The 57671-nt window shown below is 70.4% G+C and carries 44 protein-coding genes and 8 pseudogenes (2 of these 52 only partly in view); 24 read left to right on the plus strand and 28 right to left on the minus strand.

Annotated elements, in window-relative coordinates:
- Positions 1-50: pseudogene (locus EDD90_RS02060) on the plus strand (SDR family NAD(P)-dependent oxidoreductase); it begins 867 nt to the left of the window's first position.
- 183 nt (positions 51-233) lie between these two features.
- Here the strand turns inward: EDD90_RS02060 and EDD90_RS02065 are convergent.
- From EDD90_RS02065 to EDD90_RS02090, 6 genes are all read right to left on the minus strand, one after another.
- A complete protein-coding gene (locus EDD90_RS02065) occupies positions 234-1103 on the minus strand; it encodes a helix-turn-helix transcriptional regulator (RefSeq protein ID WP_123971447.1) in 870 nt (289 codons plus the stop codon).
- A gap of 103 nt (positions 1104-1206) precedes the next feature.
- Positions 1207-1545 carry a MoaF-related domain-containing protein gene (locus EDD90_RS02070; RefSeq protein ID WP_123971448.1) on the minus strand — a complete coding sequence of 113 codons (339 nt, stop codon included), beginning with the start codon at positions 1543-1545 and terminating at the stop codon, positions 1207-1209.
- Between the two features lie 45 nt (positions 1546-1590).
- Positions 1591-2292, minus strand: a complete 702-nt coding sequence (locus EDD90_RS02075) for a type 1 glutamine amidotransferase domain-containing protein (protein WP_123971449.1) — start codon at positions 2290-2292, stop codon at positions 1591-1593.
- A 29-nt stretch (positions 2293-2321) separates the two neighbouring features.
- A complete protein-coding gene (locus tag EDD90_RS02080; protein WP_123971450.1) occupies positions 2322-2711 on the minus strand; it encodes a nuclear transport factor 2 family protein in 390 nt (129 codons plus the stop codon).
- Positions 2712-2756: 45 nt separating this feature from the next.
- The gene (locus EDD90_RS02085; protein ID WP_123971451.1) at positions 2757-3356 is read right to left on the minus strand and encodes a flavodoxin family protein; all 600 of its coding nucleotides are present in this window, start codon (positions 3354-3356) and stop codon (positions 2757-2759) included.
- Between the two features lie 134 nt (positions 3357-3490).
- The gene (locus tag EDD90_RS02090; protein WP_123971452.1) at positions 3491-4348 is read right to left on the minus strand and encodes a helix-turn-helix domain-containing protein; all 858 of its coding nucleotides are present in this window, start codon (positions 4346-4348) and stop codon (positions 3491-3493) included.
- A gap of 236 nt (positions 4349-4584) precedes the next feature.
- On the opposite strand from EDD90_RS02090, the gene EDD90_RS02095 reads away from it, so the two are divergent.
- The 5 genes and pseudogenes from EDD90_RS02095 to EDD90_RS02115 form a co-directional block, all read left to right on the plus strand.
- The gene (locus EDD90_RS02095; RefSeq protein ID WP_123971453.1) at positions 4585-5601 is read left to right on the plus strand and encodes a zinc-dependent alcohol dehydrogenase family protein; all 1017 of its coding nucleotides are present in this window, start codon (positions 4585-4587) and stop codon (positions 5599-5601) included.
- An 88-nt stretch (positions 5602-5689) separates the two neighbouring features.
- On the plus strand, positions 5690-6061 hold the full coding sequence (locus EDD90_RS02100; RefSeq protein WP_123971454.1) for a DUF2255 family protein: 372 nt from the start codon (positions 5690-5692) through the stop codon (positions 6059-6061).
- A gap of 193 nt (positions 6062-6254) precedes the next feature.
- Positions 6255-7679, plus strand: a complete 1425-nt coding sequence (locus tag EDD90_RS02105) for a Na+/H+ antiporter (RefSeq protein ID WP_260327523.1) — start codon at positions 6255-6257, stop codon at positions 7677-7679.
- Between the two features lie 23 nt (positions 7680-7702).
- Positions 7703-8638: an NADP-dependent oxidoreductase gene (locus EDD90_RS02110; protein ID WP_123971455.1), complete on the plus strand. Its 936-nt coding sequence runs from the start codon at positions 7703-7705 to the stop codon at positions 8636-8638.
- Positions 8639-9011: 373 nt separating this feature from the next.
- Positions 9012-9458, plus strand: a pseudogene (locus EDD90_RS02115) (CoA-transferase); the annotation flags it as partial.
- Between the two features lie 216 nt (positions 9459-9674).
- Here EDD90_RS02115 and EDD90_RS02120 read toward each other — a convergent pair.
- The 7 genes from EDD90_RS02120 to EDD90_RS02155 form a co-directional block, all read right to left on the minus strand.
- Positions 9675-10064: an inositol monophosphatase family protein gene (locus EDD90_RS02120; protein WP_123971456.1), complete on the minus strand. Its 390-nt coding sequence runs from the start codon at positions 10062-10064 to the stop codon at positions 9675-9677.
- Positions 9974-11179: an IS110 family transposase gene (locus EDD90_RS02125; protein ID WP_123971457.1), complete on the minus strand. Its 1206-nt coding sequence runs from the start codon at positions 11177-11179 to the stop codon at positions 9974-9976. The genes EDD90_RS02120 and EDD90_RS02125 overlap by 91 nt, the downstream gene beginning before the upstream one ends.
- A gap of 720 nt (positions 11180-11899) precedes the next feature.
- Positions 11900-12946, minus strand: coding sequence for a zinc-binding dehydrogenase (locus EDD90_RS02135; protein WP_123971458.1), 1047 nt, complete (start codon positions 12944-12946; stop codon positions 11900-11902).
- A gap of 223 nt (positions 12947-13169) precedes the next feature.
- Positions 13170-14261 (minus strand): lipopolysaccharide assembly protein LapB, encoded by a 1092-nt coding sequence (locus EDD90_RS02140; RefSeq protein WP_123971459.1) that lies wholly within the window; start codon positions 14259-14261, stop codon positions 13170-13172.
- The gene (locus EDD90_RS02145; protein ID WP_123971460.1) at positions 14258-15427 is read right to left on the minus strand and encodes a DUF4331 family protein; all 1170 of its coding nucleotides are present in this window, start codon (positions 15425-15427) and stop codon (positions 14258-14260) included. Before EDD90_RS02145 ends, EDD90_RS02140 begins: the two co-directional genes overlap by 4 nt.
- Before the next feature lie 35 nt (positions 15428-15462).
- A complete protein-coding gene (locus EDD90_RS02150; protein ID WP_123971461.1) occupies positions 15463-16791 on the minus strand; it encodes a Dyp-type peroxidase in 1329 nt (442 codons plus the stop codon).
- A 107-nt stretch (positions 16792-16898) separates the two neighbouring features.
- Positions 16899-17522: a hypothetical protein gene (locus tag EDD90_RS02155; protein WP_123971462.1), complete on the minus strand. Its 624-nt coding sequence runs from the start codon at positions 17520-17522 to the stop codon at positions 16899-16901.
- Between the two features lie 628 nt (positions 17523-18150).
- Between EDD90_RS02155 and EDD90_RS02160 the strand changes: the two genes are divergently transcribed.
- Positions 18151-19935 carry an FUSC family protein gene (locus tag EDD90_RS02160; protein WP_123971463.1) on the plus strand — a complete coding sequence of 595 codons (1785 nt, stop codon included), beginning with the start codon at positions 18151-18153 and terminating at the stop codon, positions 19933-19935.
- Here the strand turns inward: EDD90_RS02160 and EDD90_RS02165 are convergent.
- The 7 genes and pseudogenes from EDD90_RS02165 to EDD90_RS02190 all read right to left on the minus strand — a co-directional run bounded on the left by EDD90_RS02165 (position 19932) and on the right by EDD90_RS02190 (position 31701).
- Complete coding sequence (locus tag EDD90_RS02165) at positions 19932-20519, minus strand: TetR/AcrR family transcriptional regulator (protein WP_123971464.1); 588 nt, start codon at positions 20517-20519, stop codon at positions 19932-19934. The genes EDD90_RS02160 and EDD90_RS02165 overlap by 4 nt on opposite strands.
- A gap of 112 nt (positions 20520-20631) precedes the next feature.
- Positions 20632-22143, minus strand: a complete 1512-nt coding sequence (locus tag EDD90_RS02170) for an MFS transporter (RefSeq protein WP_123971465.1) — start codon at positions 22141-22143, stop codon at positions 20632-20634.
- A 42-nt stretch (positions 22144-22185) separates the two neighbouring features.
- Positions 22186-23523 (minus strand): NAD(P)/FAD-dependent oxidoreductase, encoded by a 1338-nt coding sequence (locus EDD90_RS56710; RefSeq protein WP_260328671.1) that lies wholly within the window; start codon positions 23521-23523, stop codon positions 22186-22188.
- Positions 23524-23619: 96 nt separating this feature from the next.
- A pseudogene (gene cydB / locus EDD90_RS56715) lies at positions 23620-24567 on the minus strand (cytochrome d ubiquinol oxidase subunit II); the annotation flags it as partial.
- A 21-nt stretch (positions 24568-24588) separates the two neighbouring features.
- Entirely contained in the window at positions 24589-26136 is a 1548-nt protein-coding gene (locus tag EDD90_RS02180) for a cytochrome ubiquinol oxidase subunit I (RefSeq protein WP_123971467.1), read from the minus strand.
- 138 nt (positions 26137-26274) lie between these two features.
- The gene (locus EDD90_RS02185; protein ID WP_123971462.1) at positions 26275-26898 is read right to left on the minus strand and encodes a hypothetical protein; all 624 of its coding nucleotides are present in this window, start codon (positions 26896-26898) and stop codon (positions 26275-26277) included.
- A 627-nt stretch (positions 26899-27525) separates the two neighbouring features.
- On the minus strand, positions 27526-31701 hold the full coding sequence (locus EDD90_RS02190) for a hypothetical protein (protein ID WP_123971468.1): 4176 nt from the start codon (positions 31699-31701) through the stop codon (positions 27526-27528).
- A 245-nt stretch (positions 31702-31946) separates the two neighbouring features.
- On the opposite strand from EDD90_RS02190, the gene EDD90_RS02195 reads away from it, so the two are divergent.
- Positions 31947-32921 (plus strand): helix-turn-helix domain-containing protein, encoded by a 975-nt coding sequence (locus EDD90_RS02195; RefSeq protein WP_123971469.1) that lies wholly within the window; start codon positions 31947-31949, stop codon positions 32919-32921.
- Between the two features lie 126 nt (positions 32922-33047).
- Here EDD90_RS02195 and EDD90_RS02200 read toward each other — a convergent pair whose 3' ends face one another.
- Positions 33048-33683, minus strand: coding sequence for a TetR/AcrR family transcriptional regulator (locus EDD90_RS02200; RefSeq protein ID WP_123971470.1), 636 nt, complete (start codon positions 33681-33683; stop codon positions 33048-33050).
- A 389-nt stretch (positions 33684-34072) separates the two neighbouring features.
- Between EDD90_RS02200 and EDD90_RS02205 the strand changes: the two genes are divergently transcribed.
- Positions 34073-36547, plus strand: a complete 2475-nt coding sequence (locus EDD90_RS02205) for a SpoIIE family protein phosphatase (protein ID WP_123971471.1) — start codon at positions 34073-34075, stop codon at positions 36545-36547.
- Between the two features lie 211 nt (positions 36548-36758).
- On the opposite strand, the gene EDD90_RS02210 is transcribed toward EDD90_RS02205, so the two are convergent.
- On the minus strand, positions 36759-37157 hold the full coding sequence (locus tag EDD90_RS02210) for a hypothetical protein (protein WP_185148876.1): 399 nt from the start codon (positions 37155-37157) through the stop codon (positions 36759-36761).
- Between the two features lie 71 nt (positions 37158-37228).
- Between EDD90_RS02210 and EDD90_RS02215 the strand changes: the two are divergent.
- Positions 37229-37990 (plus strand): annotated as a pseudogene (locus tag EDD90_RS02215) (transposase); the annotation flags it as partial.
- Between the two features lie 260 nt (positions 37991-38250).
- Here EDD90_RS02215 and EDD90_RS02225 read toward each other — a convergent pair.
- Positions 38251-39231: a GlxA family transcriptional regulator gene (locus tag EDD90_RS02225; RefSeq protein ID WP_123971472.1), complete on the minus strand. Its 981-nt coding sequence runs from the start codon at positions 39229-39231 to the stop codon at positions 38251-38253.
- A 127-nt stretch (positions 39232-39358) separates the two neighbouring features.
- On the opposite strand from EDD90_RS02225, the gene EDD90_RS02230 reads away from it, so the two are divergent.
- The 3 genes from EDD90_RS02230 to EDD90_RS02240 all read left to right on the plus strand — a co-directional run bounded on the left by EDD90_RS02230 (position 39359) and on the right by EDD90_RS02240 (position 41231).
- The gene (locus tag EDD90_RS02230) at positions 39359-40324 is read left to right on the plus strand and encodes an NADP-dependent oxidoreductase (protein ID WP_123980790.1); all 966 of its coding nucleotides are present in this window, start codon (positions 39359-39361) and stop codon (positions 40322-40324) included.
- Positions 40325-40354: 30 nt separating this feature from the next.
- Positions 40355-40675 carry an NIPSNAP family protein gene (locus EDD90_RS02235; RefSeq protein WP_123971473.1) on the plus strand — a complete coding sequence of 107 codons (321 nt, stop codon included), beginning with the start codon at positions 40355-40357 and terminating at the stop codon, positions 40673-40675.
- A gap of 109 nt (positions 40676-40784) precedes the next feature.
- Positions 40785-41231, plus strand: coding sequence for a heme-binding protein (locus tag EDD90_RS02240; protein ID WP_123971474.1), 447 nt, complete (start codon positions 40785-40787; stop codon positions 41229-41231).
- Between the two features lie 153 nt (positions 41232-41384).
- Here EDD90_RS02240 and EDD90_RS02245 read toward each other — a convergent pair whose 3' ends face one another.
- Positions 41385-42332, minus strand: coding sequence for a transposase (locus tag EDD90_RS02245; protein ID WP_260327524.1), 948 nt, complete (start codon positions 42330-42332; stop codon positions 41385-41387).
- Between the two features lie 1221 nt (positions 42333-43553).
- On the opposite strand from EDD90_RS02245, the gene EDD90_RS02255 reads away from it, so the two are divergent.
- The 3 genes from EDD90_RS02255 to EDD90_RS02265 all read left to right on the plus strand — a co-directional run bounded on the left by EDD90_RS02255 (position 43554) and on the right by EDD90_RS02265 (position 45486).
- On the plus strand, positions 43554-43979 hold the full coding sequence (locus EDD90_RS02255) for a MarR family winged helix-turn-helix transcriptional regulator (protein ID WP_221305058.1): 426 nt from the start codon (positions 43554-43556) through the stop codon (positions 43977-43979).
- Between the two features lie 126 nt (positions 43980-44105).
- Positions 44106-44516, plus strand: a complete 411-nt coding sequence (locus EDD90_RS02260; RefSeq protein WP_123971476.1) for an SgcJ/EcaC family oxidoreductase — start codon at positions 44106-44108, stop codon at positions 44514-44516.
- A 160-nt stretch (positions 44517-44676) separates the two neighbouring features.
- Positions 44677-45486: a recombinase family protein gene (locus tag EDD90_RS02265; protein WP_123971477.1), complete on the plus strand. Its 810-nt coding sequence runs from the start codon at positions 44677-44679 to the stop codon at positions 45484-45486.
- A gap of 26 nt (positions 45487-45512) precedes the next feature.
- On the opposite strand, the pseudogene EDD90_RS02275 reads toward EDD90_RS02265, so the two are convergent.
- Together EDD90_RS02275 and EDD90_RS02280 are read right to left on the minus strand one after the other, a co-directional pair.
- A pseudogene (locus EDD90_RS02275) lies at positions 45513-46330 on the minus strand (ISL3 family transposase).
- A gap of 54 nt (positions 46331-46384) precedes the next feature.
- Entirely contained in the window at positions 46385-47101 is a 717-nt protein-coding gene (locus EDD90_RS02280) for a TetR/AcrR family transcriptional regulator (protein WP_123971480.1), read from the minus strand.
- 98 nt (positions 47102-47199) lie between these two features.
- On the opposite strand from EDD90_RS02280, the gene EDD90_RS02285 reads away from it, so the two are divergent.
- The 4 genes and pseudogenes from EDD90_RS02285 to EDD90_RS02300 form a co-directional block, all read left to right on the plus strand.
- Positions 47200-47907 carry an NAD(P)-dependent oxidoreductase gene (locus tag EDD90_RS02285; RefSeq protein WP_123971481.1) on the plus strand — a complete coding sequence of 236 codons (708 nt, stop codon included), beginning with the start codon at positions 47200-47202 and terminating at the stop codon, positions 47905-47907.
- A 279-nt stretch (positions 47908-48186) separates the two neighbouring features.
- Positions 48187-48614 (plus strand): annotated as a pseudogene (locus tag EDD90_RS02290) (transposase); the annotation flags it as partial.
- Between the two features lie 24 nt (positions 48615-48638).
- Positions 48639-49377: pseudogene (locus tag EDD90_RS02295) on the plus strand (ABC transporter ATP-binding protein).
- Positions 49371-50489: pseudogene (locus tag EDD90_RS02300) on the plus strand (ABC transporter permease); the annotation flags it as partial. The pseudogenes EDD90_RS02295 and EDD90_RS02300, both read left to right, overlap by 7 nt.
- A 43-nt stretch (positions 50490-50532) precedes the next feature.
- Here the strand turns inward: EDD90_RS02300 and EDD90_RS02305 are convergent.
- Both EDD90_RS02305 and EDD90_RS02310 read right to left on the minus strand, forming a co-directional pair.
- The gene (locus EDD90_RS02305; protein ID WP_123980792.1) at positions 50533-50937 is read right to left on the minus strand and encodes a Tn3 family transposase; all 405 of its coding nucleotides are present in this window, start codon (positions 50935-50937) and stop codon (positions 50533-50535) included.
- Positions 50938-51066: 129 nt separating this feature from the next.
- The gene (locus EDD90_RS02310; protein WP_123971482.1) at positions 51067-51384 is read right to left on the minus strand and encodes a hypothetical protein; all 318 of its coding nucleotides are present in this window, start codon (positions 51382-51384) and stop codon (positions 51067-51069) included.
- 184 nt (positions 51385-51568) lie between these two features.
- Here EDD90_RS02310 and EDD90_RS02315 point away from each other — a divergent pair, with 184 nt between their 5' ends.
- The 4 genes from EDD90_RS02315 to EDD90_RS02330 all read left to right on the plus strand — a co-directional run.
- A complete protein-coding gene (locus EDD90_RS02315) occupies positions 51569-53242 on the plus strand; it encodes an FAD-dependent oxidoreductase (RefSeq protein ID WP_123971483.1) in 1674 nt (557 codons plus the stop codon).
- The gene (locus tag EDD90_RS02320) at positions 53239-54711 is read left to right on the plus strand and encodes an ATP-binding protein (protein WP_123971484.1); all 1473 of its coding nucleotides are present in this window, start codon (positions 53239-53241) and stop codon (positions 54709-54711) included. Before EDD90_RS02315 ends, EDD90_RS02320 begins: the two co-directional genes overlap by 4 nt.
- Positions 54708-55061: a UBP-type zinc finger domain-containing protein gene (locus EDD90_RS02325; RefSeq protein WP_123971485.1), complete on the plus strand. Its 354-nt coding sequence runs from the start codon at positions 54708-54710 to the stop codon at positions 55059-55061. Before EDD90_RS02320 ends, EDD90_RS02325 begins: the two co-directional genes overlap by 4 nt.
- A 139-nt stretch (positions 55062-55200) precedes the next feature.
- Positions 55201-57671 carry the 5' portion of a helix-turn-helix transcriptional regulator gene (locus EDD90_RS02330; RefSeq protein ID WP_123971486.1) on the plus strand. 400 nt of this gene lie beyond the right edge of the window, so the window shows 2471 of its 2871 coding nt (coding positions 1-2471); its start codon is at positions 55201-55203; its stop codon lies beyond the right edge, outside the window.

Below are 57671 nucleotides of genomic sequence, written 5' to 3' on the forward strand. Positions count from 1 at the left end.
GGCGCGACGGCACGCCCCCGGTGGAACAGGACCGGATCCTCACACCCTGACGCCCCCCACGCCCGCGTCAGTCACCGGCGCCTCGCGGCCTTGGCGCCGAGACGGCCCGCGCCCTTGCCAGCACGGGCGCGGAGGCCACCTCGCCGTGCGCGACGTGACGGCGGGCGAACGCGTCGCCAGGGACATCACGATTGGTATCGGCACCCAGAACGGGTGGGTTGCACGAGGGGATCTCAGGCGGAGCTGTCGCTGGTCGAGTGGCTGGGGTCCGCTGCCCAGGACGCCAGCAGGCGCAGGCTGTCATGGGTCGGGGTGCCCGATTCGGCGGTCCAGACGATGATCTGCAGGTCGGGGTCGGCGGCCCAGGTGACGGCGTTCCAGTCGAGATGCAGGTCCCCCACGACGGGGTGGCGCAGATGCTTGGATCCGGTGTCCCGGACGGCGACGTGGTGGGCTGCCCACCACTGGCGGAACTGCTCGTCCCTGACCGAGAGTTCGCCCACCAGGGCGGCGAGCTGCCTGTCCCCGGGGTTGTTGGTGTTGTGCATCCGCATCTGGGCGATGGCCAGCCGGGTGACGCCCTCCCAGTCCGCGTACAGCTCGCGCATCGCCGGATCGGTGATGAGCAGCCTGATGTAGTAACGCTGCTTCTCCGGAATCTTCGCGAAGTCGGTGACCAAGGCGGCACCCATGGCGTTCCAGGCGACGATCTCGGTGCGCGGACCGATCACGAACGCGGGGGTGTGCGCCATGTCGTCGAGCATGCGCTGCAACTGCGGCTGCGCTTTCAGGCGCGGCTGCCGACGCGGCGGGCGGAATTCTTCCTTGGCCGCGAGCTCGTACAGATAGGCCCGCTGGTCCTCGTCCAGGCGCAGCACCCGGGCCAGGGACTCCAGCACGGACGGCGACGGCTGGATACGGCCCTGTTCCAGACGGGCGTAGTAGTCGGTGCTGATGGCCGCCAGCACGGCGACCTCCTCACGGCGCAGGCCCGATACACGCCGCGAACCGCCGTCGGGCAGACCGACGGCGGCCGGGTCGAGCTCGGCGCGGCGCGCCTTGAGGAATTCCCCCAGATCATGACGGTGAGGATCGCGGTTCATGCCATCACCCTGACATCGGAGAACAATGTTGTCAGGGGGAGAGATCTGTCCCTGGAAGTCCTCACTTCAAGATGACGCGCGGCCTGTGCCCGTCACCAGGGGTTCAGCGGACGCGGGTCCATTTCCCGTGGAGCTGGACGAATTGGCCTCCGATAACGGAGCTGGCCATGCAGGTGCCTTCGGTGTAGTCCTCGATGTGGGTGACGTGGTCGCCGGCGTCGGGCTCGGTCCAGCGCACGACGTAGAGGCCGTCGCGGAGCTGGGTGGTGGTGTACTCCATCGTCTGCTTCCGGCCCTTGATCGCGCCGCCCGTCACCTCGAAGCTGACCTGGGTCGGCGAGTCGAAGGTGATGTCCACCGTGAAGTGGCCGAGCGGGCTGTCCGGGCCGAGGTCCGCCTGCCAGGTCTGACCCACGCTGGGAAGGGTGGCGTTGCTGTCCATCGGTATTACCTCTTTCTTTGAGCCTTTGAGCGATGGTGCGGGGTGTCAGCCGAGGGTCTTGACGACTTCGTGGGCGAGCGGGACGGCCGAGGCGGGGTTCTGGCCGGTGATGAGGGTGCGGTCCACCTCGATGTGGGGGGCGAAGTTCTCCTCGCCCTTGCGGTAGTCCGTGCCCACGTCCGCGATGAGGCGGTCCTGAAGCAGCCACTTCGCCCGGTCGGCGAGGCCGTTCTGGATTTCCTCGGAGTTGGACAGACCGGTCAGGCGATAGCCGGCGAACGGGGACTTGCCGTCGGCGTCCACGGTGGACAGCAACGCGGCCGGGCCGTGGCAGACCAGCGTCACGAGCTTGCCGGAGGCAAGCCAGTCGCTGAGCAGCTGGCCGGCCGCGGGGTCGTTGGACAGGTCCTCCATCGGGCCCCAGCCGCCGGGGACGAACACGGCGTCGTAGTCGTCGATGTTCACGTCCTCGATGCGGACGGGGTTCGCCAGTTCGGTGGCCTCGTGCAGGGCCGTCTTCATCCGCTCGGCGCCCTCCTCGCCACCGTTGAAGTCCGGGGTGAGGCTGAGCGGGTCGGCGGTCGGCGGGATGCCGCCCGGGGTGGCCGCGGAGATCTCGTAGCCGGCCTCCTTGAAGACGCCGTACGGACCGATGGCCTCCTCGGCCCAGAAACCGGCCGGCTGCTCGAACCCGTCGGCCAGGGTCCAGTGATCGGCGGCGGTGATGAGGAAGAGAATCTTCGCCATGGGGTGCTCCCTGGAGTGAGTACGAACGGTCAGTTGTTGGCGGCCTGCTGGACGACGTGGCTGTCGGCCGCCTGGATCAGGTGGGTGAGCTTGCCGCCGCCGACCGTCCACAGGTGGATGAAGCGCGCGTCCGACTCCTCGCCGGACTTGGACACGGCGTGGTAGTGGCCGCGGACGAAGACGTGCTCACCGGTGTCGTAGAACTCCTCGGCCACCGCGCCGAAGGAGGTGAAGCGCGGCGCGAGCCGGCCGAAGAAGTCCGCCCCGACGCTGGCCCAGGTCCTGTAGAGGCCGCCGTAGGGGAAGCCAGGGGTGATGTCCCAGACGATGTCGGGGTCGATGACCTCGGCGACCACGTCCGGGGCCATGCCGGAGTCGTACAGCCGGCGGACGAGAGCGAGGTTCGGGGAGTCGGACATGGTGCTGCTCCTTTGCGGGTCAGGCTGCGGGTGAGTTCTTGGGGTTCAGACGGCGAGGGCGGCGCGGCCGGCGCGGAAGAAGGCGGTCTGCTGCGCCACGCGGGCACCGAGGCCCTCGGCGGTGGCGATGTCCGACTTGTGGACCGCCTCCGGGCCGGCATCGACCGGAGTCTGCGCGCCCGCACCGACGAAGTAGCCCAGACGGTTGATGTCGTCCTCGCTGCCCTCGGTGGAGGCCCAGCCCGGCTGCACACCGAGGCTGACCCAGTGCATGCCGTGCTGGGCGGCCATGGTGAAGAAGTAGCCCAGGGTCGAGGACTTGTCGCCGTTCTTGGCACCGGAGTTGGTGAAGCCGGCGGCGATCTTGTCGGCCCAGGTCTGGGTGTACCAGCGCTTGCTGCTGGTCTCGGCGAAGGTGTGGAAGGCGGCGGAGGCGGTGCCCATGTAGGTGGGGGCACCGAAGATGATGGCGTCGGCGGCGTCCAGCTGCGCCCACTGCTCGTCGGTGATCGTGTCCACGGGGATGGAGATCACCTCGGCACCGGCTTCCGCAGCGCCGCGCGCCACGGCCTCGGCTATGACGGCAGTGTGGCCGTAGCCGGAATGGAAAGCGACGGCGACAGTGGGACGGGAGGTGGCAGACATGGGGGTATTGCTCCTCGAAAAAGATTGCGTGAATCGCGCTCTGGAAGCATGGCACGGAATTCGACAGCGAAGGTAGGAAGGATTCCTCCCTGGCTTTGTTATCCCTGGCTTACGCCGACAATCACCTGCCGATTTCAAGAATTCACGGCAGTGGCCGCCACCGAGGAGGAAAGGAAGCGCAGGCCCTCGTACGCACGCGAGTCGGGTTCGGCGCTCCAGACGATCAGCTGCTGATCGGGGTCGGCCACACAGGTGAGGGCGTCCCAGGCGAGGGAGAGTTCGCCGGCGACAGGGTGGTCAAACACCTTGGTGCCGCCGGTCCGGGGCACCACAGGGCGACCTCCCCACCACTGGCGGAACTGGTCGTCCTGAACCGACAGCTCACCGACGACGTCGGCCAGTCTCCGGTCGTCGGGGCAGGCCGCGGCCTGCTGCCGCAGCACGGCCACGGCGTTGCGGGCGGAGTCCTCCCAGTCGGCGTACAGCGTTCGCATGGCCGGGGCGGTGAAGAGCAGCCGGACGTAGTTGCGCTGCTGCTGGGGGACCTTCGCGAAATCGGTGCCGAACAGAGCGGCGGCCATCGGGTTCCACGCCAGGATGTCCAGATGCCGGCCCAGGATCACACCAGGGGCCACGCTGAGCTCGTTCAGCACGGTGCGCAGCCGGGGGTGCGCCTTCTGCGGGGCTCGCCGCCGCGCCCGGCCGGCTTCCTTTCCGGCCAGCTCGAACAGATGGTCTCGCTGGTCGTCGCTGAGGTGCAGGACCCGGACGAGCTCGGCCAGCACGGACGCGGAGGGGGCTATACGGCCCTGCTCCAGGCGGGTGTAATAGTCGGTGCTGATGGCGGCCAGCACGGCCACCTCGTCCCGGCGCAGTCCGGCCACGCGACGGCGCCGGTCGGTTTCGGGCAGCCCGACCGTACGGGGGCTGAGCTCGGCCCGACAGGCCTTCAGGAATTGACCCAGCTCCTTACGGCGCACGCTGCTGTTCATACTGGCCAGTGTGCGCTGTCCGCCACTCGGCTGGGTAGGAAGGTTTTGTCCCTGGATACATCTCTCCGGGGGTGGAATTCTCCTCTGTACGGGCCATGCGGGCGGCGACAGAGTGAAAGACCGATAATTGTTTTTCACAGGCCGTCGGCGCTTCTGCACACCTCTTTGACCATCGTCGACGAATCCGTCACGTCCGAGTGACACCGCAGCCCGAGAAACGCATCAGGAGAAAAGTCATGCGCGCAACCGTGATCCACGCCCCCGGTGACATCCGGGTGGAGGACGCCCCCGAGCCCAAGATCCTCAAGCCGACGGACGCGATCATCCGCACGGTCGCCACCTGTGTGTGCGGCTCGGACCTGTGGCCCTACCGCGGCCTGGAGCCGGTCGGTGATCCGCACCCGATGGGGCACGAGTACGTCGGCATCGTCGAGGAAGTCGGCCGCGAGGTCTCCAACGTCAAGCCGGGCCAGTTCGTGATCGGTTCCTTCGCCACCTCGGACAACACCTGCGCGAACTGCCAGAAGGGCTGGCAGTCCTCCTGTCTGAACCGCGAGTTCATGGGCACCTGCCAGGCCGAGTACGTACGCATTCCCAACGCCCACGGCACCCTGGTGGCCACCGACGAGCACCCCTCCGACGAGCTGGTGCCGAGCCTGCTGGCCGTGTCCGACGTGATGGGCACCGGCTGGTGGGCGGCGCTGGCCGCCGAGGTCAAGCCGGGCTCGACGGCCGTCGTGGTCGGTGACGGGGCGGTGGGCCTGTGCGGTGTCATCGCCGCGAAGGAACTCGGCGCGGAGCGGATCATCGCCATGTCGCGGCACGAGTCCCGGCAGAAGCTCGCCCTCGAGTTCGGCGCCACCGACATCGTCAGCGAGCGCGGCGAGGACGGCGTCGCCCGGATCAAGGACCTCACGAACGGCATCGGAGCCGACTCGGTCCTGGAGTGCGTCGGCACCGCCGAGTCCATGCGGCAGGCCCTGCACGCCACCCGCCCCGGCGGCAACGTCGGCTTCGTCGGCATCCCGCACGAGGTGGCCGTGGACGGCCTGGAGCTGTTCTTCTCCCAGGTCGGCCTGCGCGGCGGCCCGGCCCCGGTGCGCCGCTACATGCCGGAGCTGATCGACCTGGTGCTGTCCGGTCACATCGACCCGGGCAAGGTCTTCGACCTCACCCTGCCGCTGGAGCAGGTCGCCGAGGGCTACAAGGCGATGGACGAACGCCGCGCCATCAAGGCCCTCCTCACGCCCTGACCCGATCGCCTCGTGGGCATGAGCTGCGCCGGCCGCGCTCCCGCCCGCGAGGGCTCACCCGCCGCACGGTCGTGAAGGAGGCAAACCCATGACGAGCTGGACGAACGACGAACTGACCCGGATCGAGCACGCCGAGGAACTTCGGATGGCCCCCGCGCGCAGTTACGGTACGCCGCGCACGCCCGTGCCGATCTGGGTCGTCCGCGACGGCGACGACCTCTACGTCCGCTCCTTCCGCGGCCGCGCCGACGCCTGGTACCGGGCGGCCCGGGCCAGCCACGAGGGCCGTATCCGCTCCGGCGGCATCGACAAGGACGTCACCCTCGTCGAGGTCACCGACCCCGGCGTCAACGACCGCATCGACACCGCCTACCGCACCAAGTACGGCCGCTACGGCGCGGGTTACATCGACCCCATGGTGGCCTCGCGGGACACGACTCTGAAGCTCGTACCCCGCTGAACAGCACTCTTTCCCCCTTCAGGAGAAGCACCTTGCTCGGTCTCGAACTCGTCGTGCTCCTGGGCGTGACCGTGCTGGTGGGCAACGTCGTGGGCCAGCGCCAGGGCATAGCTCCGCCCGTCGTCCTGCTCGTGACGGGCGTGCCCCTGGCTTCATCCCGGCGGTACGGGAGGCACAACTTCCCCCGGAAGTCGTGCTGTTGCTCTTCCTTCCGGTGCTGCTGTACTGGGAGAGCCTGACCACCTCCCTGCGGGAGATCCGCACCAACCTGCGCGGCATCCTGCAGCTGAGCACCGTCCTCGTCATCCTCACCGCATGGGCCGTCGCGGCGGCCGGGCATGCCCTAGGCCTGCCCTGGGGGCCGGCGTGGGTGCTCGGCGCGGCCATGGCGCCCACGGACGCGACGGCGGTAGGCGTCCTCGCCCGCGCCCTGCCGCGCCGCCAGGTCACCATCCTGCGCGCGGAGAGCCTCGTCAACGACGGCACCGCCCTGGTCGTCTACGGTCTCGCCGCCGGCATCACGGTCGGCGAGGAACACCTGAGCATGCCGCACGTCGGCGGACTGTTCCTGCTCGCCTATGGCGGTGGAGCCGCGGTCGGGGTGGCGGTCGCGTGGGTCAACATGAACCTGCGACGCCGCCTGACCGATCCCCTGCTGGGGAACCTCGTCATGATCCTGGCGCCCTTCTCCGCGTACCTGCTGGCCGAACTCATCGAAGCCTCCGGCGTCCTCGCGGTGGTCGTCAGCGGCCTGATCATGTCCCAGGTCGCCCCGCGCATCATCCAGGCCGAACACCGCACGCAGGCACTGGCGTTCTGGCCACTGGCCACCTTCATCATCAACAGTGCCCTGTTCGTCCTGGTCGGGGTGGAACTCCAGTACGCGGTCCGCGACCTGGGCCGCGCCGACCTCCAGGACGCGCTGATCGCGGTCGGTGTCATCTGCGTGGTGCTCGTCGCCGTACGCTTCGCTTTCCTGTACGCCTCCACCTACCTGGTCCGCGCCCTAGACCGCCGCCCCCAGCAACGAACGCTCCGTGTCAGTCACCGGACCCGGGTGGTCAGCGGGCTGGCCGGATTCCGGGGCGCGGTCTCACTCGCCATGGTGCTCTCGGTCCCGCAGACCCTCGACTCGGGCGAGCCGTTCCCCGACCGCAGCTTCATCGTCTTCGTCACCTCCGGCGTCATCCTCGTGACGCTGGTGGTGCAGGGACTGCTCCTGCCGGTGGCGGTGCGGTGGGCGAAGCTGCCGCCCGACACATCGGTCGACGAGGAACACGACCTCGCCGAGACCACCGCCATCGAAGAGGCCGTCAAGGCGATGCCCCAGCTCGCCGCCGACCTGCAGAGCGATCCGAAGATCACCGAGTGGCTTCGGCAGGAGTACGAGGCCCACCTGGCATCCGCCCGGGCCAAGAGCGCGGGCGCCCACGACGACCCCGCCGTGCTCCAGCACCAGGACTACCTCGCGCTGCGCCTGGCCCTCATCGCCAACAAACGCACCACCGTCGTCAGACTCCGCGACGAGCGCCGGATCGACGACACCGTACTGCGCCGCCTCCAGGCCGCCCTCGACAGCGAAGAGGTCCGCCTGTCCGGCGGCGCGGCGGTCGAATGACCCATCCCTGAGGAGGACTTTCCATGAAGGCGATAGGACTGACTACGTTCGGCGGACCCGAGGTACTGCGAGTCCTGGACCTTCCGGTCCCCGAGGCCGGGCCGGGCGAGATACGGATCCGGGTACGCGCGGCGACGGTCAACCCCGTCGACACGCTGGTGCGCCGCGGAATCGCCTTCGTCTCCGACGCCGAGCCGCCCTACGTTCCGGGAATGGACGCGGCCGGCGTCGTCGAGCAGATCGGCGAGGGAACCGACACCGACCTCCAGGTCGGCGACGGCGTCATGGCCGTCGTGGTCGTCTCCGGTACACACGGAGCGTACGCCGAGCACCTCATCGTCCCCGCCGAGTCGGTGGTCCGCATACCGGCGGGCACGACCGCCGTCAAGGCCGCCACGCTGCCGATGAACGGGCTGACCGCACGCATGGCTTTGGACATGCTGCACCTTCCCTCGGGCGCCACCATGGCGGTCACGGGAGCAGCCGGCGCTGTCGGCGGCTACGCCGTCCAGCTGGCCAAGGCAGAAGGTTTCCGAGTGATCGCCGACGCGGCACCGAAGGACGAGCGGCTGGTGAGGGAGCTCGGCGCCGACGTGGTCCTGCTGCGAGGTACCGGTTTCCCGGAGCTGGTGCGTAAGGAGATACCCGACGGTGTCGACGGCCTCGTCGACACCGCAGGCATCGCCTCCCTCGCCATCCGCGCGGTACGCGACGGAGGCCGAGTGGCATCATCGGTCGGCGGCGTCCAGGTGCCCGCCCAACGCGGCATCGAGACCCGGAACACCTTTGTGCCGCAGTACGCACGCAAACACGCCAAGCTCGACCGCCTGCGCGAACTGGCGGAGAAGGGCAGCCTCACCCCTCGGGTCGCGCGGACCCTGCCTGCCGAGCAGGCCCCCGAAGCGCACCGACTGCTTGAAGCAGGCGGCCTCCGAGGGCGAGTGGTGCTCACGTTCTGAGCATCGAATCGGGGACGGCAGCGGACTGCGCTCACGTCGGCAGCCGAGGTCACCTGAGTACGAAGTAGGAGCCTCGGGCCAAGTCCACGGGGGCAGGGTTCAGCGCCCACACCCCCCAGGGCGGGGTGATGATCGTGCCGCTGCCCGGCGGACGCTTCCGCGTCGCGGGCGTCGACCCCGACAGCCTGACCACCGAGTGGCCGGCGACCTCAAGCTGGACGAGCTGCGACGCAGGACCGTCGCCATCACCGGCGACGACTTCGGCATGCGCGACCCTTCGTGGCTCACCCGCGTCGGAAACGCTACCCGGCACTCGTGCGCACCGGCCAGCTGACCCAGGTCCGGCGGGAGGGCCGGGGTGACTACGCGGGCGGCGACGCGCAAGACCGTCGCCGTCCTGCCCGGCCCCAGCTTCTTCGACTCCGCCCTGTCGTTCGGCATGATCCGCGGCGGCCACATCGACACCGCAGTCCTCGGCGCCATGCAGGTCTCCGCACGCGGCGACCTGGCCAACTGGATGATCCCCGGCAAGATGGTCAAGGGCATGGGCGGCGCGATGGACCTCGTCCAAGGCGCCCGCCGTGTCATCGTCCTCATGGACCACACCGCCAAGGACGGCAGTCCGAAGATCCTGACGGAGTGCACCCTGCCCCTCACCGGCGAGCACTGCGTCCACCGCATCATCACCAACCTCGGCGTCCTCGACATCACCGACGACGGCCTCGCGCTGGTCGAGACCGCTCCCGGCGTCACCGCGGAGACCATCACAGCCCACACGCAGGCCCCGGTACGTCTGGACACCCTCACGGCCGCCTTCTGACCACACTTTCCCAGCCGCTGCCTGGGCCACGGAGCCTCGTGCCCACGGTCCATGCCTCAGTCGCCCCTGAACTGTGCGACCAGTTCACTGCGTGAACGGATACCGAGTTTCGTGTAGATGTGGGTCAGGTTGGTACCGCACCATCATGACCTCCAGTGCCGTCTGCTTGTTGCCCGCCCCCGCGGCCACCCACCGTGCATCCGCGGGCCGGATCACTCATCTGGTGGCCACGGCGATGTCCAGGAGTTGTTGGTGGAGTCCGGGGCGGGCGAACAGGGCGGCTCCGGTATCGGTCCGGTACTGGCCTGCGAGGTCACTGAAGGTGCCGCCGGCTTCTTGGACGATGGGGATCAGCGGGGCGATGTCCCAGGGACCGGCTCCCAGGAGGAGGAAGGTGTCCAACTGACCGGTCGCGACAAGTAGCGCGCCGTGGCAGGTGCCGGACCCGGTGGACGGTTTGCGGGGGGTGCCCCTATCTCTTTCGTCAAGGGGCGCGTCGGTTGATTGGTGATGTTTCAGGCGGCTTGGGGGGTGGCTTGAGGTTCGAAGAACGTGCCGTCGCGGAGCATTGCGAAGAGCACGTCGACGCGACGGCGTGCGAGACACATCAGGGCCTGCTTGTGCCGCTTGCCCTCGGCCTTCTTCCGCTCGTAGTAGGCCCGGGAGGACGGGTCGGACAGCGAGGCGAACGCGGCGAGGAAGAAGGCCCGTTTCAGGTGCTTGTTGCCTCTGCGGGACGGGCTCTCGCCACGGATCGAGGACCCCGACCGCCTGGTCACCGGAGCGAGCCCGGCATAGGCGGCGAGGTGGCCCGCGGTCGGGAAGGCGGTGCCGTCACCGACATCGATGAGGATCCTGGCTCCGGTCCTGACGCCTATCCCCGGCATCGACGTCAGGAGCTCGGAAAGAGGGTGCGATTTGAGCAACTCCTCGATGTCCGAGGCCAGTTCCTTGCGCTGGTCGAGCAGGCCGGCCAGGTTCTTCGCGAGCTTAGGCACGATCACCGCGGCCGCGTCGGTGCCCGTGACGACGACGGTCTGCTCGTCGAGTGCGGTGAAGATGTCCTCGACCAGCCGCTGGGCCATCCTGGGCGCCTTCGGCCGCAGCAGCGTGATCAGGCGCCGTCCTCCGGCCTTGCGGATCGCCTTGGGCGAGCCGAACTGTTCCAGCAGCGTGAGCACGGCCGGGTGCTGGATGCGTGGCCCCAGGACCCGTTCGAGGTGCGGGTGGATCTGGGTGAGCAGGCCGCGGAGCCGGTTCGCGACCCGGGTGACCTCGCCCGCGAGGTCGTCGTCGAACCCGACGATCATGTGGAGTTCGGCGATGGTTTCGTCCGTGAGCTCGATCGATCGGAGCGTGTGGGGCATGGTGCGGGCGGCGTCCGCGATGATCGCCGCGTCGCGGGCGTCGGTCTTGCCCTCACCGGGATAGAGGTCCGCGATCCGCCGCATCGTCAGGCCCGGCAGATACGCCACCTCGCAGCCCGCGTCGCGGGCGATGGCCAGTGGCAGAGCACCGATCGAGGCGGGCTGGTCCACGACGACCAGGACCCGGCCGTACTTGGCCGTGAGCTTGTCGAGCATGGCCCGTATCTTCGGCTCGCTGTTCGGCAGCGGCTTGTCGACGACGCTCCTACCGTCCGGCATGAGACCCGTGGCGTGGTGTTCGCCCTTGCCGACGTCGAGGCCGAGGAAGACGGCCACGTCGCGGATGTCGATCACTTCACTCCTCCTGGGAGGGTCTTGTCTTCCCGGCCAAGGCACGGCGCCGACATCCGGCAACCACGTTACGAAGAGCGTTGCCGGCGGGCCGGCGCTCCTGCCCCTATTAGCGATCTACCGGCGCCTCCCGACCCGGTGACACCACCCCCCGGGTCATGGTCGACAGGGGGCAAAAGTCATGCCGGGCCAGAAGGCCGGGAGCCCCAAGATCGGGGCCGTCTAGAAGGTAACGGGGCTGGCGTGGTCGGATCCGCCGCAGTCCAGTCGAGCGACGGTCGGACCTGGGCGACGCTCCGGGTCAGTCTCATGGCCACGACGCGTTCCTGCTGGTTCAGTCTGGACGGCGGTGGCCAGATGCCGACGGTTGCATTCTGGGCGCTTGCGGCTTCCGTGAGGACCAACCGGTCTGCCGATGCTGCCGGGTTGGAGGGGCATGGCCCTGTCCAGGAGCCCGAGCCCGGGCTGGCCCACCATCGGCGGCCCAGCGACCGTGCGTATCACTGGCCCCACTTGCCCTGATGGTCGAATCAGCGACCCCCGACCCGGGTCACGTTCCCGATTGCGCTCCCGTCGGCCGTTCGCTGCTGTCGAAGTGGACGACCAGCGTCTGCTCCGGCTGTTCACAGGCCCGCTGGCCCGTGGAGTGGGCCGTGGTGGGGACGCCGGCCGCACGCCTCCGCAGAGTGCGCGGCCGACCCGCCCGTGTGCTCCGTCGAGTCGTCAGGGAACGAGGATGAGGCGGATCGGGTCGCCGATCTTGTGCTCCAGGCGGTGGATCGCTTCGGAAGCCTCGGCCAGGGGGATGTGGCCGGTGATGGACGGGGCCAGGTCGAGACGGCCGCTGCCGGCCAGCCGGATCAGCTCGTAGACGTGCTCGAACGAAGACCCGTAGTGCCCGTACACCTTCTTGTTCTTCAGGTTGAACGTCATCTTCTCCGAGATCGTCAGCGGCTCCATGGTGATACCCACCAGGACCAGCGCGCCGTGGTCGCCGAGCAGGGGGGACGCCTGTTCCCGGACCCGGGGAACACCCGCGAAGTCGAAGGCGTGGTCCAGGCCCATGCCGTCCGTGGCCCGCAGCACGGCTTCGGCGAACCCGGGGTCGGTCGGGTCGAGCGCGATGTCGGCGCCGAAGGCGAGGGCGCGCTCGCGCGCACCGGGCAGCGGGTCGACGGCGATGATCGGTGAGGCGCCCATCATGCGGGCCAGCCGGACCGCGTGGGCCCCCACGCCACCGACTCCCCAGATGCCCACCGACTGTGCGGAACGCACCTGCACGGTCTCGACGAGGGCCGCGTAGGAGGTGGAGACGGCGTCCGGGATGATCGCCGCCTGGTCGAAGGGAAGCGCGTCGGGGATGGGGACGACGGTGTCCTCCCGGGCGACGGTGTACTGGGACCAGCCACCGTCGTAGTCGACGCCGCGGCCGCGGAACGACGTGCACCTGCCGCCCCTGACGCAGGTGGCGCACTCGCGGCAGGGTTGTCCCGCCTGCAGGGCGACCCGTGTACCGACGGCGAGGCCGCGCTTGAGGCCGGGCCCGAGGGCGTGGACGTCACCGGAGATCTCGTGCCCCAGGGTGAGCACGTCGGACTTCAGGTGCACCGGTGAGATGCTGCCGTCGATCAGGTGCAGGTCGGAGAGGCACACGCCGGCCGCCTTCACCTCGATCAGTACCTCGCCCGGTCCGGGTTCGGGGACCGGGATCTCCTCCACGAGGAACTTCTTCGTGTCCAGGTGGACGCGTCCTGCCAGCATGGTGTCCATCGTTCGAACCTTCTTGGGTAGTGGTTGCGGGTTCGGACGGCCGTGGCCGTCCGCGAGATCACGGCCGGGTGAGGGGCTTGCCGGGGGGCGAGAGAGCGGGGCCGCGACCGCCGGGCCGGGCCGGGCTGGGTTCCCCCCGGTCTGCTGGGGCGGGGCCGGCCGAAGGCACCCTCCGACGTCCGGCCGGCCCCGTCGGTGCCCCATGGCCGCCACCGCCCGGCGGCTAGGGGGCGGCCGGCACGACCCAGTTCTGCGCGAGGACAGCGCGCTGGAACAGGGCGTGGGCTCGGGCTGTCTGGCGGAACGCGAGGTTTTGCAGCGCCAGTTCGAGCCCGCGGTCGGCGTCGGCCCCCACGGTGAGCCAGAAGTCGGCCGCGTGGTCGGCGTAGGCCTCCGGGTGACGCAGGACCAGTTCGTCGTAGCGCGCCGCCGCCCGCTCACGCCACTGCTCGGCCTTGTCGGCCCGGCCGACCGCGTGCAGGGCCGTCGCGAGGTGGGCGGCGTACTCGGGGTCGTCGCTGGTCCCGGTGAGGGGGCGCAGGAGGGTCACCGCGGCGTGAAAGGCGCCGCGCGACAGCTCGATCTCGGCCAGGTGGCCCACGGCGGGCGCGTAGCCGGGCACCCGGCGCAGGGCCGCTTCGTAGCAGGAGCGGGCCGCGTCGAGATCGCCCTCGCGGTGCCACATCGCCCCGCGCCGGAAGTCCAGCTGGGCGAGCGGGAAGGGCGAGGTCCCCCGGTAGTGGTGTCGCGCCTGGTCGAACAGCCGCTCCGCCTCGGAGGTCTGCCCGCACTCCGCGTGGAGTACGGCGAGCGCGCCGGCCGTCGTGAAGCGGCTCCGCCCCGCTTCCGCCCGGTGGATCAGCGCCATGGCGTCCGTGTGGCAACCGAGGGCCTGCAGGATGACGGCTCGTTCCGCGTCCAGGGTGGCCTGGTCCGCGCCGCCGCGGTCCGCCGCGGCGAGGTCGGCGGCGGCCTCGGCGAAGTGGTGCAGGGTCGCCCGGCTCCTGGCCCGGGCGAGCAGGGCCATGGCGTCCTCGGGGGCGTGCTGGACGAGCTGGTCGGCGAGGTGCGCGGCCTGTTCGTAGTCGGCGACGCGGCCGAGGACGTGGCCTCGGAGGTTGAGGAGGTCGATGAGGGCCGCCCCTTGGGCCACCGCCAGATGAGCCGCCACCGCCGCGCGGGCCCCCCGTGCCCCCTCCGCACCCGTCCGGCCGAGCCGTACGGCCAGGCCGTCGATCTGCCCGTGCAGGTTCGTCACGGCGATGGTGCCGCTCGTCGTGACCGGCTCGCACGTCTGCGGAGACGCCCCGGTCATGCCGCTTCCTGCGGAGGCATCAGCGCGGCCAGGCGGGCGCCCAGGTCCGGCGGGGTCGGGTTGGGGGCGTTGAGGTAGGGGAAGGTGTGGGTGGCCGGCTTGGTCGCCCGGTCGACGCCGTCGCTGAGCCGCTCGCCGTCGACGCCGCCCACCAGCAGGGTGTAGAGGGTGTCCACGATGTCGTCGTTGAGCGAGCGGCCACCGCAGGTCGTGTGCGGCCGGCCGGCCGCCAGGGCGGTCTCGATCTCGAAACAGCCGTCTTCGCAGAAGGGCTTGGCCAGGTCGACGACGAGGAAGTCCGCGAGCAGCAGGTCGGTCAGCGGGTGGGCGCCCTGCTCGTCCAGCGGCCAGTCGGTCTTGCCGTCCAGGCCGTCGAACCAGGCCAGGTTGGCGTTGAAGCGTGCGCGGTACGCCCCCTCGTAGTCGGGGCGGATGCCGAAGGTGTCTTCCTCGTTGTAGAGGTCGCGGATCTCCAGATCGCGGTTGACGGTGTCGTACTTCCTGCTCGACAGGACCACGTTCTTGATCTCCGGCCGGCCCATGCGCTCCAGCCGGAGCGGGCGCGCACCACCGGCCGTCAGGGTCTCGCCGACGACCGCCACCAGCGAGCCGGCGGCGGGGCCGAGCACCGCGGCGTCGACCTCCAGGACGATGCTCAGGCAGTTCAGGTCCGCGAGGACGTTGTCGGCCTCCGGCCTGAGGGACAGCTTCCCCGTCATGTCGGTGGCGATCACGCCCAGGAAGTCGATGAAGAACGGGTCGAGCCGCGATCCGGCGAAGATCCTCAGGCCCTCGCCCTCGGTGGGCACCTCGTTGCCGACCTGGAAGGCGACCGTGCGGCCGCCCGGCGCCCGGCACGTGCCCGTCTGCACCCGGGTGCCGGTGCCGTCGAGCTGCTGGGGGGCGTCGAAGGTGAAGTCGAATACGTACTCGTCCTCGCCGACGTGGAAGGCCGGGGCGGCGCCCTCGGTCACGGACGTGACGGGCCGGACACGGAAACGGTGGGTGATCGCGTCGGAGAACAGGGCCGTGGGGGCGGAGGCCGGGAGCACGTCGAGGACGAGCACCAGGTTCCCCGGCCGCTCCGGGCTCGGGAAGGCGTAGACGTCGCAGATGTCGGACGCGGGATCGGTGATGGCACGCGGTCCGGAGAAGTGGTCAGCCATGAGAAACGTTCCTTTCGTGCTGCTCGTGGGGCAGGTCAGGTGTCGAGGTCGGCGATCCAGCGCAGCGCCGACAGGCCGGGCAAGAAGCAGTACTCGCCACCCCGGTTGACGACGAACGGCGGCAGCCCCTTGAAGCGGCGGCGGATCGGCCGGCGCGGCATGGTGAACCGGCCGTCGTCGTTCCCGCCGACCAGCGGGTCCTTCTCGTCGGGCGCTCCGATGAACTTGCCGTCGTTCACCCACTGCCGCTGGACGAACTCGAACTGCCGCGCGAGGTGCGCTCCGACGAAGGCGAACATGATGCCGCGGTCGGCGCCGTCGTCCTCCAGCACTCCGGGAGGGAGGGGCGGACCGTAGGTAGTACCGCGCCTGATCATGCGGTGCAGGCACACCTCGCCGGTGACGACCGCGTCCCGCGGGTTCATCCGCCGGGCGTGCGCGCCGACGGGGCACTTGAGACCCTGCGGGTCGTCGCCGTACAGGAAGTCGTTGTTGCGCTCGGGGTCGGCACCGAGTTCGGGATCGTCCTTGTCCGGCGTGAGTGCGAGCGGGGCGCCGCTGGGCCAGCGACCGATGAACTTGGCCGCGATCAGCTCCTCTTCGGCGCGGTCGGCGGCGCGCTCGTGGATGTACCGGCGGAAGTCGGCCACCCGGGTGTGCAGTTTGCGGAAGACCACGTACGTCCCGTTGCGCCCAAGCGCCTCGGGCTGCGGTACGGGAGCCACGTCGCCGGTCTCGTCCTCGTACCCGAGGACGAACTCGCCCGCCTTGACCGGGACTTCGCGCGGGTTGGTGCCGGGGATCCCGGTGCCCTCGATCGCCGGCTGGCCGATGCCGTCCCGGAAGCCGAACGGTTCCTTCTCGTCCGGCCCGACGTGCACGTCCTGCTGCCACACGGGGACGACGCCGGGCAGGTCGCGCAGGGCGTCGCGAACCAGGAGGACGATCGTCTCCAGGCGGGCGTCGTCCGGGGCGAGGGCGGCGAGGACGACGTGCACGTCCTCCGACCCGAGCGGGCCCTCCCAGTTCTCCGGGGCGCTGTCCCCGAGGTCCCCGAGCTCGGCCGCCCGCGCGGCCATGCCCTCCTGGAACTCCTCGGGGAAGGTGGCCAACGATTCCTCGGGCACTCCGAGGGCCCTCAGGCCCTGGAAACTGAGCGCGACCGCGAGCGAGACCTGTCGCCGTGGGTCGAAGGTGGCGACCGAGTCGAGGGCCGGCGTGAGCCGCCGCAGCAGCTCACGTCCCTGCCCGCGCTCGTCGATGCGGAGGGCGAGGTAGGAGCCCGCGTAAGGCGTCGGCCGTGGTTCGAGAGCGGCGGCCTGTATGTCGCCGAGTTCCAGGGCGCTGCCCTTGGCCGTGGTCATGTTGCCTTCCAGAACTGTGTGACGAGGGCGCGGTGGTCACGCCCGGTGGGCACCCGGGAGGGGGCGGGGATGAGCGCTCCCTCCCGGGGGTGTGGGGGTGGGGGGTGTCAGGCGGCGGCCCGGGCGAGGAGGGGCTTGAGGGCGGGGTGGGCCAGGGCCTGTTCGGCGGCGGGGTCGTCGAGGACTTCCTGGAAGGCGGCGTCGAGTTCCTGGGCCCTGACGACCTGGGGCATGGTGAGGGTGCCGAGGGGGTTGAAGTAGGCGGCCGCCTGCTCCTGCCCGTCCTGGAGGATCTTCTTCAGGCGGGCGGTGGAGTTGCGGACGTTCTCCTCGAAGTCCGGGCGGCTCATGTCGGTCAGCGCCGACATGCCGCCGGCCTCCTCCACCCACGCGAACAGGTCGTCCCACTCGGTGGTGTGCTGCAGCCAGTCCGCGAAGTGCTCGAAGCCGACCGTCAGGATCGCGTCGTCGACGTAGGGGTCCCACTCCGTCTCGAACGTGGTGGCCCACAGCAGCATCCGGCCGCCGTCGAAGACCACATGCCGGGTGTCCCGCAGACCCGTCTTGATCGTCCGCGCCGGCTCCTGGCGGCGCAGCTCCTCCACGAACCGCGCGACCGCCGCCCGCACCTCCTGCTCGTGACCGGGCTTGATGTGGAAGTAGGTGGCCAGCTCGGAGACGACCCCGTCGGTCCGGCCCTTGCCCGCCTTCTTCGTGAGCGTCGCGGTCATCGTTTCCTCCAAAAGAACTCGTGCGCCCATGCGCTGGCACGAACGCCATCTGCCGGCAGTCACAGGACCCGACCTTGCGCGGACCCCCGCGACCACCTCTGTGAGACACATTGACTCACAACCCCTCTATGAGTCAACTTGTCTCACTGTGAGCTGGCTCGCATGCCGGGCCTGCGCTCGCGAGGCCCCCGGACCGGATGCTCCACCGGACGGCACATCGACGATCCCGCGTCCTCCGGACAGGGCCCCGCGGCGCTTCACACGCGGCGTGCGGCAGCCGGCACCGCTCCTCGCGCCCGATCGGCCGGCTCGCCCACGCTCGCCGCGTGGCCGGCATCGACATGCGCGGCGGCGGAGGCAGGGCCCGCCGGACCACGACCGGCGGGACCACCAGGGACCTCTGACGCGGCACGAGGAGGGACATGCGCCGCGAAGCCCGCACACAGCTCCGGCCCCCGAGTGCCCGTCGAACACGAGCACCCCCGCCGGCGCCGGCGCGCCAAGGTTGTGTCTACGTTGGGACAGGCAAGCCGACCGTCCTCATCCCGCCCTGAGGCGGGCCGGGACCGACGCGCGCAGTGTGGGGCCCGCAGCGAACACGACCGTCACCGAACCAGGACCCGCTCCCATGGCACCCTCAGCACACACCTCGCGATCGCGCCGTGCGCCGGCGGCTGCGACCGCCCGGCTGTGCCGGACCATGCGTACGGTGCGTGCGGGCTTCCCGCTCGCCGCCACCCTGCGCGGTGTCGTCGCACTGGCCCTTCCTCTCCTGCTCGGGGTGTGGACGGGGCACATGGTTCCGGCCGTGTTCGCGGGGATCGGCGCCCTGTGGGGAGTGGGGCAGGACAGTTCGTCCCCCTACCGGTTGCGCATGCGGCGACTGCTGGCCGTGGGGCTGGCCAGTGCCGTCGGCCTGCTCATCGGAGAACTCGCGCTGCGCAGCGGGCACACCGCGGCGGTGGCGGGCTGCCTGACCGCCACCGCCCTGTTCGCGGGGCTGATCAGTCTGTACGGCCCCCTTCGTTCCGTGGCCGGCATGCACGTGCTGCTCGGCACCACCATCGGCAGCGGCATCCCCGCACCCGGACCCTGGTGGCAGCCGCCGCTCGCGCTGCTGTCCGGGGTGCTCCTGGTCACCGTCTTGTCCACCAGCCCGTGGCTGTGGCGGCGGCACCGGATCGAGACGGACTCCGTACGCGCCGTGTACCGCGCCGCCGCCACGGCGCTGGCGGCCGTGGGAACCCCGGACGCCGAAGCCGCCCGGCGCTCGATGACACTGGCGCTCAATGAGGCGCACGACGTCATGGCCGCCGATCTCGCGAGGGCGACCCGCCATCGGCCGGACGACCCCGACACCCGTCGGCTGCTCGAGGCCCTGCGCCTGGCCGTGCGCCTCGGCGAGGTGGTGTCGGCACTCGTGTGGGAGGGGCGCCCCCTCCCACCGGACGTGGCCGGTCTCCCGCTGCGGATGGCCGGGGGCCTGCTTCCCCCTGGAAAGAACGCGTCCGCGGGGCACGGCCCGGCGCCGGCCGAGAAGGCGGCACTCGCACGCGACCGGCGCTCACCCGCCGTACGAGCGCTGCTGGAGCTGAGCGAGACGGCTGACGCGGAAGCCGGCGCCGACGTGATCCTCTCGCTGCCGGCGCGCCCGCGGCCGGGTCGGGCGGTACGTCTGCGGTACGCCGTACTGCTCGCCGGCTGCGTCCTCGTCGCGTACGTCAGCGCCCTGCTGCTGCACGGCCCGCGGGGCTACTGGCTGCCCATGACCGTGGCCTTCGTCTACAAGCCCGACTTCGGCCCGGTGCTGCGCCGGGCGGTGCACCGCTGCGTCGGCACGGTCGTCGGTGTGGCCGCGATCGGGGCGGTGGCCGCGCTGACCGGCGACACCCCCTACGCGCTCATCGCAACGGCAGCGGCCTTCGGCGCGCTCATGGCGGTGGGGGTCCGCCATCACTACGCCGTCGCCACCACCGGTCTGACCGGGATCGTCTTCGTCCTCGTCGACCTGCTCGGAGACCACCGGCCGCTGTACGGCATCCGGGTCCTGGACACCGTCCTGGCCGCGGTCATCGTGCTGGTGGCGAGCTTCGTGGTGTGGCCCGACTCCGCCGGCGACTGGGCGGCGGCGCAGACCGACGCCGCCCTGCTCGCCGTCCGCCGGTATCGCGACCTGGCGCCGAACGCCACACCCGCCCGTCGGCAGGCACTGCGCCGTGCCGCCTACCGCCGCCTGGCCGATGCGCGGCGCGCGGCGGCCCAGGCCCACGCCGAAGCCGTCCCGCCGAAGCGCGGCCTCCCGGACTGGGAGGCGACCATCATCGCCGCCGAGCAGGTCTGCGACGCCGTCACGGCCCAGGGCCTGGCCGGCACCGGCGGCGCCACGGGAGACGATGCGCCGGAGAGTGCTTAGGCCCAGGCCCGCAGGGCCGCGTCCACAACGGTCTCCACCGTGTCGCGCCCCAGGCGGTTCCCGGCGAGAAAGCGCTCGAAGAACAAGGGACCCGCGGTGGCCATGGCGAAGGTCTCGGGGGTGACGTCGGACCGGAGCTGTCCCCGCGCCACGGCCGCGGCGACCGCGGGGCGCAGGGCGTCGGCGATCTGTTCCAGCAGTGATTCCCGGAGGCGGCGCATGCCTTCGTCGTGCCGTGACCCGCCGAGGATCGCCGCGAGGACGGCACCGGCCTGCTCGTCGTCCCACCGCTCGGCGAGCACGCTCAGACGGTGGACGAGCTCCGTCCGCGGATCGCCGCCCGTGGCGGTCCGGAGCTCCTCGGGCATCGGAGGCAGCGGCGGCATGCCGGATTCCAGCGCGGCCAGGCGAAGGTCGAGCAGGCCGGGCCAGTGCCGGTAGACCGTGGCCCTGCCGACGCCGGCGCGGGCGGCGACCGCCTGATGCGTCACGGCCTCCAGGCCGCTTTCCGTGAGCAACTCAGTGGCTGCCGCGACCATGGCTTCGCGGCTGCGCAGCAGACGCGGATCAGTTCTCTCCCGCACGTACTCCACCTTTCTGTGGGACGAAGCGTCTCACGGCGACCACTATGAGTCATCTTGTCTCATAATGGTCCAGGCCGGAAGCCCTGGGCCCGCAGTACCTGCGCGGCGTGCGTCACATGTGAACGACGGGTGAGGCGTTCTCGTCGTGCCGCGGTACGCCACGGCGGTACAGCAGCACGGTCACGACCAGGCCGGCCACGAAGACGGCCGCCGACCACCAGTAGGCGGTGGAGTAGCCCTCGAGACCGGCCTGCGCCAGGACGCCGGGTTCCTTCGGGTCGCGGCCGGAGAGGTAGGTGGTGGCGGCATCGGATGCCATCGTGCTGAGCAGGGCGACGCCGATGGAGCCGCCGACCTGCTGGACGGTGTTGACGGCGGCGGACGCGACGCCGGCATCGGCCGCGGCCACCCCGGAGGTGGCCAGGCTCATGGCGGGCGCGATGACGGTGCCCAGACCGATGCCGACGAGCACCAACTGGGGCAGTACTTGGGCGACATAGCCGCTGTCCAGGTCCAGCGTGGTCATCCACACCAGGCCGGCGGCCGCGATGGCCATCCCCAGTGGGACCACCGGCTTGGGACCTATGCGCCGCACCAGGACGTTGTTGGCCACGGCGGAGGCGGACGACGACGCGACGATCATGGGCAGGAAGGCGAAGCCCGTCTTCAGGGCGCTGTAGCCGAGGCTCTGCTGGAGGTAGTAGGTGAGGAACAGGAACACGCCGAACATGCCCGCGCCGGTGACGAAGAGGGCGGCGAAGGAGGCACCGCGGTTGCGGTCCAGCAGGACGCGCAGGGGCAGCAGCGGATACGCCGCCCTGGTCTGCCACCACACGAAGCCGGCCACCAGTACGGCACCGGCCGCCAGCATGCCCCAGGTCGCCGGTGCGCCCCAGCCGTGCGTCTCCGCGTTGGAGAACCCGTAGACCAGGCAGAACAGGCCGACGGAGACCAGCACAGTGCCGAGGACGTCGAGCCTGGAGGACGTGTCGCGCGGCGTGCGGTGCAGCAGAGCCGCGCCACCGACGAACGCCACCCCCGCGAAGACCACGTTGACGTACATGGTCCAGCGCCAGTCCAGATACTGGGTCAGCACCCCACCGAGGATCAGGCCGATGGCTCCGCCGGCCCCGGCGATCGAGCCGGCGACGGTGAACGCCTTGGCCCGCTCGCGCGACTCGGTGAAGGTCGTCATCAGGATCGACAGCGCGGACGGGGCCAGCAGGGCGGCGAACAGGCCCTGCACGGCGCGCGCGACGACGAGCATGGCGAAACCGTTCGCCGCGCCTCCCACCATGGACGCGGCCGCGAAGCCGGCCAGACCCACCAGGAAGGTCACCTTCTGACCGGCCAGGTCCGCGATCCGGCCGCCGAGCAGCAGCAGGCTGCCGAAGGCCAGCGCGTAGGCGGTGACCACCCACTGCCGGTCGGCGTCCGAGAAGCCGAGGTCGTGCTGGGCGGACGGCAGGGCGATGTTCACGATGCTGCCGTCCAGGACGCCCATCAGCATGGACAGGGAAATGACCAGCAGGATCCACCAGCGGCGCCGGTGCGACAGGTCGGCGGACACGCTCTCGGGTGTGGCCTCAGCGCCGCGAGCGGCGGCGACGGCGTTCTGGGACATGGGACAGCCCTCCAGACAAGGACGAACTAAGGGGAAAAGGAATCAGGTACGGCTGCGGGACGGCGCGGCCGCTTCGGTGAACGGGTCGCGCGGGTGCTCCAGTTCGATGAGCCCGACGGTCTCCCGCTTCAGGAGGGAGGCCAGGATCCAGTCCACGAACACACGGATCTTGCGGTTCAGCGTCGGCACGCGACTGCCGTGGTACAGGCGGCGGAACCACCACGCCGGCCGCCCCTTGAGCTTGACCTTGCCGAAGAGGATCGCGACCCCCTTGTGAAGGCCGAGGCCGGCGACCGCGCCCAGGTTCCTGTGCCGGTACTCCCCGGGCGCACGACCGCGCAGGGCCGCGAGCACGTTGTCCGCGAGCACCGGGGCCTGGCGTACGGCGTGCTGCGCGTTGGGCGGGCACCACGCGCCCTCTTCGCCGGCCAGGTCGGGCACCTGGGCGTTGTCACCCGCGGCCCACACCTGGTCCAGGCCCCTGACCTGCAAGGTCGGGAGGGTGTCGACGTGGCCGCGGGGGCCGAGCGGCAGGCCGAAGTGGGCCAGGGCGGGGTGAGGGCGGACCCCGGCCGTCCACACGATGGTGGAGGCGTCCGCCACCACACCGTTCGCCAGGACCACGTGCTGGTCGACGCAGGACTCCATGGAGGTTTCCAGGTACACCTCGACGCCCCGGGCCTGAAGCTTCTCCATGGTCCAGACACCGAGGTCCGCACCCATCTCGGGCAGGATGCGACCGGCGGCCTCGACCAGGATGAAGCGCATGTCCTCCCGGCTGACGTTGCGGTAGGCACGGGCCGCGTCCCGGGCCATGTCCTCGACCTCCGCGACGGTCTCCACACCGGCGAAGCCGCCACCGACGAAGACGAAGGTCAGAGCCTTGCGCCTGACCACCTCGTCCGCGGTGGAGTCGGCACGGTCCAGCTGGGCCAGGACGTGGTTGCGCAGGCTGACGGCCTCCTCGACCGACTTCATGCCGATGCCGTGCTCGGCCAGGCCGGGGATCGGGAACGTGCGACTGATCGAGCCGAGCGCGACGACCAGGTGCGCGAAGGGCAGGTGGAGCTCGTCGCCCGCCGCGGTGCGGACGTGGGCGACCTTGTCCGCCTGGTCGACGGAGATCACGTGGCCGGTGACCACCTCCGCGCCGGTCAGCACGGAGCGCAGCGGAGCGACCAGGTTCCGCGGGGCCACGTTGCCGGCCGCCGCCTCTGGCAGGAAGGGCAGGTAGGTCATGTACGACCGCGGGTCCACGACGGTGACGGTCGCCTCGTTGCGGCGCAGCTTCTTCAGCAGGCGCAGTGCGGTGTAGAGGCCGACGTAGCCGCCACCGGCGATGAGAACGCGCGGTTTGTCAGGGACAGGAGCGAGGGACATGGCGGTTCCTTGGATGCGGGTGGGGGCCGGGCCGCGCCCGGGTGGGTCGGCCGGCGGGATGTGCCGGGTGCCGATGCGCTTGCGGAAGACCCAGTACGTCCAGGCCTGATAGCCCACGACCAGCGGCGCGAAGACGGCCCCCACCCACGTCATGATCCCCAGGGTGTACGCCGAGGAGGAGGCGTTGGTGACGGTCAGACTCCAGGCCGGGTCGAGCGTGGACGGCATGACGTCGGGATAGAGCGTCAGGAACAAGGCGGCCGACGCAGCCGCCACGGTGGCGGCGGAGAAGGTGAACGCCCACCCCTCGCGGCGGGCCCGGGTGCAGGCGAGCGCGCCGCCCCAGGCGGCCAGTGCGACCACCACCGCCACCAGGCTGCGGCCGTTGCCGCGGTCCGTCTGCGTCCATACCAGGAAGGCCGCGGCGGGCACGGCGGCCAGAGCACCGAGCCTGAGGGCCAGTGCGCGGGCCCGCTCGCGGATGTCACCGACGGTCTTGAGCGCGACGAACACCGCGCCGTGGGCGGTGAAGAGCGCCGGCAGCGTCAGCGCGCCGAGCAGCGCGTACGGGTGGAACAGGCCGCTCGGGCCGCCGGTGTAGACCTGCCGCCGGTCGACGGCCACGCCGTGGACGACGTTGGCGAAGACCAGGCCCCACAGCAGCGGCGCCAGCAGCGAACACCAGAAGATGGCGTGCTCCCAGTTGCGCTTCCACCGGACGCCGTCCCGTTTGGCTCGGTACTCGAAGCCCACGGCCCGCACGATCAGACAGACCAGGACGGCGAACATGAGCAGGTCGAAGCCGCTGAACAGGGTGGCGTACCAGCCTGGGAAGGCGGCGAAGGTCGCGGCGCCGGCCGCGATCATCCAGACCTCGTTGCCGTCCCAGACAGGGCCGATGGTGTTGAGCAGCACGCGGCGTTCAGGCTCGTCACGGGCGAGGAGCTTGGTGAGCACGCCGACGCCGAAGTCGAAGCCCTCCAGGACGAAGTAGCCCGTCCAGAAGAAGGAGATGAGCAGGAACCAGAAGTCGTGGAGGTGCATGGCGGGATTCCTGACGGCTGGTCAGTAGGCGAACGTGAGGATCTTGTCGTCGTCCTCGGCGGAGGACGGACCGCGCAACCGGGGATCACGCCGGGGCGGTTGCTCGTCGAGCCGGGGCCCGGCGGTGGCGTACTTGACCATCAGCCTGACCTCGATGACGGCGAGGATGCCGTAGAGGAAGGTGAAACCGATCAAGGTGGTGAGCATCTCGCCCGCGCTCACGCCCGGGGACACGGCGTCCGAGGTGCGCATCAGGCCGTAGACCACCCACGGTTGACGGCCCGTCTCGGTGAAGATCCATCCGAAGGAGTTCGCGATCAGCGGGAACCCCAGGGGCCAGACGGCCGCGCGCCAGGCCCACGTGGTCAGGGCCGGCCCGAGGGCCCGGTGCTTCGTCAGCATCAGGTGCGGGACCTCGTCGGGCCGGGTGACGAAGTCCGGGGCGATCCAGCGCCGGTTGCGGGTCAGCCACAGCCCGGCCACGCCGATGGCCACGGAGGCCATGCCGAACGTGATCATGAAGCGGTAGGACCAGTACTCCAGCGGGACGTCGGGGAGGTAGTCCCCCGCCGCACCGCCGTACCGCGCCGCCATGGCCGCCGCGGCATCGTTGATCCCGGTGACGGGGGTGTGCGGGTTGCCGTGGGCGAGGAACGAGAGCACATGGGGGACGTCGATGCCGACGCTGTTCCGGTGCCCGGCCACGTCCGGGACGGCGAACAGCGAGAACGGGGCGTTCGCCGCGGTGTTCCACAGCCCCTCGCCGACGGCCATCTTCAACGGCTGCTGATCGATCATCAGTTTGCCGAGCGCGTCGGCGTCGAGGACGGTGGCGAAGCCCGCCACGGCCAGCACTCCGAGACCGACCCGCAGGGAGGTCCGCATGACGCCGATCCGGCCCGCCTCCGCCACACCGCCCCGGGCCTGGGTGCGCCTCGCGCGCCACAGGTGCCAGGCGGCGATGCCCGTCACGAGAGCTCCACCGGTGACGAAGGCGGCCGTGAGCGCGTGCAGGGCGGCGAACACCGCCGTGGGCTGCAGGAGCACCTCGGAGAAACTCGTCAGCCGGGGCCGGCCGTGGTCCATCCGGTAGCCGACCGGGTGCTGCATCCACGAGTTCGCCGCCACGATGAAGTACGCCGACAGCACGGTGCCGAGGGACACCATCCAGATGCAGAAGAGGTGCAGACGGCGGGGAAGCCTGTCCCAGCCGAACATCCACAGCCCGATGAAGGTGGACTCGAAGAAGAAGGCGACGATCGCCTCCATCGACAGCGGTACGCCGAAGACGTCGCCCACGTAGCGGGAGTACGCCGACCAGTTCATGCCGAACTGGAATTCCTGGACCAGGCCGGTGACCACGCCCATCACCATGTTGATCAGGAAGAGCTTCCCCCAGAACCTGGTGGCATGGAAGTACTTCTCCTGCCTCGTGCGCACCCACGCCGTCTCCAGACCGGCGGTGAGGCCGGCCAGGCTGATCGTCAGCGGCACGAAGAGATAGTGGTAGATGGTGGTGGCGGCGAACTGCCAGCGGGCTATCGCGTCGGGCGTCATGGCCGTGTGCACCCTCTCTCCGGGGAATCGACAGAGCCAAGTTTGTGAAAGTGAATACATTCACAAAGGCGCCTGCGCTTGGTTGACGGTGCTCCCGGGAGGGGGCGGGGATGAGCGCTCCCTCCCGGGGGTGTGGGGGTGAGGGGGGTGTCAGGCGGCGGCCCGGGCGAGGAGGGGCTTGAGGGCGGGGTGGGCCAGGGCCTGTTCGGCGGCGGGGTCGTCGAGGACTTCCTGGAAGGCGGCGTCGAGTTCCTGGGCCCTGACGACCTGGGGCATGGTGAGGGTGCCGAGGGGGTTGAAGTAGGCGGCCGCCTGCTCCTGCCCGTCCTGGAGGATCTTCTTCAGGCGGGCGGTGGAGTTGCGGACGTTCTCCTCGAAGTCCGGGCGGCTCATGTCGGTCAGCGCCGACATGCCGCCGGCCTCCTCCACCCACGCGAACAGGTCGTCCCACTCGGTGGTGTGCTGCAGCCAGTCCGCGAAGTGCTCGAAGCCGACCGTCAGGATCGCGTCGTCGACGTAGGGGTCCCACTCCGTCTCGAACGTGGTGGCCCACAGCAGCATCCGGCCGCCGTCGAAGACCACATGCCGGGTGTCCCGCAGACCCGTCTTGATCGTCCGCGCCGGCTCCTGGCGGCGCAGCTCCTCCACGAACCGCGCGACCGCCGCCCGCACCTCCTGCTCGTGACCGGGCTTGATGTGGAAGTAGGTGGCCAGCTCGGAGACGACCCCGTCGGTCCGGCCCTTGCCCGCCTTCTTCGTGAGCGTCGCGGTCATCGTTTCCTCCAAAAGAACTCGTGCACCCATGCGCTGGCACGAACGCCATCTGCCGGCAGTCACAGGACCCGACCTTGCGCGGACCCCCGCGACCACCTCTGTGAGACACATTGACTCACAACCCCTCTATGAGTCAACTTGCCTCACTGTGAGCTGGATCATGCGGTCGTCTCCGTGCCCCCTACGGCAGTCTCCATGCCGCCCTACGCCTCCCCCGCGACCGCGGTGGCAGCAGCGGCCGCGCGGGCGCCGGTGCTCGGCGGAGCACCGGCGCCCGCGACGGATGTCAGGCCCAGGCGAGAGCGTCCTCGACGGGCACGCGGGGCAGCCGCGGGAACCTGGACGGCCTCTACTGGGGCCTGCCGAGGGCGGGGTCTGTCGGTCGCCTGCCTCGCGCCGCGCCCAACCGGGCGAAGTACGCAATCAGTTCGGGATCGTCGACCGCCGCGGGGTTGAGGACCTGCTCGGCGGGGGCGCCCCGAGGGGGCCCGGGCCGCCTCGCCCGTCGGCGGTGACCGCTCGACGAGCGTGGGCGACCCGGGCGGTCGGCGCGAACATCGCCACCAGTCGCATCCGAGGACGTGGATCAGAACGGCTGCGGCGTCCGTCGCGCTTCCTCCGGTCGGGTCACTTCATGGCCGCGAGGGCCGCGTCGACTCCCGCGGTGGGCGAGCCGAGGCCGGTGACGGTGTCGTAGCCGGGACCTGCCGTGCACTCGGCACCGCACTTCCCGTTGGAACCGGCGGTGATGTCCCGCAGGGAGGTGCCGCCGAGCGCGTAGACGTCGGTGTGCGCGGTGTCGCCTTCCGGTCCGGCCGCGGCCAGGGGCGGCTTGCCCGCGGCGGCCCGGAGCTGGTCGGCCGAGGCGATGACCGCCCCCCAGATCGGGGCGGACAGGCTGGTGCCGCCCACCTTCACCCACAGGGAGCTGGTGGTGCCGTCGGGATTGGTCGTCGTCAGGTAGACCGGCACGCCGGTGGCGGGGTCGGCCACGAAACTGACGTCCGGCGTGGCCCGCAGCGGCGAGGACTGCACGCCGTCCTGGTAGGCCGGGCGCGGCTCGAAGTAGCTCAGGCCGCCACCGGTGCCCTTCCACGCCGTCTCGCTCACCGTGTTGCCGTCCGCGTCCAGCTGGAGGTTGGTGCCCCCGATGGCCAGGGCGTACGGGTTGGTGGCGGAGTAGCCGCCGGGGTGGCCGCCGTCCCCGGTGGACTGGACGCAGACCGAGTCGGCCAGCCTGCAGTGGCCGTCGTAGAACGCCTCCTCGGAGAACTCGCCCGCGCCCCAGCTGTTGCTGACGGCGGCCGGGTGCAGTGCCGCGGCCGCGTCATCGGCCCGGGACAGCGCGGCCATGGTCGGGTCCGCGCCCTCGACCAGGACGATCTTGGCGTGCGGGGCCACCGAGTGCGCCCACTCGATGTCCAGCGCCTCCTCCTCGTTCCAGCCGACGTCGACCGCGGGCCGGGTGCCGTCGGCGTAGAGCTGCCGGAAGTCGAAGCAGTCCGTACCCGTGCTCACCGAGTCGCAGGTCGGCGGCAGGTCGAAGTGCGCGGCGAAGTGGTTCAGGTCCGCCTTCGCCGTCGGGTAGTGGTAGGCGTCGACGATCGCGATCGTCTGACCGGTGCCGTCACCCTTCAGGCCCAGGCGTGCCTGGATCTGCTGCGGGGTGTAGCCGGGGGCTACCTCGCTCGCGTTGTCCTGGCCCACGCTCAGCTTCCTGGCCGTCGGCACCGTCTTCTGGATCTCGATCGGGACCGAGGCGGTCCCGATGGGCATACCGAGGTCCTGCAGCGGGCTCGCGCTGCGGACGCTGCCGCCGCGCAGCTGACCGGCCCCGGCGGTAGCCTGCGGGGCCACGGCCGAAGTGCCGCCGGCCGGCGGCGTCGGGACGCGGGTGGGCTCCTTCTCGGACAGCTTGAAGGTGGTCAGGCCGTGCGGGAAGTAGTCGATGTCGTTGACAGCGTCGCCGATCGACTGGGCCGAGATGTTCAGGGCCCGCCAGTCGAGCGCAAGGCCGATCATGTCGTCACCGGGCCCGTCGCCCAGCTTGACCGTCTGGATGTGGCTCGCTCCCAGCGCGGGGTCCACGGCGCTCTCGCGCAGGAACCCGTCGTTGGCCGCGAAGGGGGTGTCGTAGGACCACAGGCCCTGGTAGGCGCCGACGAACGCTTCGGTTCCGCCGACGGACTTGGCGAACACTCCGGAGTGGAAGCCGAAGAACGTGGGTACGTCGTAGGGCTTGCCGCCGTCCGCCGGGTAGACGTAGTCGTTGAACTCGCGCATCTCGACCAGGCCGGTCTTCTCGGAGGCGACGAAACCCTGCGACGTCCCGGGGCTGGAGTAGTTCTTCAGCACCGCACCGGTGCGCGAGTCCAGGATCTGGACCAGGTGCTGGTAGGTCCTGAAATCGCCGGTCCACGCGAAGGCGACACCATGCCCGTGCGCACCCGGGATGTCCGGGTCGGCCAGGGCCGGGTCCAGCGGCACGATGGCGACGGCACCGGAACCGGTCGCCTTCCTGGTCCAGTCGGGGGTGCCGGTGGCGGCGTTCAGGCTGACCGCCGTCGGCGCGGGGTCGGTGGCCTCCGTGGGCAGGCCGGTGCCGTGGTGCGTGCCGCCGTACTCGAAGAACAGGTGTCCGGCGTGGTCCGTGGTGACGCTGGAGAAGACCAGGTTCTTGCCCGCCGTGCCCTTCGGCCGGTACGTCCACCGCGTCCTGCCCTGCGGGGTGTAAGCCTTCAGGCTGCTGCCCGGTACGACGATCTCGGAGCCGCCGTGGCCGATGCCCACGACCGTGAGCGAGGCGACATAGCCGCCGGTGCGCACGTTCGCGCGCACCTTGCCGGTGTGCGTGTTCAGCACGGCGAAGCCGCTGTCGGTCGCAGCCACCACGGAGTCGTCGGCCGCGTGCCTGGCGGGGTTCGGCAGCAGACGCAGGACGTGCACCGAGCTGTCGACCGTGGTCCGCCACAGGATGGTCGGCGTCCCCTTCTTCAGGGACTTGCCGTCGAGGGCGAGGACGCCACGGCTCTTGCCACCGGTGATCAGGTCCTTGACCCCGTCGTCGTTCACGTCGGTGGCGACGGCCGCATAGAGGTCGCCGGCCAGGGGCATGGCCCGCATTCCGCCGGTGCGGGGGTCGACGGCGTAGGCGGTGTCGTCATAGCCGACGGTGAGAAGTCCGCCCTGGTAACGGGTGATGGTGTCACCGGCGACGGCGCCCTGCCGCCGCCAGTCGAGGTGCCCGGTCGCCGCGTTCAGCCCGACGAGCTGGGTGTGCTCCGGACCTGCGGGGGTGGCAGCCTTTGCCGTGGCCGGGTCGGAGAGCGAGGCGAACACCTCGCCGCCCTTCTCGTCGGCGGCCAGCTGCATCGTCGGAGCGTTGTACCCGCCGACCGTGGAGGCGCTGGTGTAGGACCAGAGGGTGCGGCCCTTTGCGCCCCAGCCGGAGACAGTGCTCTGGCCGACCGTCAGGTCGGCGTTGACGCCGAGCTCCGCGACCGCGAACCGGGCCTGCCGGCCGTGCGCGTTCGGCAGAACCCGGAAGGCCTCCGGCACGCTGCCCTCCCGCGAGGTGATCACCGTGCGACGGCCGCTGTAGGCGTCGACCCCGGTCAGGTCCCAGCTCACCTTGTCGAACGGGTCGTTCTGCTCGACCACCAGGACGCGGTCCGCGCCCGGGTCCTTGACCAGCATGCGCGGGTAGCCGGGGGTCTTGGCGTGCGCGGCGACCTTGCCGTCGGACGTGTCGAGGACCAGCACGTTGCCGGCGGCGGGCCTCGGGCTGCCCAGGTCCATGGGGGTGTCGGACCAGGACGCGGCGATCCGGCCGGCGCCCATGGACGTCAGATCGCCCCAGTACGCCCAGGGGGCGTGCGTCGAGTAGGTCCAGGCGGCGGTCCCGCTGAGCTTGCCGTGAGCGGCGCGGCTGAAGGTGTAGGCGGTCAGGTTGCTGCGGCTGTCGCCCTGTTCGGCCACCGGGTCGCCCGACCAGTCCGGGCCGGCGGAGCCGGCGACGACCAGCTTGCCGTCCTGGGCCAGCATGTTGCCGACGAGGCCGGGCAGCAGCTTGCTCCAAGCCGTGCTGCCGGTACGGCCGTCCAGGACGGTGACGAAGGTGCCGTAGTCCAGCTTCGAACCCGGCGTGGAGAACGGCCGGAACGGATACTCGCCCACCGCGTAGGCGACGGCGACGTCCTTGACGCCGTCACCGTTGAAGTCGCCCGTGACGTAGGGCTGCCTACCGGTGGGCGTCATCTGGAAGGGGTTGTAGCCGGCATAGAGGTTCGGCAGGTAGTCGTAGGGCTGGAACCAGTTGTCGGGGGTCACCCGCCAGTCCTTGTACAAGGAGGTGGCCCCGCGGTTCCACACCTGCTTGCCGTGGGCGTCGTAACGGGCGACGGTGCCGCCGCTGTAGACGGCCACCCAGTCCTTGGTGCCGCCGAGCGGCAGGCTCTCGACGTAGCCCCGCCCGGTCTCCCACTGGCCGGTCCGCTTGAAGCCGGGGGCGGTGGGCGTGGTGCCCGTGTCCTTGGTGGCGCCCGCCGTCACGCTGGGCTTGGTGCCCGGTAGCGCCGGAGCGGCAGCGGCGGGGCCCTCCTGGGCGGCGACCTGACCGGGCGTGCCGTCGATACGGGGTTCGTACCGCTTGCTGAGTTTCTCGATCGCGGCGGCGGTCAGCCGGATGCCCTGAGCGCCCTGCGGTGGGGCTGCCTGCGCCGGTGGTGTGACCAGCAAGCCGGCAGCCAGCGCCAGCACGGCGGCGACCATGCCGGAGCGTATGCCGGTTCCACGCGTTCTCAATGGATACGCACCTCTCGGGTGGGAAACGGGGCGGCCGGCTCGCAAAGAGCACTGGTGAACCGCCCTGCGGGGGATGCCGGTACTGTTCCAGCACACCCGCCCCAGCGGGTGAGGAACGGCTGGCCGATACCGGCCATGAGCCGGTTGCGGCCATGAGCCGGGTACGGCCATGAGCCGGGTACGGCCGGAAGCCGGTTGCAGCCGAACGCCGCCTCGGCCGGGAATCGCAAAAGGGAGACGAGCCTGTGCTGGAACCCGTGGGTCTCGACGATCCGACAGAGCGCACGTACCGCCATCTACTGGCTTCGCCGCCGGTTACGGCCACCGAACTGGCAAGGCATCAGTCCTGCAGCACGGCACAGGCCCGCCGCATGCTGGACGAACTCGTCGCCGTGGGCCTCGCCGTCCCCTCGGCGGGACGGCCCACCCGCTACGCCCCGCTGGACCCGCGCATCGGCCTCGCCGCCCTGATCCGCGCGCGCCGTCTGGAACTGGAGCGCGCGGAGGCGGCTCTGGACGCCTACGGCGCCGAGTTCAACGAGCGCAAGCTGAGCTCCGATCCGAGTCGGCTGGTGGAGATCATCGAGGGGCCGACCGCGATCACCGACTGGCTGACCGAGCTGATGGCGGGCGCCGAGCACGAGGTGCTGTGCTTCGACGCCCCGCCGTATCTCACAGCTGACGCAAGCGCGTTGCGGGCCGAGGAGGACCTGCTGGCCCGTGGCGTACGGGCACGGGCGGTCTACTCGAGCCAGGTGCTGGCCATCCCCGAGCGCGCGGAACTGCTCCAGCGCTTCGTGCTCCTCGGCGAAGAGGCCCGGGTGCTGCCCCATGTGCCGCTGAAGCTCCTGGTGTTCGACCGCCGCGACGCCATCATCCCGCTCACCGCGGGCGCGGACGACCTGCGCAGTACGGCGGCGCTCGTCCATCGCTCACCGCTGTGCGACGCACTCGTCGACCTCTTCGAGGCGAGCTGGCAGCAGGCCACCCCCGTCTTCGGCAGCACGGCCCGACCCGCGGACGACCACCCCGACCTCGGCGAGGACGATCGCGCCCTGCTCCACCTGCTCCATGCCGGGCTGAAGGACGAGACCATAGCGCGCCAACTGGGCCTGAGCGAGCGCACCCTGCGTCGCCGGATCGCCGGCCTGACCACTCGCCTCGAGGCGACGAGCCGGTTCCAGGCCGGCGCGCAGGCGGTTCGCCGTGGGTGGATCTGACCACCGCCCCCAGAGTGCCGGCGCAGCGGACTGGTGCCTGACAGCAGCGGCCGTCCCGAAGGGGCAGCGGGATCTACCGGACCTGGTCCGCCGGTGCGTGGGCGCGCGGGCCGACGTCGTTCCCCGTCACGCGGCAGCGGGAAGGAGGCCGCGGGCGACCTCGCGGGCCTCTTCCGGGGAGAGGCCGAGCATGTGCAGGAGCATCTCGGCCATGGTGCCCGCGGCCTGCTCGACGTCGGACTCGGGCCTGCTGAACCACAGCTCCAGAAGCGCCAGCAGGCTGCCGTTGAGCGCGGACAGGGCAATGCCCGGGTCGGGGACCGTGAAGCGGCCCGCGGCGATGCCCAGTTCCATGTCGCGCCTGGCGCGAGGGGCCAGTCCACTGCCGGCGCATATGCGGCCGAGTTCGCTGTGGCACAGGATCCGCATGATCTCCGGGTGCGACTCGGCCAGGAGTGCGCTGAGCCGCAGACCCGCGGCGAGGCGTTCGGCGGGATCGTCGACGCCGTGCAGGCGCTCGTCGATGGCCTGGGCGAACTCCTCCATCGCGTCGTGCACGGCCGCGTCGAACAGCTCCGGCTTGGAGTCGAAGTGATTGTAGAAGGAGCCGAACCCCACGTCCGCGCGCTCTGCGATGGCCCGGATGCTGGCGCTGGTGTCGCCGGACTCGGCCAGGATCTCGCGCGCGGCGCGGACGAGTGCCTGCCGGGTCTCGGTACGACGGCGTTCGAATCGATTGCCGGGTGGAACTGACACGAGCACGCTCCCCAGATAGCACAGCTCTGGATGTTTCCTCGCGGCCACGAGCCCGGCCGCCGCCACGGCCGACGTTTCGTTCCTCACCCGGCGGTGACCTGTCCGCGACCGCCCTACAGATCTGATCGTTCAATCAATTCTGTGGTTATCTTGACGATGAAGCCGTCATGGGTGATGCTTTCATCAGAAATAACCTAACACAGACAGCTATGTCGTGCTTATGACTCTTAGGGATGACATAGGCGATTCGCCGCGCCTCCGATATGCCACAGGAGAGCCGACGCCCTGATCCGACACCTCGCGGCTCGCCTGCCACCACTGCCGTGCCGCGGATCGGCGTACCCCACCGCATGCCAACGCTGTCCGCACCATGCATGCGCAGGAAGGGATGAACCATGAACACCAGTCAATCGAAGCTCGTCGAGCCGGTGAAGCCGAACGAGGCACCCGACGCGGCGATAGCCATGATCAATGAGGAGGGGACGGTGGTCGGGTGGACGCAGGCCGCCCAGCAGTTGGTCGGGTACTCGGCCAGGGAGGTCGTGGGCCGGCCCGCGGCACAGGTACTGCCGTTCAGCCAGGACGCCGCGAGGGCCAGTGCGCTCGCGGAACGGTGCCGCGCCGAGGGCGGCTGGTCCGGCACCATCACGGTCCGCCACCGCGAGGGTCACACGCTCACCTTGACTCTGCGGGTCTCACTGCTGTGGGGAGAGAACGGAAGCCACCGGTGGCTGGTATGCGTGACCGACATAGGCGGGCTCTCCTCGGGATCGCTGAACGGATCGCTTCGCGAGTCTCTGCTCACCCACGCGCCGATCGGCATCGTCGTCCGCGACCTGCAGCTGCGCTGCATGTGGGTGAACGACGCCATGGAACTCCACGACGGCATTCCCCGTGCCCAACGGATCGGGTGCCGGCTGCGGGACTCGCTGTCCGGCTTCGAGGCCGAAGCGCTTGAGGTGGTCATGCAGCGGGTGCTGGAGAGCGGCACCAGCACGGTCCACGAGTACCGGGCGTGGCCACCCGCAGACCGGCGCCGCGAGCACGTCTTCTCGGCCTCGTTCTTCTGCTTCCAGGACGCGGCCGGCAAGCCACTGGGGGTCTGCTCCATGAGCGTGGACGTCACCGGCAACCGACGAGCGCGCGAACGCCAGGCCATCCTCAGCGAAGCCAGCACGCGCATCGGCAGCACCCTCGACGTCCTGCAGACCGGGCAGGAACTGGCCGACCTCACCGTGCCCCTGCTGGCCGACCACGCCCTCGTCGACCTGGTGGAGTCGGTTCCGCTCGTCCTGGAGCCCTCGGCGCGGATCGGCACGGCGAACGGACGCCCTCCTGCGCTGCGCCGTGCGGGTCTGGCCTCCGTCGAGCTCGGCATGCTGGAGCTGCCCTGGGTACGCGAAGAGCTGATCCACGTCCACCCCGCCTCGCCGTTCGCCGACGTACTGCGCACGGGCAGGTCACGCCTGGTCCCGGTGCTGGACATGGACACCCATCTCGGCCCGTGGGTCCACCAGGACCCGACGCGGGCGCAGAAGGTCCGTGACAGCGGGGTCTACTCGTTGATGATCGTCCCCGTCCACGCGCGGCGATGCGTGCTGGGGCTGGTGATCTTCGGCCGTTCCGAGGAGCCGACGCCGTTCCAGGAGGACGACCTCCTGCTCGCCGAGGAGCTGGTCACCCGGGCCGCGCTCTGCCTGGACAACGCCCTGCAGTACGCGCGGGAGCGCACCGCGGCCCTCACGCTCCAGCGCGACCTGCTCCCCCACCGGGTACGGGGCGGCGCCGCCGTGGAGGTGGCCTCGCGCTACGTGCCGGCCGACACGGACCACGGGGTGGGGGGTGACTGGTTCGACGTGATCGAGCTGTCCGGCGCCCGGGTGGCCCTCGTCGTCGGCGACGTGGTGGGACACGGCATCAACGCCGCCGCGACCATGGGCAGGCTGCGCACCGCCGTGCGCACGCTCGCGGACCTGGAACTTCCCCCCGACGAACTGCTGGCGCACCTCGACGACACGGTCCGCCGGCTGAACGACGAGAACGAGGTCGACGACGAGAGCGCCGACCAGGCTCCCGCGGTGGTCGGCGCCACCTGTCTGTACGCCGTTTACGACCCGGTCACCCGGCGGTGCACGATGGCGCGGGCCGGGCATCCCCCGCCCGCGATCGTCGACCCCGAGGGCTGTGTCACCTTCCCCGACCTGCCCGCCGGAGCCCCGCTCGGCCTCGGCCTCGGAGTGCTCGCCTTCGAGTCCGTGGAACTGGAACTGCCCGAGGGAAGCGTCCTCGCCTTCTACACCGACGGCCTGGTCGAGTCCCGAGACGACGACATCGACATCGGCCTGCAGCGCCTGAGCGCGGCCTTGACCCGGTCCGGCCGGTCGCTGGAGGACCTGTGCTCGCTCGTGGTGGAGACCTTGCCGGCCTCGGCACACTCCGACGACGTCACCTTGCTCCTGGTACGTACCAGCGCGCTGCAATCGGCCCAGGTCGCGTCCTGGGAGCTGCCGAACGAGCCGACCGCCGTCGGCACCGCCCGGCACCTGGCCGCCCGCCAGCTCGGCGCATGGCGGCTGGAGCATCTCCTGCCTACCGTGGAACTGATCGTCAGCGAGCTGGTCACCAACGCCCTCCGTTACGGAAGCGGGCCGGTCCGCCTCCGGCTCATCCAGCACCAGGTCCTGACCTGCGAGGTCTCCGACAACAGCACCAGCCACCCACACCCCCGGCATCCGAGCACTCTCGACGAGAGGGGCCGCGGCCTCTTCCTCATCGCTCGCCTGTCACGCAGGTGGGGCTCCCGCTCCGCATCGAACGGCAAGGTCGTCTGGGCCGAACAGGACCTGCCCTCCGTCGCCGTCGCACGGTGACCCCCCGAGCGGCGGCACGCGCCGGCGGCCGGTCGGCAACCGCCCGGCGAAGCGGATCCGCCGCCTCGGCGGCCTCCGCCGAGGAAAGGCCGAGGAAAGGCCGGGGAAAGGCCGAGGAAAGGCCGAGGAAGGGACGAACACCCAAAGGGGCGGCCGGGCCGTCCGGGAACACCTCTCCTGAACCCGCTTCCCAGCGCACCACGTGGCGCCGTCAGCCGGCGTGCCGGCTGTGCACGACTCGGCCGACCGTCGAGGCCAGCCGCTCGATGACGGACTGGTCAGGCGTCCGCCCAGCGGGCGTGGCGCCCGGCCGATGGCGGGGGACCCGTACGCGCAGTGCCCCGGGACTGATCCAGCACCGAACGGGAGTCGGCAGGGTGACGGCTTCGCCGTCCAGGCCGACGGGTACGGCCGGGACATCCGCGTGGACGACGACCTCGTCGGGTGTGGCGAGACGGGTCAGGCCGCGCGTCTGCCCGCCGAGGAACCGAGCCGCCGTTTCGGCGGGGGTCTCCGCCCTGGCGGCCAGTACACCCAGCAGACCGGCATCCAGCCGCGGGCGCCTGCCGAGCCCGGCCGGATCGTCCACTTGGTAAGGGTTGTTGCTCACCAGCACGGCGTCGCCCCTCGACGGTGAGCAGACCGACGCGCACTGTCAGCTCCGGACCCTCGTGGCGGGCCAGGAACTCATACCCGGCCGCCCTGAACGCGTTCGCCACCTGGACCAACGGCCTGTGCCGACCCGAGACCCGTGAGCTCCTCAAGATCGCCCCGACCTCGACACAGGCAGCGCAACTGACCCGCGCCCAGGTGCAGGCGGCCCTCAAGCGTGCCGGCCGCCAGCGCGGCATCGAAGCCGAGGCCGATCGCCTCCGTAACATCTTCCGCGCCAAGTGGGCCCACCAGCCACCGCTCGTCGAGGACGCCCTCGGCAAGCAGATGCTCGCCCTCCTCATGCAGCTCGACGCCGCTTGCACTGCCGCCGACCAGCTCGCCGAGGCGGTGGAAGAAGCGTTCCCTCAGCACCCCGACGCCGAGATCCTGACAAGCTTCCCCGGCCTCGGCGTCCAGCTCGCCGCCCGGATCCTCGCCGAAATCGGCGACGACCGCACCCGCTTCGCTGACGCCCGCGGCCTGAAGGCATACGCCGGCTCCTCACCGATCACCCGCGCCTCCGGCAAGAAGTCGAGCATCACCCGCCGCTGGGTGAAGAACGACCGGCTCAACCACGCCGGATACCTCTGGGCCTTCGCCGCGCCGAACGGATCACCAGGTGCCAAAGCCCACTATCGTCGCCGTCGCGACGAGCACGGAGACTGGAACGCCGCAGCCCGCAGGAACCTGTCCAACCGCTTGCTCGGCCAGCTCTACCACTGCCTGCAAAAGCGCGAGTTGTTCGATGAGCAAATCGCGTTCCCCACCGAACTCGCCACCGCAGCTTGACACCTTGGCAACGTGAGGTATCTGGCGCGTCCTCGGCAAGGTCCGCACCGACCCGAAGTGGGCGACCGCCCTGGTCAGGGCCCTGCTGGTCCTCACGAACCACGAAGTCGCCCGATGACCGCCGATCTTCACCAAAGTCACGCGCCAGCGACCAGCACGAGCATCCCGATGCCCACGCACACCACCCCCGTGACCAGCAACTTCAGCTTGCACACCTCTCATTGGTGGGGTGTTGTCGCGGCCATGGCCCGGCTGGGTGGTCACTGTGCCGTCATAGGCTCCGGTGCGTTGTGGGCGTGGCGGTAGGCCAGTGGTGACAGGCCCAGGTGCGTGTGGAAGTGCTTGCGCAGGGCGACGGGGTCGCCGAAGCCGCAGACGGTGGCGATCCGTGCGACGGTCAGGTCGGTGGATTCCAGCAGCAGGCGCGCGTGCGCCAGCCGCCGTTGTGCCAGCCACTTCAGTGGGCTGCTGCCCACCTCGCTGCGGAAGCGCCGGGTGAAGGTGCGGACGCTCATGTGCGCGTGGCGGGCCATGTCCTCCAGTGTGATCGGCTCGGCCAGCCGGTCCAGCGCCCACTGGCGGGTCGCCGAGGTGGAGCGGTCGGTGTCCTGCGGTACCGGGTGCTCGATGAACTGCGCCTGGCCGCCCTCGCGCCATGGCGCCACCACGCAGCGCCGCGCGGCGGCCGAGGCCACCGCCGCTCCGTGGTCCAGACGGACCAGGTGCAGGCACAGGTCGATGCCGGCGGCTCCGCCGGCGGACGTAAGGATGCGTCCGTTGTCGACGAACAGCACGTCCGGATCGACCTCGATGTCGGGGAACAGCCGCGCCAGTTCGTCGCACAGCGTCCAGTGTGTGGTGGCCCGGCCGCCGTCCAGCAGACCGGCCGCCGCGAGCAGGAAGGCCGAGGTGCACAGGCTGACGATGCGGGTTTGCGGCCCGATCCGGTCCAGTGCCGCGGCGAGTTCCCCGGGAAGCGCGCCGGTCGCGAGCAGGTCCTCGCCGGGCTCCTGAGTGGCGAGGACGACGGTGTCCGCGCTCTCCAGCACCGACTCGTCGTGGTCGACGACGATCCGGTAGTCCTCGTGCGTGCGCACCGGCCGGCCGCCGAGGGAGAAGGTGACGACGGAGTACAGAGGAGTCCCGTCCGGCTTACGGGCCTCGTTGAACACCCGGGCCGGGATGCCCAGATCCAGCGGCAGGACTCCGTCGAGGGCGAGAACAGCGACACGATGCGACATGGCTGGAATGGTACGACAGGTGGCCCTCCGGCCACTCACCCGCCCTGGCGGGCACTCGCCACTCTTTGTGTAGCGGGGACGCAATCCCCGCTGAAGGAAGAGCAAGACAGGCATGAGCGAGGACACCATGAGCGAGAACACCATGCGGGCAGTCACCATCAGCGAGTTCGGCGGAGCGGAGGTGCTGACCGTCGAGGAGGTCACGCGCCCCGAGCCGCTGCCGACCGAGGTGCTGGTACGGGTGCACGCCGCCGGGATCAACCCGGTGGACTGGAAGACCCGCGAGGGTCAGGGAATGGCGGGGCTGCAGACGCTCCCGCTGATCCTCGGCTGGGACGTCTCCGGCGTCGTCGAGGAGGTCGGCTTCGGCGTCACCACCCTGAAGGTCGGCGACGAGGTGTACGGCATGCCGTGGTTCCCGCGCGCCGCCGGCGGCTACGCAGAGTACGTGACCGCACCGGCCCGCCAGTGGGCCCGCAAGCCGGCCACCCTCGACCACGCGCACGCGGCCGCCGTGCCGCTGGCGGCGCTGACCGCCTGGCAGACCGTGGTCGACACCGCCCACGTCCAGGCCGGCCAGCGTGTCCTGATCACGGCCGCCGCCGGCGGAGTGGGCCACTTCGCGGTCCAGTTCGCCCGGCACCTGGGCGCCCACGTGATCGCCACCGCCAGCGCCGCCCGCCACCCCTGGCTCAAGGAACTCGGCGCCGACGAGACCATCGACTACACCACCACCCGCTTCGAGGACGTCACCAAGGACATCGACGTCGTCATCGACCTGGTGGGCGACGCCCACGACAACACGAGCACCCGCTCGCTGAAGGTCCTGCGCCCGGGCGGCCTGCTGGTCGCCGTACCGGCCGGTGTCTCCCCGGACCTGGCCCAGGCCGCCGAGGCGGCCGGCGTGCGGGTCACTCCCTACCTGGTCGAGCCGGACGGTCCCGCGCTGACCACGATCGCAGGCCTGATCGACGCCGGTGAGGTCGCCGTCGAGGTAGAGGACGTCTTCCCGCTGGAGCAGGTCGGCACGGCCCAGGCCCACGTCCAGGCCGGCCGCACCCGCGGCAAGGTCGTCCTCACCGTGACCGACTGACCATCCCCGCACACAGTCAGGAGCAGCACCGTGTACTACGAGATCCGCCGCTACCAGGCGCAGCCCGGGCGCCGTGAGGAGTGGGTGCGCTACATGGAGGACGTGGTCATCCCGTTCCAGGCCTCGCTGGGCATGGACGTAACCGCCTCCTTCGTCGACGCCGAGGACGACGACGGCTACGTATGGATTCGCCGATTCGAGGACGAGGCCCAGAGCGAGGCCCTGTACGCGGCCGTGTACGAGCACGACCGCTGGAAGAACGAGATCGGTCCGGTCGTCTACGACCTGCTGATCCCCGAGAAGTCCGTCGTCACCCGTGTGGTCCCCACCCCGGCCTCACCCCTGCGATGACCCGGCTCACAGCCGCTTCATCCGCCACCGCACAGCACCGCACAGCACCAGCAACAGCAACAGCAACAGCAACAGCAACAGCAACAGCAACAGCAACAAAGGAACCATCATGAGCACCGAGACACTCCAGAAGTCGACCCCCGCCTCGTCCATCACCCAGGCCGCCGCCGGCGCACTCATCGCGGCGGTACACGCCGCGGCTGCCCGGATCGGCTTCACGGCGTCCATCGCCGTCACCGACCAGGGCGGACATCTGAAGGCATTCGACCGCGCCGACGACGCGCCCTTCCTCACCGCCGAGGTCGCCCTCGACAAGGCCTGGACCGCGGCCTCCTTCCGAATCCCCACCCACACGTGGAACGACTTGCTCGCCAACCCGCAGATCGCGCCGCTGGGCGGCCACCATCGTGTGATGGCCGTCGGCGGCGGCTACCCGATCATCGAGAACGGCCAGTACGTCGGAGGGCTGGGGATATCCGGTGGCACCTACGACCAGGACCAGCAGGCCGCCGAGGAGGCCCTCGCCGCCCTCGGGTTCGAGCTGCCCGGTCTCTGACCAGCCACGGAGGGTCGGCCCGTGGCTGACTGGCGCCAGGCCAAGCCACAGACCGACATGTGCGCCGTCACTGATGGCTGCAGCCATTGCCCTGATCAGCCGGCCCCGCGGCAGCCTGCGTCCTGACGTCGCGCGGCCGCCGGCCGCGGTGGCTCAGCGGGTGGAGAGGGACGCCGGGCGCCCCGCGTCCAGGCCGTCGCGAAGATCACCGACGACCAGGACGAGCTGCTGGCTCTTCGCCTGGACCGCGGCCTCCTTCCGAATCCCCACCCACACGCGCCCGGGACGAGGGCGGCAGCCCCGGTCCGTCGTCCTCGGCAGGCGCCAGAGCAGGCGTCCTGCGGCGTCACGGTGATAGTTCTGCACCATGATCTGGCGCAGGGCCTGGACACGGGGGCCGAACGCCCGGCCTTCCCCGTTTCGGTGCAGGTGCTCTAGGAGCAGGACGGCGTCGTTGCCGGTGGCGAGGATCCTGGTCTTGGGCTTGGTGGGGTTCTTGCCCAGGCGAAGCGGCCGGCCGTAGCGGCGCCCCCAGTCCTCGTCGACCAGTCCGTCCGGCAGGTGGCCGGCGGTTCGGCGATCTCTGCCAACGCGGCGCGGACCGCCTCGGTGATCAGTTCCAGGGCGGGTCAGGCCGCGCACCGCGGCCAGCACGTGGGTGGAGTCGGTGCGCTGTGTGGTGCGTTCGCGCACCAGGCCGGCCTCCTTGAGGCGGGCCAGCGCGAGGTCGAGGAGGCGGTCGGCGCGGCCGCCCTCGGTGAGACGGTCACGGAAGTCGGCCAGCACGCTGTGGTGGAAGCCGGGGTCGTCCAGCTCCATGGCCATGGCGTACTTGAAGTCGATGCGGCAGCGGACCGCCTCGGCGGCCTGCCGGTCCGACAGGCCGACCAGGAACTGCAGCACACAGACGGTGGCCAGTTGGGCGGGCGAGAGGCCCAGGCGCCCGTCGCGCGGGTACCAGTCGGCGAAGTCCTCGTCGCGCCACAGCCCATCGAGGCGGTCGCGCACCCATATCGCCGCCGTTCCGTCCGGGTTGCTCGCCCGCGCGACCTGCGCAGTCAGAGGCGGGACCTGCTCACCGGAACGGGGGCGGAGGGACAACGGGCACCTCGACCGCTGCATCGGTCAACGGAACTACCCGAGCATGCCCCTTCACCATGCTGCCGCACCGCGAAACTCCAAGATCCCCTACAGAGTCAAGCTAGGGCCGCGCCCGTCAGACGCCGCCCTCCTGGACCTCATGGCGGAGTGGATCACGAAACCTTAAGGGACCCCACGGCATCTTCGCGACGCCCTCAGACGTACCGCCAGGTGGGTGGCGCGTCCGGAACAGCACCTCGTCAGGGTGCGGGACGCTCCGGAGCGGAGTGTCAACGGCGGGGCGGCCCAGGCCACGGCCACCGCGAAATGCCCGCTTCACAGGGGTACAACTTCTACCACGACGGGGAGGCAGGAGTCGCTGCCGGACCCCGCCCACCACACGTGAGCCGAGAACAGCGAGGGTGCCCGGATTGCGGGGCACCATTCCAGTGGCGTAGAACGGCAGCGGACCTGCGACGACGGAGGTGGCATGCGGTCGTCCACCCCTGACGGTGAAGCGGGGAACCTCCCCGTTCCGGTCAGCAGCTTCGTCGGAAGGCGGCACGAGCTGTCGGAGATCAGACGGCGGATGGCCGACTCGCGCCTGCTCACACTGACGGGCCCCGGCGGGGTCGGTAGGGACCGGCTCGCGCTGGAGGCGGCGACCGCCGCGCGCAGAGCGTTCGACGACGGCGTCTGCTTCGTCGACTGCGCGGCCGTCCGCGACGGTAGCCTGCTTGCCGAGACCGCGGCCTCCACCCTTTCGCGACGTGGGCGATCGGCCGGCGGGCGGCGCTCGCGCCGACCAGGAGATGGTTGTGGGCGAGAGCGTCGGTCAGGGCGTACAGGACCAGGCGCTGCCATCCGCCCATACAGTCCTCATGCTGGGTGCCCAGGCTCCGGGCCCGGGCGAGGTAGGCGTTGATGTGCCGGCAGTGGTACTCGAGCAGTGCCAGCAGCTCCTGCGGCACCCCTTCACCTGCCGGGCGGGGAGCAGGCGGCACGGTGCGTGCCGCGGATGCGGGCAGCAGGCCGTGGCGGATTCTGCTGGAGTAATAGTCAAGACCTGTGGGTGACTGGTCTTCAGCACATGACTTCGGAGGTGGTTGGCAGCAGGGGCTGTTTCCCGCTGCAGGGCTGCGGAGGGCTGTTTCGATGGGAACGGTCAGCTGCTGTTACGTTTCTCGAATGAGGAAGGGACCTACTACGTGGAGAGCCGGGGCGGACGAGCCGCTCGGCTTCTTGATCGCTTCGGTGGGCAACGCGGCGGCTCTCGCATTTGAGTCGACCCTGGCCGAGGAGGACTTGCATCCGCGGCATTTCGCCGTGCTGCGCGGGCTGCGTGACGGCGGGGAACATTCGCAGCAGCAGCTTGCCTCCTCACTCGGTATCCCGGCCAGCCGCTTGGTCGGGCTGCTGTCGCTGCTCATCGAGAGGGGCCTGGTGGAGCGGCGCGAGTCGCCGAGTGACGCCCGGGTGAAGCTGGTGCGCCTGCGGGAGGAGGGCCGGGTGGAGCTGGAGAAGCTGATCGGGCTCGCGGGCGCCTCGGAGCGGCGGCTGACTGCGGGTCTGGCGGCGGAGGACAAGGCTGAGCTGCGTCGGCTGCTCGGGATCGTCTATGCCAACGTCGCTGTTGAATCCGGGGCGCGACCCGCTCGGGTGTGGTGATCGGGCCTCTCTGGCCTGGTTGTTCGATCCAGTGACGGGGTGCGCCTTGCAATACCGTTTCGGTTGTAATAATTTCAGTGGAAACGGATTGGGCGCCTGCAGGGCGCCCCGCCAAGGGAGACGATGATGACGGTCAAGAGCGGGGACACGGTCGAGGAGTTCCTTGAGCGGGTCCAGCAGGCATGGAACGCGGGTGACGCGACGCGTTATGCCGCGCAGTTCGCCGAGGACGCCTCATACGTGATCTTCATGGGAGATGCCATGTTCGGGCGCGCCGCCATCGCGCAGACACACCACGAGGTGTTCACCCGGTGGCAGAAGGGCACGCGCATGACAGTCAAGCCGATCGATGTGCGAATGCCGGACGAGTCCACGGCGGTGGTGACCACGGTCGGCGGCATCGGCAAAGGCGGCCGGGTCGATGTGGACAAGTTCCAGACCTTCACACTGCGTCGCCGCGACGGACGTTGGGAATGCGTGGCGTTCCAGAACACTGAAATGAGTCGCCGGTCCAAGCGCGCCTACCGCTCCCGGTGACCGCCCGCACCCGTTCTTGATCTCGACACGGCAACACGGCCGGCCGGCCAAGCGCATCGACCAGGGCGTGTGCCGACGTCGCCGTGGCCACCACGGACGGGCCACCGGCGGCGACCAGCGCCGGGCGTCGCGTCATGCCACCGACTGTCCGACCTGTTAGGTGCCCGCCGGAAGCACCTGCCGCACCCGCGGCGGCAAGGAGGACCACACCCCGCGGTTCATGCTCGTCCCCCAGCTCCGTGCCGAACTCGAAGTCCGCACCCCTGCCGATCGCGGCCCTGGCCGCACGTGGGAGATGGGCCCCGCGATCGAGGCCGCAGTGCCGGAGGCCGCGACGAAGCCCACGAGGGTGGGGTACGCCCGTTGCAGTACCGCTCAGCAAGAGCTCCAGAGCCAGCTCGACGCCCCGGAAGAGGCGGGCTGTGATCCGGTCTTCTCGGAGAAGATCAGCACCCGGGTCAAGGTGAGGCCGGAGTTCGTCAAGGCGATGGACTTCGCCCGCACCATCAAGAAGGCCGTCCCGCACCAGCGGGTGATCTTCACAGTGCACGAGATGAAGCGCCTCGGCCGCGGCGCCGCCGAGCTGCTGACCATCGCCGAGGACTTGCGCCACCACGACATCCAGCTCGAACTCCTCACCGGCCCCCTTCAGGGGGTGTACGACCCGTCCGGCCACGGCGCCGCCCTGTTCGCGTTCTTCGCCGACATGGCGGAGTCCGAACGCGAGTACATCCGGGAGAAGTCCCTGGAGGGCCAGGCGTCCGCCCGCGAGCGCGGCCGGCATGGCGGGCGCCCCAAGGTTGTCGACGACGACATGGCCGCGTACGCCCGCAGCCTGCGGGCCAACGGGGTCCCCGTCCCCGAGATCGCCCGAAAGCTAGTCATCACCTCGGGCAAGAATCAGGGCAAGCGGCCCTCGGTCGCCACCGTCTACCGCATCCTCGCCGAGGACGCCGACAGCACCGAATGAGCCCGGACGCTTTCAGGGCTTCAAGATCAACTCATTGCCCCTTTTACGCGTATCTGGGTCACACCCGAGGAGGCGTGGGTGCGGAGGCAGTCGCGATGCCGGCGGCAGGTCTTCTCCACAGCGGAGGAGAGGTTTTCAAGGAGGTGCCATCTGTCCGCTACTTCCTGGGCCTGCGGTGCGGCTTGTTGGATGGCCTTGGTGAACATCATGGAACGGTCGCGGCAGATGATCTCCGCTCTGGGTGCTCGCACAGCCAGGCGGCGACAGTGGCGGTGTCCCGGTGGGGCAGCACGTCTACGGGGCGGGAGGTCTCGATGTCGACGAGCACCGTCCCGTAGGTACGCCCCTTGCGGAAGGCGAACTCATCGATGCCCAATATCCGAGGCGCTCGATCCGGTACGGATGGCGCCTTGAGCAGGCGAAGCAGTGCCGTCCGACCGCCATGCAGCAGCAGTTGTCGGCAGAGCCGTTGGCCGGGACGGCCGCCCAATTCCGTGGCGACCGCGCGCATCGCCGAGCGCAGTGACGTCGTGGTGCGCCGATGTGGTTCGGTCAGTCCGCGGACTTGCTCCACAACGGTTCTGCGTCGGCACCCGGCGTGCTCGCACAGGAACCGGCGGACCTGAAGGCGAATGACCATCCGCTGCCCAGCCACGGGCAGATCAGTGACGTGGCGCCAGTAGCGACTGTGGACACGGGTGACGGGCTGAGCACAATCCGGGCACAGCCCTGGCGGACCGCACCCGGCTGCGTCAACCACCAGCACACGCTCGATAATGCTCACTTGACGCACTGTGACCCGCCGGTCGGCGAGTAAGAGCTCTACGAACGTCTCCACCCTCACGCTTTGGGCATGCCCAATTCTGTAGTTTCGGGAGCCTGACGGTGCTTCGGGCGTTCAACTCCGGCGCGGGACGCCCAGCATCTGCACGAGCTGGACGAGTTCCTCCTCGAAGAGCTTCTCCGGGTTGGTGGTCTGGGTGTGCATGTGGCCGTAGACCTCCAGTGACACCAAGCCGTGCAGGTGACCCCAGATACGCAGGGCCAGGGCGACGGCTGCGGGCGGCAAGTCGGGGAACGCGGGCCGCACCTTGTCGAGGAGCCCTTGGTCGAAGTCGGACCAGCCGAAGGCGCTGTCCTCGTAGAGATGCTGGGTGTGCGGCCATGCGGCTGCAGCGAGGGCGGTGAGTCCGGTACAGACCCGGCGTGCGGCATCTGGGGCGGGGCCGCCTTCGGGGGCGTGGTAGCCGGGGACGGGGTCGCCGTAGATGAGCCGGAAGCCCTGGGGGTTCACCACGGCCCAGGTCCGGAAAGCGGTGGCCCATGCTGTGATGCGGATGGCGGGATCCGTGGCGGGGGCGGCCTCCCAGGCGGCGTCCACGGCGTCGGCCAGGGCGGTGTACACGTCGTTGATGAGCGTGGTGACCAGGTCGTCCCGGGTCGCAAAGTAGCCATAGATCGCGTTGGCGGTCATGCCCATCTCGCGGGCGATGGCCCGCAGTGTGATGGCGTCCGGGCCGCCCGAGGCCATCAAGGCGAGGGCCACCTTCTTGATTTCGGCCGTGGTCTCGGCCCGTAGCCGCGCGCGTCTTCCCTTGCTTCCCGTGACTGTCACAACAGGAACTCTACAGCGTCAATTTACTTCACAGCGTATAGTTTCTTCACGTCGTCACCTCTGGTGGCGTCCCACGTTTGCATGCATAGGGGAGAACCATGCACATCGGAGTCATCGGAGCCACGGGCACCATCGGCAGCAGGGTCGTCGCCGAGGCCCTCGAACGGGGCCACCACATCAGGGCGTTCAGCCGGGACGCCGCTCAGGCGCAGCACGAGGAGCGTCGGGACAACATCACCTGGACGAGCGTCGACGTCCTGGACCCGAAGAGCATCGCCGGCGTCCTGCCCGGACTCGACGTCCTGATCAGCGGATTCCAGCCGGGCAACGCGGCCAAGGACTTCGAGGACACCGTCCGGCGCTCGATCGCCGACCCCACCGTCTACGCCACCGCGGCACAGGCCCTGCTGAAGGCTCTGGAGAGCCACCCACAGACCCGGCTCATCGTGATCGGCGGGGCCGGAAGCCTCGAAATCGAACCGGGCGTGGTGCGCGCAGACTCCGACGAGTTGCTGCACGCTGCCCTCGACCAGCTTGGACTGCCCCGCGAATACGGCGCAGCGGTACGTGGTCACCGCGACGCCCTGAACGTCCTGCGAACCTCGAACCGGCTGTGGACCTACTTCAGCCCCGCAGAGGAGATCGCTCCCGGCGAGCGCACCGATCGTTTCAGGATCGGCGGCGACCAGCCGGTCCTGGACGCTGACGGCCGCAGCCGTATCTCGGTGGAGGACGCGGCGGTCGCCTTGATCGATGAGGCGGAGCTGCCTCGCTTCGTCCAGCGCCGCTTCACCATCGGTTACTGAGAGCCGCAGCCCACATCCCCATGGGGCGCGTCATGAACTCCCCCACGGGCAAGGGCGACGTCCGTCTGAGTCAACCCGGCTGGTCGAGCCTACCGGCACTCTGGCATACGCCCAGATAGGTGCTGCCAGTCCAGCTACGCGGCGGATCCGCATTTGTCCGTAGCCGTCACGCAACCGCAGCCAGAACCAACCAGCGTGCTCAGTCACAGTAACCGACAACCCGCGTGCGTCTGGTGATCAGTTGTGCGGGATGATCCCGGTATGCGTGATCAGGAGGGGCTGTTCGAGGTCGAGCCGGCCGAGGGCAAACAGCCGCCACGTCGTGCGGCGGCGGTGGACAAGCGATTCAGGTCGTTCGACCGCACCAGGTCCTGCTGCTGCCGCCGTCGCTGGACGACTGGCTACCCCAGGACCATCTGGCCCGCTTCGTCGCCGAGCTGGTCGACGACGTGCTGGACCTCGGACCGGTCCTGGCCGACTACACCGAGAAGCGGGGCTACCCGCCCTACGACCCGCGGCTGATGGTGCGGCTGCTGATCTACGGCTACACCACCGGCGTCCGCTCGTCCCGGGCGATCGAGCGCAAGTGCGTGGACGATGTCGCATTCCGGTTCCTGGCCGCCGACCAGGCACCGGACTACCGCTCGATCGCCCGGTTCCGCCGCCGCCACTTGGACGCTCTCGCAGACCTGTTCACCCAGTCCCTGGAGTAGGTACTGGTGGGGGAACATATGAGCAACGACGCGATCCGGTTGCGCTCCGTGACCCGGCGGTACGGCTCGGGCGGTACGTCCGTCACCGCCCTCGACGAAGTATCGCTCGCCTTCCCGAGGGGGACCTTCACCGCCGTGATGGGCCCGTCCGGGTCCGGCAAGTCGACCCTGCTGCAGTGCGCCGCGGGCCTGGACCGGCCCACGTCGGGCTCGGTCACCGTGGGCGACACCGAGCTGACCGGCCTGAGCGAGACCAAGCTGACCCTGCTGCGCCGCGAGCGCATCGGCTTTGTGTTCCAGGCGTTCGACCGGCTGCCCTCGCTGACCGCCGAGCAGAACGTGGCCCCGCCGCTGCGGCTGGCCGGCCGCCGCCCGAAGAAGGCCCAGGTGCGCGAGGTGCTCGAACAGGTCGGACTCGGCGACCGGGCGCGGCACCGGCCGACGGAGATGTCCGGCGGCCAGCAGCAGCGGGTTGCCCTGGCCCGCGCAACTGATCACCCGCCCCGAAGTGCTGTTCGGCGACGAGCCGACCGGCGCGCTCGACTCGCAGACCAGCCGCGAGGTGCTGACCCTGCTGCGCGGCATGGTCGACCGGGACGGCCAGACGATCATCATGGTCACCCACGACCCCGTCGCCGCCTCCTACGCCGACCGTGTCGTCTTCCTCGTCGACGGCCGTGTCAACGGCGAGCTGATCGGCGCCTCCGCCGAGGACATCGCGGCGCGCATGACCAAGCTCGAGGCGGCGCCGTGCTGAGCACCACGCTGGGCACCCTGCGCACCCGCTGGGTTACCTTCGTCGGCAGTTTCGTCGCCCTCTCCCTGGGCGTGGCGCTGATCGCCGTGATGGGGCAGGCTCTGGCGTCCTCGATGGACGCTCCCGACCGGGGGCCGGAGCGGTTCGCCGCCGCGCCGGTCGTCGTCAAGGGCCAGGACACCCTCGAGGTGCCCACCTCGATCGGTGACCGCACCCAGAAGCTCGCGCAGCCGCGTGCCGTGCTGAACGACGTGGTCGTGAAGCTGCGGGATCTCGGGACCGTCGTCGAGGACCGGTCGTTCGCCGTGCGGGCCGAGGGCGGACCCGCCGATCTGGTGGGCCACCCCTGGTCCACGGCGGCCTTCGCGCCGTACGAGCTCTACGCGGGACGCGCGCCCGAGGCCGCTGACGAGGTCGTCGTCAGCGGTGACTGGGCCCGTCCGGGCGCCCGGGTGCGGACCGACGGCGGCACGGTGCGCGTCGTCGGCACCGTGGGCGGGCTCGGCTTCGAGAACGCTGTGTTCTACACCGACGCCCGCGCTGCCGAACTGTCGCCGCGCAGCCTCCAGCTCGTGGTCGACGCAGATGCGGCGGCCGTGCGCGAGGCGGTACGCGGCAACGAAGGCGTCCAGGCCCTCACCGGCAACGCGCGGCGGTACGCCGACCCCGACCCCGACCGGGACAGCGAGGCCCTTACCGCGATGAACGCCGTGTTCGGCACGGCCGGCGGCGTCACCGGGTTCGTGTCGGTGTTGGTGGTGGCCTCGACCTTCGCGTTCGCGGTGGCCCAGCGGCGCCGTGAGTTCGGGCTGCTGCGCACCGCCGGGGCGACCCCGGGCCAGATCCGCCGCATGGTCGTGTACGAGGCGCTCGTGGTCGGTGTGCTCGCCTCGGCCGCCGGCTGTGTGCTCGGTTCCTACGGGGCTCCGAAGCTCGCCGAGTGGGCGGTCGACGAGAGCCTTGCGCCCCGCTGGTTCACCATGGGGGCCTACACCTGGCCCTACCACATGGCGTTCTGGACGGGCCTGTTCGTGGCCCTGTGCGGGGTGCTGGCCGCGTCCTGGCGGGCCGGGCGCACCGGTCCCTCCGAGGCACTGCGCGAGGCGTCGCTCCCGCGCGGGGTGGGCGATTCGGATCTGCCGCCACGCGAGTTCATCATCCAGATGAAATCGCGTACGGGTTGACGCGGGACCAGAACAGCAGGGACAGCCCGCGCCAGTCTGCGGCGGTAAGCTTCCCGGCCCACTGCGGGTCGCGAAGGACCGCCTGGAGAAACTGGGTGTTGATCAGGACCAGGCTCGATTGCAGGAGATGGAGTGCGAGCATGGAGACCTCGGCGTGCTCGCGGTCGGCACCGGTGAGGACGCTCTCGCGGTCGTGGAAGATCTCGTTGGCGGAGTTCCAGCTCTCGACGACCTTCAGTCCGCCGTTGGTCTCGCGGTGGAGATGGTCATCAGCGAGACCGTCGCAGATGAAGATCGGTTTTGACCGCCCGCCCGAGTTCTTCGGTTTCAGGAGTTCGAGGCCGTGACCTGGGCGTGTACCAGTGGTTCTTGATATCGGTGGGGCCGGCCTCTCCGGAGCGTTGGAGGGGCCTCACCTGGTCATGCGGTCGGATTCGTACCGACTCCGTCCGTCGGGTTCGAGGCGGCCGGGGTGTCGGTCAGAGGTCGGTCGGCAGCAGGCTTCTCAAGGGCCGGGCGGCTTGGGGGCGGCTGGGGCTGTCCGGGTTGGTTCCGGAGCATCTGCGGCGATCAGCCGGCTGTTCTCGACCATCAGTCGCCGGTTGACGTTGCGGAGTGCCTGCATGACGGTCTCTGCTTGGCGGCCGGCTGCGAGTGCAGCGTCTCGTTGCTCGCGCAGTTCCTGAATCTCCGTGTCGCGCAGCGAGCGGGCGTTCAGGCCCTCGCGGAGGCGGGCGCCCAGTTCGTGGGCGCGTAGCGTGCGCAGCTCGTTCTGAACTTCGTGAAGGGTCCGTTGCAGGGCGGCGTTCTGTTCCAGGAGCATGCGGTTCTCGACTTCGAGGGCCGCCTCTTTGCAGGCGGTCTCTGCTGCCGCCGCCCGCGCCCGTCTTGGGCGAGGTGGGCGCGGGCGGTCTTGCCCTTGCCCTTGCTGACCCGCAGGTACTCACGTGCTGTCCGGATCGCCGTTGCCGTCGCCATGGCCCCTCCCCGTCCCGTACGGTCGTTCTATGCCTCCTAACAGTTCCACCGTAGGTGTAATCATGACCGTGGACGACGACCCGGGGGTCTCCCGTGCCGTCGCCCGGGACCTGCGACGCCGTTACGGGGCGTCCTACCGGATCGTGCGCGCGGAGTCCGGGGAATCGGCGCTGGACGCGCTGCGGGAGCTGAAGCTGCGCGGCGACCTGGTGGCGGTGATCCTGGCCGACTACCGGATGCCGCAGATGAACGGCATCGAGTTCCTGGAACAGGCCCTGGACGTGTATCCGGGTGCGCGGCGGGTGCTGCTCACCGCGTACGCGGACACCAACGCGGCGATCGACGCGATCAACGTCGTGGATCTGGACCACTATCTGCTCAAGCCCTGGGATCCGCCCGAGGAGAAGCTCTACCCGGTCCTCGACGACCTGCTGGACGCCTGGCGGGCCAGCGACTACAAGCCGGTACCGGCCACCAAGGTCGTCGGGCACCGCTGGTCGGCCCGGTCCTCGGACGTGCGGGAGTTCCTGGCCCGCAACCAGGTGCCGTACCGCTGGTACTCGGTCGAGGAGCCCGAGGGACAGCGGCTGCTGGCCGCGGCCGGGGTCGACGGGGACCGGCTGCCGCTGGTGATCACGCCGGACGGCACGCCCCTGATCGAGCCGGAGGCTCCGGAGCTGGCCGCGCACGTGGGGCTCGCGACGACACCGACGGCGGACTTCTACGACCTGGTGGTGATCGGCGGCGGCCCGGCAGGGCTCGGCGCGGCGGTGTACGGGGCGTCGGAGGGGCTGCGGACCGTGCTGGTGGAGCGGTCGGCGACCGGCGGCCAGGCCGGGCAGAGCTCGCGCATCGAGAACTACCTGGGTTTCCCGGACGGGGTGTCGGGGGCCCAGCTCACCGACCGGGCCCGGCGGCAGGCCGCCAAGTTCGGCGCGGAGATCCTGACCGCGCGCGAGGTCACGGGACTCGAGGTCACCGGGGGCGCGCGGGTGGTGCGCTTCAGTGACGGCTCGGCGGTCGCGGCGCACAGCGTGATCCTGGCGACCGGTGTGCAGTACCGGCAGCTGGAGGCGGACGGCTGTCTCGACCTGACCGGCTGCGGGGTCTACTACGGCTCCGCGCTCACCGAGGCGACCGCCTGCCAGGGCCAGGACGTGTACATCGTCGGCGGCGCCAATTCGGCCGGCCAGGCCGCCATGTACCTGTCCCGGTTCGCCAAGTCGGTGACGCTGCTGGTACGGGGCGCCGACCTGTCCGCCTCGATGTCGTACTACCTGATCCAGCAGATCAACGAGGCCCCGAACATCTCGGTGCGCAGCCAGACGGTGGTCGACGCGGCGCACGGCGCCGGGCGCCTGGAGCATCTCACCCTGCGCCATGTGGAGACCGGCGACCGGGAACAAGTCGAGGCACAGTGGATGTTCGTGTTCATCGGGGCGGCGCCGCTGACCGACTGGCTCGGCGACACCGTGCTGCGCGACGGACGCGGGTTCATCCTGGCCGGACCCGACCTGACCGCAGACGGACGGCCGCCCGCCGGCTGGGAGCTGGACCGGCCGCCGTACCACCTGGAGACCAGCATTCCCGGCGTGTTCGTGGCGGGCGACGCACGCTCCGAGTCCGCCAAGCGTGTCGCGTCCGCCGTCGGAGAAGGAGCCATGGCAGTGATGCTCGTCCACCGGTACCTGGAGCAGTCGTGAGCGGGCAGCTGATGCCGTGCAGCCCGCAGGAGGTCGGCGCGCTGTTCCTGTTCGAGAAACTGGAGCCGGAGCAGCTGGGGCGGCTGTGCGCCGCGGGCCGGGTGGAGCTGTTCCAGCCGGGTCCGGTCTACACCGAGGGTGACCCGGCGACCTGCTTCTACGTGATGATCGAGGGCACCGTGGTGCTCTCCCGCCGGGTCGCCGGCGACGACGTCGAGGTCACCCGGACCTCTCAGCCCGGGGTGTACGCGGGCGCCATGCAGGCGTACCTCGGGGACCGGGTGCGGCAGATCTACAACAACTCGATGCGGGTGACAGAGCCGACGAGGTTCTTCGTGCTGCCGGCGGACACGTTCGCGGACATCATGCAGGACTGGTTCCCGATGGCCGTCCATCTGCTGGAGGGCCTGTTCTTCGGTTCGAAGAGCACCCAGGCGGCGATCGGGCAGCGCGAACGGCTGCTGGCGCTCGGCTCGTTGTCCGCGGGGCTCACCCACGAGCTCAACAACCCGGCCGCGGCGGCGGTACGGGCCACCTCCACGCTGCGCGAGCGGGTGGCGAAGATGCGGCACAAGCTCGCGATCATCACCGAAAGCCCGTTCTCCCGGGAGCAGTTGGCCGGTCTGATCGAGATCCAGGAGCGCACGGCCGAGCGGGTCGCCAAGGCCCCGGCGCTCAGCCCGCTGGAGGCCTCGGACCGCGAGGACGCGCTCTCCGACTGGCTCGACGACCACGGCATGGAAAACGGCTGGCAGCTCGCGCCGACGTTCGTGCAGGCCGGGCTCGACGTCGACTGGCTGGAGCAGGTCGCCGCCGCCGTGGACGAGGAGATACTGCCGAACGCGGTCGGCTGGCTCAACTACACCATCGAGACCGAGCTGTTGATGTACGAGATCGAGGACTCCACGACCCGGATCTCCAACCTCGTCGACGCGGCCAAGCAGTACAGCCAGCTGGACCGGGCGCCCTACCGGGTGGTGGACGTGCACGAACTCCTCGACAGCACACTGCTGATGCTGTCCGCGAAGACCGGACAGAACATCGAGGTGGTCAAGGAGTACGACCGTACGGTCCCGCCCGTCCCTGCCTATCCCGCCGAGCTCAACCAGGTGTGGACCAACCTCATCGACAACGCGGTCTGCGCGATGAAGGGCGAGGACGGCGGCGGACGCGGCACGCTGACCGTGCGGACCGCGCTCGACCACGACCAGTTGCTGGTCGAGTTCCGGGACACCGGGAGCGGGATCGCACCGGAGATCAAGGGCCGGATCTTCGACCCGTTCTTCACCACCAAGCCGGTGGGCCAGGGGACGGGGCTGGGCCTCGACATCTCCTGGCGGATCGTCGTGAACAAGCATCACGGCACCATGCGGGTGGAGTCGGTGCCGGGCGACACCCGGTTCCAGGTGCTGCTTCCGCTGACCGCCGAGACACCCGAGACATCCGAGACAATTGTGGAGACGGTATGAGTGGCGACGCCGCGATCGACCCGAACGTTGCGCCGAGCGGCGACGGGTGTGTGGAGTGCGACGAGGCGGGTGGCTGGTGGTTCCATCTGCGGCGGTGTGCGCAGTGCGGGCACATCGGGTGTTGCGACGACTCGCCCGCGAAGCATGCGACGGCGCATTTCCATGCCAGCGGGCATCCGATCATCCGTAGTTACGAACCGGGCGAGGGGTGGTTCTGGAATTACGAGACGGACGAATTGTTCGAGGCCGGGCCGGAGCTGGCGCCGCCGGTGAGTCATCCTGCGGATCAGTCCGTGCCGGGTCCTGCGGAGCGGGTGCCGGAGGACTGGGCTCGGGTGTTGCGGGGTTGAGCGCCTGAGGGGGCGGGGGGTTCTGTGATGGCGGCGGCTGCAGGTTGAGTGTGGCTGGTCGCGCCACGCGGCGGAGCCGCACATCGATACAGCCCCGCGCCCCTTGGTTTCTGCAGCTGGACCTTGTCAGGATGTGGGCGTGTCGCAGAGATCGTTTAATGCTCCTCTGATCGGGCGGGATGAAGAACTGGGCCGCCTCGCCGAAGTGTTGGAGCGTGCCCGGAGCGGGCGCGGGCAGGCCCTCTTGCTTGCCGGGGACGCGGGGGTCGGCAAGACGCGGCTGCTCGACGAGGTCGCGGTTCGGGCTGCCGCGGCCGGAGCCACCGTCGTCGCCGGGCACTGTGTCGATCTCGGTGATGTGGGGCTGCCTTACCTGCCCTTCACCGAGATCCTCGGGGTGCTGGCCGCCGATGAGCAGTATGCGGACGTAATCGCCGCGCATCCGGTCGTCGACCGCCTCCTGGGTGCCGCGTCGGACTCCTCGCGGGACGCGGATGCCCGGCTGCGGCTCTTCGAGGGGGTCGCGGGGCTGTTCGCGGATCTCGCCGCGGCCGTGCCCCTGCTGCTTGTCCTGGAGGATCTGCACTGGGCCGACCAGTCCTCCCGGGATCTGCTGCGTTTTCTGCTGAGCCGGGGTGTGCTGCCCCGGCGGCTCGCGGTGCTGGCTTCGTACCGTGCGGACGATCTGCACCGGCGGCACCCACTGCGGCCGTTGCTCGCCGAGCTGGTGCGGCTGCCCGCCGTGGAGCGCCTGGAGTTGCGGCCGTTGGCGGATGCCGAGGTGGCACGGCTGGTGCGGGCGCTGGAGGAGCGGCCGCTGCCGGAGGCGACCGTGCGGGACATCGTGGAGCGGGCCGAGGGCAACGCCTTCTACACCGAGGAACTGGTGGCCGCCGCCGACGCGGACGGCATGCCCACCGGGCTCGCCGATCTGCTGCTCATCCGGGTCGAGCAGTTGTCGGAGACGGCCCAGCAGGTGCTGCGGACGGCCGCGGTGGCCGGGCGCCGGGTCGGTCACGATCTGCTGCGGGACGCGGTCGGGATTCCGGAGGAGGAGCTGGAGTCGGCGCTGCGGGAGGCCGTCGGGCGGCAGCTGCTCGCCCCGGGCGACGGGGACACCTACGCCTTCCGGCATGCCCTCGGGCGTGAGGCGGTCTATGCCGATCTGCTGCCCGGGCAGCGGTCGCGGCTGCACGGGACGTTCGCGAGGCTGCTCGCCGCCCGTGGCGGCGGGGCGGAGACGGCGGCGGAGCGGGCGCACCACTACCGGGAGAGCCACGAGCTGCCCGAGGCGCTGGCCGCGTCGCTGGAGGCCGCCGATCACGCGCGGCGGATGGGCGCGCCCGCGGAGGAGCTGCGGCAGCTGGAGGCGGCCCTGGACCTGTGGCCGACGGTGGAGTCCGACGGGCGGCCCTCGGGTGAGGGGCTCGACCCGGTGACGTTGACGCTGCGGGCCTCGGCGGCGGCCGCGCACGCCGGTGAGGTGCACCGGGCGGTGTCCCTGACCCGGTCCGCGCTGGCCGGCACCGGTCAGGACGCGGATCCCGAACTCGCCGCCCGGGTGCGGTACACGCTCGCCGGGAACCTGATGACCGTCGACAACCTCGCGGCCGCGTTCGCGTACAGCAGCGAGGCACTGGCGATGATCCCCGCCGACCCGCCGTCGCGGACCTGGGTGTGGGCGGCGTCCACCCATGTGATGGCAGCCCGGCAGGTCGGAGACGACGCCACCGCGCTGCGGGTCGCCCGGCAGGCCCTGGAGGTCGCCGAGCGGATCGGCGCCACCGCTGCCCGGGCCGACCTGCTGATCTCCCTGGCCCGTCTCGAAGGCGGCGGCCGCGGCACCGGGAAGGCGCGTGAACTGCTGCGGGAGGCGACGGAGTTGGCCCGGTCGGCCGGGGACGCGCCGGTGGAGATGCGGGCTCTGTACGGTCTCGCCATCGGCTGCTTCGAGACCGGTGGGTTCCAGGAGTGCCTGCCGTGGATCACCGAGGGGCTGGACCTGGCCCGGCGTTCGGGGCTGTCGTCCTCTCCCTATGCCTCGGAGATGCGGTATCTGCGGCTGCTGGTGCTGTACACGCTGGGGCAGTGGGACGAATGCGTGCGCGCGGCCGGCGCCGACCCGATGCCCGGATTCGCGAAGGGGCCCGCGCTGTACGTCGCGTTGGCCCGGGGTGAGTCGGCAGTGGTCGAGCGGGCCGGGGCGCTGCTCGGGGAGCCCTTCGACTGGATGGGCCGGCTGGTCGGGGGCATCGTGCTCACCGACGCGGCCGCGTTGCGGGGTGACGCGGAGGAGGCCGTGGCGCGGATGCGGGCGGCCGTCGCGACGCTGTCCGACGAGTCGGGCCGGGCGCCGTACGTGACGGTGCGGCTGGCGGCGCTCGCGCTGGCGGCGGTCGCGGACCGGGCCGTGGAACTGCGCGGCAGCGAGGGCGGGAGCCGTTGGCCGGACGTCGCCGACGAGTTGGTGGAACTGGCCCGTACCACGGCCGCGCGGCAGGGTCCGGAAGGGCAGGCCTGGCTGGCGCGCGCCGAGGCGGAGCGGACCCTGGCTGTGTCGGGGCCGGACGCGGCGGCCTGGGAGAAGACGGTGGCCGCGTTCGCGTACGG

Origin of the sequence: Streptomyces sp. Ag109_O5-1, assembly GCF_003814875.1 — a bacterium.
GTDB classification, from domain to species: domain Bacteria; phylum Actinomycetota; class Actinomycetes; order Streptomycetales; family Streptomycetaceae; genus Streptomyces; species Streptomyces sasae.

Excerpts from the sequence above, each read along its gene's own strand:
- EDD90_RS02070 (WP_123971448.1), bottom strand. The coding sequence starts at position 1,545 with ATGGACAGCAACGCCACCCTTCCCAGCGTGGGTCAGACCTGGCAGGCG.
- EDD90_RS02065 (WP_123971447.1), bottom strand. The coding sequence starts at position 1,103 with ATGAACCGCGATCCTCACCGTCATGATCTGGGGGAATTCCTCAAGGCG.
- EDD90_RS02240 (WP_123971474.1), top strand. The coding sequence starts at position 40,785 with ATGAGCACCGAGACACTCCAGAAGTCGACCCCCGCCTCGTCCATCACC.
- EDD90_RS02145 (WP_123971460.1), bottom strand. The coding sequence starts at position 15,427 with ATGGCTGACCACTTCTCCGGACCGCGTGCCATCACCGATCCCGCGTCC.
- EDD90_RS02160 (WP_123971463.1), top strand. The coding sequence starts at position 18,151 with ATGGCACCCTCAGCACACACCTCGCGATCGCGCCGTGCGCCGGCGGCT.
- EDD90_RS02080 (WP_123971450.1), bottom strand. The coding sequence starts at position 2,711 with ATGTCCGACTCCCCGAACCTCGCTCTCGTCCGCCGGCTGTACGACTCC.
- EDD90_RS02085 (WP_123971451.1), bottom strand. The coding sequence starts at position 3,356 with ATGTCTGCCACCTCCCGTCCCACTGTCGCCGTCGCTTTCCATTCCGGC.
- EDD90_RS02110 (WP_123971455.1), top strand. The coding sequence starts at position 7,703 with ATGAAGGCGATAGGACTGACTACGTTCGGCGGACCCGAGGTACTGCGA.
- EDD90_RS02225 (WP_123971472.1), bottom strand. The coding sequence starts at position 39,231 with ATGTCGCATCGTGTCGCTGTTCTCGCCCTCGACGGAGTCCTGCCGCTG.
- EDD90_RS02155 (WP_123971462.1), bottom strand. The coding sequence starts at position 17,522 with ATGACCGCGACGCTCACGAAGAAGGCGGGCAAGGGCCGGACCGACGGG.
- EDD90_RS02185 (WP_123971462.1), bottom strand. The coding sequence starts at position 26,898 with ATGACCGCGACGCTCACGAAGAAGGCGGGCAAGGGCCGGACCGACGGG.
- EDD90_RS56710 (WP_260328671.1), bottom strand. The coding sequence starts at position 23,523 with ATGTCCCTCGCTCCTGTCCCTGACAAACCGCGCGTTCTCATCGCCGGT.
- EDD90_RS02095 (WP_123971453.1), top strand. The coding sequence starts at position 4,585 with ATGCGCGCAACCGTGATCCACGCCCCCGGTGACATCCGGGTGGAGGAC.
- EDD90_RS02310 (WP_123971482.1), bottom strand. The coding sequence starts at position 51,384 with ATGCTCCTGGAACAGAACGCCGCCCTGCAACGGACCCTTCACGAAGTT.
- EDD90_RS02135 (WP_123971458.1), bottom strand. The coding sequence starts at position 12,946 with ATGGACACCATGCTGGCAGGACGCGTCCACCTGGACACGAAGAAGTTC.
- EDD90_RS02150 (WP_123971461.1), bottom strand. The coding sequence starts at position 16,791 with ATGACCACGGCCAAGGGCAGCGCCCTGGAACTCGGCGACATACAGGCC.
- EDD90_RS02325 (WP_123971485.1), top strand. The coding sequence starts at position 54,708 with ATGAGTGGCGACGCCGCGATCGACCCGAACGTTGCGCCGAGCGGCGAC.
- EDD90_RS02260 (WP_123971476.1), top strand. The coding sequence starts at position 44,106 with ATGACGGTCAAGAGCGGGGACACGGTCGAGGAGTTCCTTGAGCGGGTC.
- EDD90_RS02140 (WP_123971459.1), bottom strand. The coding sequence starts at position 14,261 with ATGACCGGGGCGTCTCCGCAGACGTGCGAGCCGGTCACGACGAGCGGC.
- EDD90_RS02090 (WP_123971452.1), bottom strand. The coding sequence starts at position 4,348 with ATGAACAGCAGCGTGCGCCGTAAGGAGCTGGGTCAATTCCTGAAGGCC.
- EDD90_RS02170 (WP_123971465.1), bottom strand. The coding sequence starts at position 22,143 with ATGTCCCAGAACGCCGTCGCCGCCGCTCGCGGCGCTGAGGCCACACCC.
- EDD90_RS02205 (WP_123971471.1), top strand. The coding sequence starts at position 34,073 with ATGAACACCAGTCAATCGAAGCTCGTCGAGCCGGTGAAGCCGAACGAG.
- EDD90_RS02285 (WP_123971481.1), top strand. The coding sequence starts at position 47,200 with ATGCACATCGGAGTCATCGGAGCCACGGGCACCATCGGCAGCAGGGTC.
- EDD90_RS02075 (WP_123971449.1), bottom strand. The coding sequence starts at position 2,292 with ATGGCGAAGATTCTCTTCCTCATCACCGCCGCCGATCACTGGACCCTG.
- EDD90_RS02230 (WP_123980790.1), top strand. The coding sequence starts at position 39,359 with ATGAGCGAGAACACCATGCGGGCAGTCACCATCAGCGAGTTCGGCGGA.
- EDD90_RS02315 (WP_123971483.1), top strand. The coding sequence starts at position 51,569 with ATGCCTCCTAACAGTTCCACCGTAGGTGTAATCATGACCGTGGACGAC.
- EDD90_RS02100 (WP_123971454.1), top strand. The coding sequence starts at position 5,690 with ATGACGAGCTGGACGAACGACGAACTGACCCGGATCGAGCACGCCGAG.